The organism is Ferrimonas pelagia, assembly GCF_039543565.1.
Classification (GTDB): Bacteria; Pseudomonadota; Gammaproteobacteria; order Enterobacterales; family Shewanellaceae; genus Ferrimonas; species Ferrimonas pelagia.
Genome location: NZ_BAABJZ010000081.1, coordinates 1 through 42,310, shown reverse-complemented (window position 1 = coordinate 42,310; position 42,310 = coordinate 1). Strand labels below are relative to the sequence as shown.

The 42,310-nt window shown below is 56.6% G+C and carries 36 protein-coding genes and 1 pseudogene; 17 read left to right on the top strand and 20 right to left on the bottom strand.

Going from position 1 to position 42,310, the window contains the following annotated elements; translation table 11 throughout:
- Positions 1–277: 277 nt before the first annotated feature.
- The 9 genes from ABEA08_RS12520 to ABEA08_RS12480 form a co-directional block, all read right to left on the bottom strand.
- Positions 278–967, bottom strand: coding sequence for a TetR/AcrR family transcriptional regulator (locus ABEA08_RS12520; protein WP_345335663.1), 690 nt, complete (start codon positions 965–967; stop codon positions 278–280).
- 237 nt (positions 968–1,204) lie between these two features.
- Positions 1,205–1,972, bottom strand: coding sequence for a hypothetical protein (locus ABEA08_RS12515; RefSeq protein WP_345335662.1), 768 nt, complete (start codon positions 1,970–1,972; stop codon positions 1,205–1,207).
- Positions 1,973–2,471: 499 nt separating this feature from the next.
- The gene (locus ABEA08_RS12510; protein WP_345335661.1) at positions 2,472–4,214 is read right to left on the bottom strand and encodes an aryl-sulfate sulfotransferase; all 1,743 of its coding nucleotides are present in this window, start codon (positions 4,212–4,214) and stop codon (positions 2,472–2,474) included.
- A gap of 502 nt (positions 4,215–4,716) precedes the next feature.
- A complete protein-coding gene (locus ABEA08_RS12505; RefSeq protein WP_345335660.1) occupies positions 4,717–4,935 on the bottom strand; it encodes a hypothetical protein in 219 nt (72 codons plus the stop codon).
- Between the two features lie 48 nt (positions 4,936–4,983).
- The gene (locus ABEA08_RS12500; RefSeq protein WP_345335659.1) at positions 4,984–5,337 is read right to left on the bottom strand and encodes a YkgJ family cysteine cluster protein; all 354 of its coding nucleotides are present in this window, start codon (positions 5,335–5,337) and stop codon (positions 4,984–4,986) included.
- Between the two features lie 148 nt (positions 5,338–5,485).
- Positions 5,486–5,983 (bottom strand): DUF6691 family protein, encoded by a 498-nt coding sequence (locus ABEA08_RS12495; RefSeq protein WP_345335658.1) that lies wholly within the window; start codon positions 5,981–5,983, stop codon positions 5,486–5,488.
- A gap of 9 nt (positions 5,984–5,992) precedes the next feature.
- A complete protein-coding gene (locus ABEA08_RS12490) occupies positions 5,993–6,397 on the bottom strand; it encodes a YeeE/YedE family protein (RefSeq protein WP_345335657.1) in 405 nt (134 codons plus the stop codon).
- A 77-nt stretch (positions 6,398–6,474) separates the two neighbouring features.
- Entirely contained in the window at positions 6,475–8,127 is a 1,653-nt protein-coding gene (locus ABEA08_RS12485) for an FAD-dependent oxidoreductase (RefSeq protein ID WP_345335656.1), read from the bottom strand.
- A 462-nt stretch (positions 8,128–8,589) separates the two neighbouring features.
- Positions 8,590–12,030 (bottom strand): hypothetical protein, encoded by a 3,441-nt coding sequence (locus ABEA08_RS12480; RefSeq protein WP_345335655.1) that lies wholly within the window; start codon positions 12,028–12,030, stop codon positions 8,590–8,592.
- Positions 12,031–12,610: 580 nt separating this feature from the next.
- Here ABEA08_RS12480 and ABEA08_RS12475 point away from each other — a divergent pair.
- From ABEA08_RS12475 to ABEA08_RS12465, 3 genes are all read left to right on the top strand, one after another.
- Positions 12,611–13,741: a Ref family recombination enhancement nuclease gene (locus ABEA08_RS12475; protein WP_345335654.1), complete on the top strand. Its 1,131-nt coding sequence runs from the start codon at positions 12,611–12,613 to the stop codon at positions 13,739–13,741.
- Between the two features lie 140 nt (positions 13,742–13,881).
- The gene (locus tag ABEA08_RS12470) at positions 13,882–15,222 is read left to right on the top strand and encodes an FG-GAP-like repeat-containing protein (RefSeq protein WP_345335653.1); all 1,341 of its coding nucleotides are present in this window, start codon (positions 13,882–13,884) and stop codon (positions 15,220–15,222) included.
- Between the two features lie 248 nt (positions 15,223–15,470).
- Positions 15,471–15,680 (top strand): TOBE domain-containing protein, encoded by a 210-nt coding sequence (locus tag ABEA08_RS12465; protein WP_345335652.1) that lies wholly within the window; start codon positions 15,471–15,473, stop codon positions 15,678–15,680.
- A gap of 89 nt (positions 15,681–15,769) precedes the next feature.
- Here ABEA08_RS12465 and ABEA08_RS12460 read toward each other — a convergent pair whose 3' ends face one another.
- Complete coding sequence (locus tag ABEA08_RS12460; RefSeq protein ID WP_345335651.1) at positions 15,770–16,405, bottom strand: LysE family translocator; 636 nt, start codon at positions 16,403–16,405, stop codon at positions 15,770–15,772.
- Between the two features lie 104 nt (positions 16,406–16,509).
- On the opposite strand from ABEA08_RS12460, the gene ABEA08_RS12455 reads away from it, so the two are divergent.
- The gene (locus ABEA08_RS12455; protein ID WP_425557365.1) at positions 16,510–16,959 is read left to right on the top strand and encodes an Lrp/AsnC family transcriptional regulator; all 450 of its coding nucleotides are present in this window, start codon (positions 16,510–16,512) and stop codon (positions 16,957–16,959) included.
- A gap of 15 nt (positions 16,960–16,974) precedes the next feature.
- Positions 16,975–17,157 (top strand): annotated as a pseudogene (locus tag ABEA08_RS12450) (GNAT family N-acetyltransferase); the annotation flags it as partial.
- 305 nt (positions 17,158–17,462) lie between these two features.
- Here ABEA08_RS12450 and ABEA08_RS12445 read toward each other — a convergent pair.
- The 4 genes from ABEA08_RS12445 to ABEA08_RS12430 all read right to left on the bottom strand — a co-directional run bounded on the left by ABEA08_RS12445 (position 17,463) and on the right by ABEA08_RS12430 (position 23,590).
- Positions 17,463–18,602 carry a YibE/F family protein gene (locus ABEA08_RS12445; RefSeq protein ID WP_345335650.1) on the bottom strand — a complete coding sequence of 380 codons (1,140 nt, stop codon included), beginning with the start codon at positions 18,600–18,602 and terminating at the stop codon, positions 17,463–17,465.
- Positions 18,603–18,675: 73 nt separating this feature from the next.
- Positions 18,676–20,898: a bifunctional metallophosphatase/5'-nucleotidase gene (locus ABEA08_RS12440; protein ID WP_345335649.1), complete on the bottom strand. Its 2,223-nt coding sequence runs from the start codon at positions 20,896–20,898 to the stop codon at positions 18,676–18,678.
- A gap of 503 nt (positions 20,899–21,401) precedes the next feature.
- The gene (locus ABEA08_RS12435) at positions 21,402–22,250 is read right to left on the bottom strand and encodes a DUF6544 family protein (protein ID WP_345335648.1); all 849 of its coding nucleotides are present in this window, start codon (positions 22,248–22,250) and stop codon (positions 21,402–21,404) included.
- A gap of 110 nt (positions 22,251–22,360) precedes the next feature.
- Positions 22,361–23,590, bottom strand: coding sequence for an amidase family protein (locus tag ABEA08_RS12430; RefSeq protein WP_345335647.1), 1,230 nt, complete (start codon positions 23,588–23,590; stop codon positions 22,361–22,363).
- A 283-nt stretch (positions 23,591–23,873) separates the two neighbouring features.
- Between ABEA08_RS12430 and ABEA08_RS12425 the strand changes: the two genes are divergently transcribed.
- Entirely contained in the window at positions 23,874–24,305 is a 432-nt protein-coding gene (locus ABEA08_RS12425; RefSeq protein ID WP_345335646.1) for a GNAT family N-acetyltransferase, read from the top strand.
- 205 nt (positions 24,306–24,510) lie between these two features.
- On the opposite strand, the gene ABEA08_RS12420 is transcribed toward ABEA08_RS12425, so the two are convergent.
- From ABEA08_RS12420 to ABEA08_RS12410, 3 genes are all read right to left on the bottom strand, one after another.
- Entirely contained in the window at positions 24,511–25,233 is a 723-nt protein-coding gene (locus ABEA08_RS12420; RefSeq protein WP_345335644.1) for an aspartate/glutamate racemase family protein, read from the bottom strand.
- 111 nt (positions 25,234–25,344) lie between these two features.
- Positions 25,345–26,238 carry a DMT family transporter gene (locus tag ABEA08_RS12415; protein ID WP_345335643.1) on the bottom strand — a complete coding sequence of 298 codons (894 nt, stop codon included), beginning with the start codon at positions 26,236–26,238 and terminating at the stop codon, positions 25,345–25,347.
- A 117-nt stretch (positions 26,239–26,355) separates the two neighbouring features.
- A complete protein-coding gene (locus ABEA08_RS12410; RefSeq protein ID WP_345335640.1) occupies positions 26,356–27,360 on the bottom strand; it encodes a hypothetical protein in 1,005 nt (334 codons plus the stop codon).
- A 202-nt stretch (positions 27,361–27,562) separates the two neighbouring features.
- Between ABEA08_RS12410 and ABEA08_RS12405 the strand changes: the two genes are divergently transcribed.
- From ABEA08_RS12405 to ABEA08_RS12380, 6 genes are all read left to right on the top strand, one after another.
- Positions 27,563–28,036 (top strand): Lrp/AsnC family transcriptional regulator, encoded by a 474-nt coding sequence (locus ABEA08_RS12405; protein WP_345335639.1) that lies wholly within the window; start codon positions 27,563–27,565, stop codon positions 28,034–28,036.
- Positions 28,033–28,698, top strand: a complete 666-nt coding sequence (locus tag ABEA08_RS12400; protein ID WP_345335638.1) for an HAD family hydrolase — start codon at positions 28,033–28,035, stop codon at positions 28,696–28,698. The genes ABEA08_RS12405 and ABEA08_RS12400 overlap by 4 nt, the downstream gene beginning before the upstream one ends.
- A 291-nt stretch (positions 28,699–28,989) precedes the next feature.
- On the top strand, positions 28,990–29,484 hold the full coding sequence (locus ABEA08_RS12395; RefSeq protein ID WP_345335637.1) for a hypothetical protein: 495 nt from the start codon (positions 28,990–28,992) through the stop codon (positions 29,482–29,484).
- Positions 29,485–29,816: 332 nt separating this feature from the next.
- Entirely contained in the window at positions 29,817–30,887 is a 1,071-nt protein-coding gene (locus ABEA08_RS12390; protein ID WP_345335636.1) for an efflux RND transporter periplasmic adaptor subunit, read from the top strand.
- Positions 30,884–33,994: an efflux RND transporter permease subunit gene (locus tag ABEA08_RS12385; RefSeq protein WP_345335635.1), complete on the top strand. Its 3,111-nt coding sequence runs from the start codon at positions 30,884–30,886 to the stop codon at positions 33,992–33,994. Before ABEA08_RS12390 ends, ABEA08_RS12385 begins: the two co-directional genes overlap by 4 nt.
- Before the next feature lie 357 nt (positions 33,995–34,351).
- Positions 34,352–35,770, top strand: a complete 1,419-nt coding sequence (locus tag ABEA08_RS12380; protein ID WP_345335634.1) for a sulfatase-like hydrolase/transferase — start codon at positions 34,352–34,354, stop codon at positions 35,768–35,770.
- A 166-nt stretch (positions 35,771–35,936) separates the two neighbouring features.
- On the opposite strand, the gene ABEA08_RS12375 is transcribed toward ABEA08_RS12380, so the two are convergent.
- On the bottom strand, positions 35,937–37,145 hold the full coding sequence (locus ABEA08_RS12375; RefSeq protein WP_345335633.1) for a MalY/PatB family protein: 1,209 nt from the start codon (positions 37,143–37,145) through the stop codon (positions 35,937–35,939).
- Positions 37,146–37,436: 291 nt separating this feature from the next.
- On the opposite strand from ABEA08_RS12375, the gene ABEA08_RS12370 reads away from it, so the two are divergent.
- From ABEA08_RS12370 to ABEA08_RS12355, 4 genes are all read left to right on the top strand, one after another.
- The gene (locus tag ABEA08_RS12370; protein WP_345335631.1) at positions 37,437–37,826 is read left to right on the top strand and encodes a MerR family transcriptional regulator; all 390 of its coding nucleotides are present in this window, start codon (positions 37,437–37,439) and stop codon (positions 37,824–37,826) included.
- Positions 37,827–37,842: 16 nt separating this feature from the next.
- Positions 37,843–38,274 carry a GyrI-like domain-containing protein gene (locus tag ABEA08_RS12365; RefSeq protein ID WP_345335664.1) on the top strand — a complete coding sequence of 144 codons (432 nt, stop codon included), beginning with the start codon at positions 37,843–37,845 and terminating at the stop codon, positions 38,272–38,274.
- Positions 38,275–38,346: 72 nt separating this feature from the next.
- On the top strand, positions 38,347–38,742 hold the full coding sequence (locus tag ABEA08_RS12360; RefSeq protein ID WP_345335630.1) for a VOC family protein: 396 nt from the start codon (positions 38,347–38,349) through the stop codon (positions 38,740–38,742).
- A 129-nt stretch (positions 38,743–38,871) separates the two neighbouring features.
- The gene (locus ABEA08_RS12355) at positions 38,872–39,708 is read left to right on the top strand and encodes a helix-turn-helix domain-containing protein (protein WP_345335629.1); all 837 of its coding nucleotides are present in this window, start codon (positions 38,872–38,874) and stop codon (positions 39,706–39,708) included.
- A gap of 316 nt (positions 39,709–40,024) precedes the next feature.
- Here the strand turns inward: ABEA08_RS12355 and ABEA08_RS12350 are convergent, their stop codons facing one another.
- A complete protein-coding gene (locus ABEA08_RS12350; RefSeq protein WP_425557366.1) occupies positions 40,025–41,149 on the bottom strand; it encodes an acetyltransferase domain-containing protein in 1,125 nt (374 codons plus the stop codon).
- 183 nt (positions 41,150–41,332) lie between these two features.
- Positions 41,333–41,656, bottom strand: a complete 324-nt coding sequence (locus ABEA08_RS12345) for a hypothetical protein (protein ID WP_345335627.1) — start codon at positions 41,654–41,656, stop codon at positions 41,333–41,335.
- Positions 41,657–42,043: 387 nt separating this feature from the next.
- On the opposite strand from ABEA08_RS12345, the gene ABEA08_RS12340 reads away from it, so the two are divergent.
- Positions 42,044–42,208 (top strand): hypothetical protein, encoded by a 165-nt coding sequence (locus tag ABEA08_RS12340; RefSeq protein WP_345335626.1) that lies wholly within the window; start codon positions 42,044–42,046, stop codon positions 42,206–42,208.
- Positions 42,209–42,310: the final 102 nt, after the last annotated feature.

Sequence of the window (42,310 nt, the reverse complement as noted above, 5' to 3'; positions counted from 1 at the left end):
TCTTCAATAACGGTGAGGTGTTCAATCAGGGTCATTTGGGGGGGATCTATGATGACGGAGAGCCCGATTAGATCACAGCAGATCGCTGGTATCAACTTCCATTAACAAAGTACGATCCCGCCCTGCCCTACGTAGAAGGCTGGTGTCGCACCATTGCAGTTATTGATCAGCTTCCAACGACTCCGACTATACAGCCTCAATTGGAGTGATTTACCCACTCAATCGGCCCACATAATGAGGCGATTATGCTGCTATCAGGGCGTCCAAATGTAGCCATCTAAATTAAAGAGGTATTCGACTGATCAGAGGCACTTCGTACGATCATCTTAATTCTATTGAGATCGATCTGAACTGGGGTTCCCTGCCATGGCATCCGCTCTATCAACTGGCACAAATTGTTTTGTATGACAACTTGTGCCTGCTGTTTATCTTCCGCTAGATACAGAGGATTTTGAAGCTGCAAAGAGCTGCCCCGCGCATAAGAACTAAAGAGTTGGTGATGCTCCTTGGCTTTCCCGATCAGCAGTCCATTTTCAATAGCATTGTCTATTATACTTCTAACCCGCTTTGCTAGGCGGCCAAATGAGGACTTTAACTGCTCCTGTCTGAAGGGTGGGAGTGCTGTCCATATCGCCGGATTTGACAGAAGAAATTGGCTACCAGAGCGATCCTCTCTTAAGTAATCAGGGTATACCAAAGAAAAACCATGTGCCAACAACTGCTCTTTAGGGTGTTTAAGTTCATCGAGAATATAACCTAATCGTGCATATTGACCATCAAAGTGACCAATAAGGATCCGAGCTAGCAAATCCTCTTTCGTAAAAAAACAAAGACGCAGTGAACTGATGTTCACCTTGGCTTCTCTTGCTATTTCACTAAAGGTAAAGGATATCAGGCCTCGTTCTGAAATAACTTTATGACTTGCCTTTATTATTTCACCCTCAAGTTCATTCCTGCTGCGAGTCATAATCCATCACTACACTTATCAATCACATCGTCACAATAAGCTTTCTGTTGAAGAAAAACAAATCCGTGGTCACATCAATAAAGCCAGCAGTGCAATGACACTGCTGGCTCAAAGTAATAGCACTCACGACAGATCAATTCTATTAACCATTCAAGGTGTTTTCCTTTTCTTGTCGAGAGACCACTTTTGGCCATCAATCCGCTTTAGATTGAATTAGTAAACCATTGTCTGTCGGGCTCAAAGCTTGTATTCGAAGTTCAATTCCAACGGAGAGGTATCGCCGTTGCCACCCCAGTTACGAACCTTTCGCCACAGCAACTTACCAGTTAACTTAGGAGTGATCTTATAGCTGCCAGCAATAAAGGCATTAACAGCATCTTTACTATTCCATGCATAAGCTCTGAATTCGTCGTCATGGGCAAAACGGTACCCCACTCGGCTAATCAAATTTACGCGGTCATTCAGTCGATAGGTGGCCAACAGAGCACTAGATCCGCCGGAAATTCCTTCAAAGTCGAGATTTTTTCCTTTGTTATGCGCAATCGTGTACTCCACACCAACATTGGCACGAACAAACCAAGAGCCCATTCGCTTTCCATATGCCATACCCAGTGAATTAAACATCTCACCCACTGAGTCATTGAGACTGCTGAACTGCCCCCACCAGACTTGAACACCAGGAAGGCCTGTATTGTAGAACATATCGAAATTGGTTTTATAGGTGACAACTTGACCATTTGGATGGCCACTCTTGGCATCTTCATTTATACCGAAGGGATTTTCTACTCGTGCCCATCCCCCCCAAGTACCCCAGTCATAGCGAGAGTTATGGGTTAAACCAATGACAGGTGCATGTCCCAGACGTGGTATCTTTGCAATGTTACCGGATCCCGTTTGGTAAATGTATCCGGCCTGAATTGACGTTGAGCTGGCTTTCACTTCGGCGCATACATGCGCACTTGGCACAAGCAACAACGCCAGCGTAATAAGTAATTCTTTTTTCATCATTATCCCCTGAAAGTCATTGGTTAGGCTTATACCATTGGTGCGCGCCCAATTTTCATTGACGATGGCACGTCACCACAACAAATACCTAATTGAGTGAGCTTTATAAAAGAAAGTATTTAATCCTACAGAACTTTATGCGGCATCCTCACTGAAAATAGCTCGAAATAAATTTACATTAAGAAACCGCGAAACTGACCGTCGAAGCAAACAATAAATGGATACCCTCGAACAATCCAAACAAAAACATTTTACACACAGAAAACCAATATAAATCCCAAACGTTACCACCACCTCCCAACATTGCATCGAGAGATATTAATAAATGAAAAGGCTCATGACCTTATCAATTGCTTGAAGGTGAATTATTAATGCTGTTAACTAACAAGCTTAAATTTAGTATCCCAACCATGATCTGGCGATAAACTAGCATTAAAATAAATCAGTGGCTTCATAGATAGAGCCAGCAGCGAACCAACGCTGCTGGCTAACGGGATTATTAATCGTTAAATAGGTTCACTTGCTCAACAATGCTCGCACGATAGTGTGGAACGTGCGGTTTGGTGGTGAACACGTCGATCTCAACCTTTACATCCTTGGTTTTATAATCGATCTCGTTAATCTTCCCACGGGTACCTTGCCCTGGTTTAAAGATCTCAATTGAGCCATTAAAACCAAACATGGTGTCGGTTTCAGGGCGATACTCGGTCACAGAGGTGATCGGGCTGTACCATTCGTAGCCACGTTCCTTACCGTACTCCCAAACCTGCTCGACGGTACCCTTCTTCTCATTGACCTTGTACTCAACGAAACGGGTGTACTTCATGCTAGGCAGTGCGGGTTGCTCCATATGCCGTCCGTCGCCGTTATCCAGTACGGTAATGGTGCCTTTGGAGGAGAGGAAAGCGGTGTGCTGAGTCCAAGTGAAATCAAAGTCCCCTTCGCATTTACCATTGTCAGTACACTTGATCTTCTTGCCCTTGCTATCAACTGGCTGCAGAACTTTTTCTGCGAGTTGATCGTTCCAGCCGGCACGGGCGGCGATGATCCACGTCACCTCTTTATTACGGCCGATCTTAATAACAGCAGCCTGGTGGCGAGAGCTCAGAATGATGCTGTCATCGCTTGGGTCGTAGTCGATGGAATTAATGTGTGCCCAGTTTCGACCAGTACCGACACCCGGTAAATCCCCATAAGGCGCATCAGGCTCAATCTTAACGGTTTCACCTTCAAGCTCAGTGTCCACGTTCATACAAACCGCGCCCGCATCCAAGCTAACTAAGACATTATCGCGCATCGGATCGAGGATTTTATTAAGATCCCAGACATCAACCAGTTTGCCCTCTTGATCAACCTGAAGAATATGGTCACGAATGGTGTGGACCACGGTTCCATCAGGACGCAAATAGTTAGTCTTAGCGGCACGGACCAGCATATCTCCGTTAGGCATTTTAACCGCTTCGTGGCTGGCATCTTGGTAACCACGAGGCAAAATTTCATTACGAGAGAAATGGCCCATCATATCCATTTCAAAGAACTTTTGACCCTGAACGAAGGTAAAAGTACCTTTATCTGTGGCACGGAATCCCATTAACGACCCGCGCTTATCAATATCTCGACTGTTGGCGTCATAAATTGAATTCTGGTCTAGCCACCAACGAAACTCCCCTTCCGTATCAACAACGTAAACGTGCGGTGCCTGATCGAAACCGGCTGCCCCAGTGTTGCTTCTCCAAGCGATATCTGAGCCATTGGGGTTAAATGTGAAGGAGTTGACCAAATACAGTCGGTCTTCGAAACCTGGAGCGACCTTTTTAACATCAACCTTTTGTAGTCGACTTAAACTGCGATTATCCATCGCAAAATCGCTGATAGCCGGAGTTTGAATGGTGTAGGTTTCTTGGACGGGTTTACCATCAAGCTTATAGCTAACCTCTACGGTATTACGGAAGTCGGCATACATACCAAAAACAGGGATACCATCGTGAGTCAATAGAGACTGAGGACCGACATCATAACTGATATCAACGCCCTTTTTTCCTTTGCCTTTTACTATGACTTCAACGTCAGAAACGTTTTTATTATTCGTTTCAATAACGGCAGACAGTGGGGCTATTCCATACGGGTTTACGATAATCCGGCCTAAATCTCCTGCCGGCGGAGCCGGTGGGAAGACGGCAGCAGAAAGCGCTAATGGTGCTGAGACAGCCAAAGCAACAATGGAAATTTTAAACTTCTTCATAACTGTTCCTTAGTTATTGTTCGTGATGTGAAAGCATGCTCATCATTTCAGGTAGCCCCTCCGAAAGGCGTGAAGGCAATCACGCACCATCGTTTTACCTAGTACCAAGGGTAGAGATGTGCCCCACATCACTATTTAACCAAAAGCTTGCTGGCGCCTTTTATTCTTCCAACCTCAACCGGGCAACCTAGATCATGAACACAAATCTCCACCAGCAGCCAAATGAGGTACGTTTCCCACAAATATTAAACAGCATTCACCCCTAATCAGTTTGACTGGGGTTATAGCCTAAATCCCCTAAACCTAATGACCACGCATGGTTAGAGCTATTCAACATAGAACCGCTGGGCAAACGTTGACTTGGTTACCGACTGAGAAACCCCAGGCGCAAGCATGAGCAGCTTATGTTCACTTCCCAATTGGACGCATCGCTGACATAGCGATATATGAGGTCATTTTTAGAGAGCAAAAATCGACCAACAGAGTAAAAGCGACTAATCGTTCAGACTGGCTGGTCATTTTGAACCCGACCATAAACAAGCAACGGCGACATCAATTCCTGAGCAAAAAGGTGATTGGTGTCACCAACGACATCCATTGGCTTTACGCCAACCTCAGGAGGGATCACCATGTGGTTTTTCATCGCCGTCAGGAGGCAAAAGAGGGGAAGTTGACGTGCTGTTGTCTGTGCGGCTGTTCGGCTGTACAACTCAAGGCGCACAGGCTGGCTCCGATTGACGGGTTTCGCCTGTGAGTTCGAACGTCGGATTTACACCAGCACTTGTCGCGTGTTGCGGATGTAGTGGTGGATCTGCCCTTCGACTTTCACGTCAATCATCTGCTCCGGTCGGCAGCCGTTGGGACAGGGCATCTTCTCGGTGGTACCAAACAGTCGGCAGATCAAAGGCCGTTCATCGTAGACGGTGCACCCGTTTGGACCGAGATGGACGCAGTTCCACTCGTTCAGCGCCGCTTCATGCTCGGCGTCGGTTTTCACCGGCAGGCGAGACATCTCTTCTGACGAGGTGGTGACCGGCCCACAGCAATCGTGGCAACCCGGCTTGCATTCGAACGACGGGATCCGCTCACGCAGACGGTTCACTCTCTCTTGGTTATCGATCACTGACGCTTACCTATGATGCAGTTCAAGACCCATTATAACGCGTTCGCTGCGCCAGAAGCGGGCGCACCGCCCGCACTTTCAACCGAAAAAAAAGCCAGCCCGGTAACCGGACTGGCTTTGTGGTTCATTGCTAACGCAAAACCAACGCTTAGCTGGGCTCACTGACGGTTGGTGCGCCCTGCATTTTCGTGTTGCGGGCCTCGTTAAGCAGACGGGCGACTTGGGTGCCGGCCACCATACTCAGCACAAAACCCAGTACCGCTGGGCTGCCGCTGGCCAGACTGGCCAGTGCCGGGCCAGGGCAGATCCCCACCAATCCCCAGCCCAAGCCAAACAGCGCTGAGCCCAGCAACAGAGGGCGGTCCAGCGCTTTGGTCGCTGGCACATGGTAGCGAGCCTCACACAGCGGGGCCTGCTGCGCATCGATGCGCGGCTTGATCCCCAACATGTAGCCCGGCACCACGACGGAGAGGGCCCCCATCATTACCAACATCAGCGATGGGTCCCAGGTGCCCTGCGCCATGCGGCTGACGTCCAAGAAGCCCAGTACCTTGGCGGGATCCGCCATACCGGACACCACCAAACCGGCGCCAAACAGCGGCCCACAGATCATCGCAACCGCAAAGCGCGCCATTGAATGGTTCATCCTTCCCCCTTAATGAAACAGCACAGCGGCTAGGATCCCGAACGCCATAAAGACGCCGGTTGCCACTATGGAACGGACCGAGAGCCGTCCGTTGCCACAAATGCCATGACCACTGGTGCAGCCACCGCCGATCACGGTCCCCAAACCCACCAAAAAGCCCGCCAGCAGGATCACCGGCAGGCTCTGAGTCGCGTATTCAAACGTCAATGCCCCCATCGCCTTGGCGACCGCGCCGCTCAGCAACAGACCTGCGATGAACGCCCAGCGCCAGCGACGATCGCCTTTCGCCCCGAAGGCACCGGACAGGATCCCGCTGATCCCGGCCACGCGACCGTTCAACGCCAACAGCGCCAGCGAGGCCACGCCCAGCATCATGCCGCCCAGCAGCGGCATCCACACATTCGATATTTCCATTAAGACTCACACTCACAAAGAACCCGCAGAGCCAAGATCCGCGGGTTGGGGATAGGCAACAGAGTTCGGTGCCAGGCTTAAAACGCCGCCTTCACCGCTTGATAGGTTTTGAAACCGCCGGTCAGGTTCTTGGCGCGGAAGCCGTGGTTGGCCAGCATGCGATACGCTACGTTGCCGCGCAGGCCCACCTGACAGAAGATCAAAATTTCTTTGTCTTTGGGCAGTTCATCCAAACGGTCACGCAGTTGATCCACCGGGATGTTGATGGCCTCGCCAATGGTGCCCAGCTTGGCCAGCTCGCCGGGGTTGCGCACATCCAGCAGAACTTGGTCGGCGCTTGGCGCCTCCAGCTCGTCGCTGTGGCAGATCCGGATCTCGCCGTTGATCAGGTTACCGGCGACAAAACCCGCCTGGTTCAGTACGTCCTTGGCCGAGCCGAACGGCGGCGCGTAGGTCAGTTCCATCTGCTGCAGATCAAACACCGTCATGCCCGCACGAATGGCCACCGCCAGCACATCGATGCGCTTGTCGATGCCGTCACGGCCTACGGCTTGAGCACCGAGGATCTTGCCATCAACCGGGTTGAACAGCAGCTTGAGCGACACCGGGTGGGCGCCGGGGAAGTAGCTGGCGTGGCTGGCCGGATGCACGTAGATCTTCTCAAACGCCATGCCAGCGCGGCTCAGGCGCTTCTCGTTCATGCCGGTGCTGGCCACCGCCAGGGAGAACACACGGCAGATCGCCGTACCCTGAGTTTTGCTGTAGGCCTCGTCGGCGCCAAAGATGTTGTTGGCGGCAATGCGGCCCTGACGGTTGGCGGGACCGGCCAGTGGGATCAACGCCTTCTCGCCGGTGATCAGATCCACCTCTTCAATGGCATCGCCCACCGCATAGATGGCCGGATCGGACGTGCGCATGCGATCGTCCACCGCAATGCCGCCCAGCGCACCGATGGCCAAACCGGCGTCCACCGCCAGCTTAGTTTCCGGCTTCACCCCGATGGCGCTAATGAGCAGCTCGGTATTGAGGCTGTCGCCATTGTTGAGGCTCAGCTGCAGGCCAGCTTCGACCTGCTCGACCGCCGCCAGGCCGGTGTTTAAGCGCAAGTCGACACCATGATCGACGATCTCCTGATGCACCATGTTGGCCATCTCCAGATCCACCGGCGCCATCACCTGAGGCGACAGCTCCAGCAGGGTCACGGCGATGCCCAATTCGCGCAGCGCTTCGACCATCTCCAGGCCAATAAAGCCACCGCCGACGACCGTGGCGTGTTTCGGCTGGTTGTCCTTGATGGAGGCGATGATGCGATCCATGTCCGGCAGGTTACGCAGCGAGAAGGTGCGCGGGGTTTGCAGGCCCGGAATGGGCGGCGTCACGGGCGCAGCGCCCGGGCTGAGCACCAGCGCGTCGTAGGACTCGACATACTGCTCGCCGCTTTGCAGGTTCTTGACGGTCACCGTCTTGGCGTCTTTATCGATGGCCACCACTTCGTTAAACAGGCGCACATCCACATTGAAACGGGCCTTGAAGCTTTGTGGGGTTTGCAACACCAGCGCATCGCGGGAGGCGATATCGCCGCCGATGTGGTACGGCAGACCACAGTTGGCGAAGGAGATGTACTCCCCCCGCTCAAACATGATGATCTCCACCTCTTCGTTCAGTCGTCGTGCCCGCGCTGCCGCGGACGCACCACCGGCAACACCACCAATGATCAGCAATTTTTTCATCAAACGTCTCCGCCCTTACAACAATACTCTGCGCCCTGACGGGCCAAAGCCAAGCCAACGGCTCCGCTTTTGTGCATTCTGGATAAACTGGGAGTGTGAGAATACTGCAGAGCAATCTAATTTAGCAAGTGCTAATGCTTGTTTCGCGATCCAGGCCAAAGCGACCTCTATGCAACAAGGACTGGCTGCCCCTAACACGGGGACGCTCCGCTGCAGAGCCCTTCGAGCGTCGACGCGAACCGCTGCGATAGAGTGAATGTATGCGACACACAAGGAGAAAGGATTTGGGGATCTGAGCACCCAGCCCACATGCCGACGGCGCAGCCAACAATAGGGGATTGCTCAGTGACTGCGCCGGTTCGTATGCCTTGAACCCACCATAAAAAACGCCGCCACTGCAGGCAGTGACGGCGATATCTCGGAGGCTCTAAACCCGATAGAGCGGGCCCTAGAGAATGGAGCCTATCGAGCCGCGCTCATCTTCGCTTTATGAGCATGCAAGGATGGCAAACATTCGGTTGGGCTGTTTTCAACACACTCGGAGGCGTGGAACACCCGCTCCTTGTCCAACCGCACGTTATCGACAAACACGCTGGCGTCAGCCTGACTCTCGGCATCGGTGCGCTTCATCTGCAGGGTCAGCACCATCTTGTCGTAGCCCGGACGTTTGCGCAGGGTCGCCACCCGCTCGCCTTCATGGCCCGGCAGGATGTCACCGATATCCCGGCGCTCCACCATGCGATTGCCTTCGGCATCAAAGAACTCGGCCTTGACCTCGAACTTAAACGCCTCGCCCTGGGTGCTGGCATCGAACCGCACCAGGTAGCGGGTGCCCAGCGGATCCACCGAAACATCGATCTCCCGGCTGGCGCTCTGCCAGGCGGTGTCACCGGCGCCGCGGTTAAAGCGCAGTACCTTGTCGCCGGCGGTGGCACGTTGTGGCTTCGCCACCACTTGCGGCCCGTTCAACCGCCAGTGCTGTTCGCCCTGGGTAAAGTCGCCATTGGCCAGGCCGGAGTCGGCGCCACGACGCATCACGGCGATGTTCTCAAACGCAAACTCGCCCTGCTCGGAGACGTACTCCAGGTGCAGGTAGTTGGCGCCAGCCGGCTTGTGGCTCTTGAGCACCAACGCATCTTGCGCATTGTCCGTGGTCAGCGCCTGACTGTGGGTGGCCTCACCCAACAAGGTATCCAGCGTGCCATCCACCGACCAACGGGTGCGCAGCACGCCCTTGGCATCGCCCGCAGCGTTGAGCAAACGGCCCTGAGCGCGCACCACAAAGCGGGTGTCGTTCAAGTCCATCGGCAACGCCAGCGGTTGGCTGATCACACTGTCACCGGACAGTTCTACGGCTTTACCGCCAATGCCGTCAATGACCTTGGCATCGCCCTGCACCTGCCAACTGTCCAAGCCGCGCTCAAATTGCGGGTTGGTAAAGCGCATCGGCTTACCGTCCAGCTGCGCCACCAGATCTTCCAGCTCGATCCAATCCCCTTCCGGATCGATCACCTGATACTCAGCGTGGGACTTAGGCAGGGTAAAGGGCGCCATCTGGAAGCCATACTCGGTACGGCTGCCGTCAGCGTCGATGCCGATCACTCGACGCGGCGTCATGTTGGAGTAGAGCAGCTGACCGTTTTGCTCCTTCACGTAGGGACGGAAAAAGTCGCCGCGCAGCTTGGCGATGGTGCCCGGAGAGATGCTCTCCACCAAACCGATACCGCCGTACCAGAAGTCGGCAATGCCCACCCCGTCCATCACGAAGTCCGGCAGATCCATCGACCAACGGGTCAGCATCGGGAAGTCTTCGCCCCCGGACGCGTTGTTCATCTGCTGATGCCGACCATCACGGTAGGCCATGTAGCCGCCGACCATTGGCGCCGTATGACCGTGTTGGCCCAGGCCCAGCACGGCAGGGAAGTGGATGATGTTGTGGGGGTGATCCGACGGGCCTTCGTTATAGTAACCGCACGGACGCTCGCGGGTCGGACGCTCGCCCGGGCAAGAGGGGTGGTTGCCGGCGGAGAAAGCGGCAAAGTAGGGGAAGCCATCGTCATCGGTGGTGGCCATGGTGGCCCCGTAGTAGTTGGTGTTTTGATCGATCCAACCGGCACCGTCGAAGTGGTGGTTGAGGATCAAGGTGGCGCCATTGATGATAAAGGCTGCCTGAGAGGCCAAAATGACCGGCTCGCCCACCACCCAGTTGTCCACCTTAAAGCTGTCGCGATCGTAGCTGTAGGTGCGGTAGTCGGTGCTGACGGTGGGATCCTGCGCAGCGCCGATGTCACCGAAGATCCAAGTTTCATTGGCCATCAGGTTGTTCACATCCACCGGGCCATGATCGTCCAGGGTCCAGGTGATGCGCTGCTCGGCGCGAATGGTGTCGCCGGAGCGCTTCACCAGTTGACGCAGATACTCTTTGTAGACTTGTAGATTTTCATTGTCCGGATACATCTCGGCCGCTTTATACGCCGCTGGCAGGTACTTCATGCTGACGTACACCTGCGGCTGGGAGCCGATGTAACCCCGACTGTGCAGGCCCTCTGCGGGATCGCCATCGCGATTGTAGACCCGGACAAAGTGACCATCGACGGTACGCTCGCCGCCATGGCCATCCGGGCTGAGACCGGCGTGGGTCTGAATGAGCAGCTCGACTAGCTTCTCGATGTCCGGATCCGGGGCGACCTGATCGATCGCCATCAGCAGATACAAAGCCCAACCGACATTATCGGCGATGGGCCACTGGATCGGTCCCGCCTCACTGGCACCTATGCCACGATTGAGCATGCCGGTTTTGCCGGTCAGGGTGCTGGTGCCGTCGATCCCGCCGTGTACCACCAGGCTCTTGATCGCGGTCAGGTAGCTGTCCAGCTCACTGCGCATCCAGTCCTCATAGCTCAGGCGCTTGTCACTGGCGTCATACAGCAAACGGGTCTGTTCGCCCGCCAGCATCATGCGGCCATCGGCGGTGGCAGCGATGCTCTTCGCTCCCTCAAGCTGTGCAACCGGCTTGAGTTCAATGGCATCGCCACTGCGCAGGGACGAAAGCTCGGTCCGCAACAACTGCTCACCTTTGAGGGCAAATAAGCCACCCTGCCCTTCGCCGCCAAACACCCGGCCCATGCTCAGGCCGGTCAGCCCTTGCTGCGCCGACACCTGTGTCAGTGCCCTGCCTTGCACTCGATACAGTCCCTGCTCGGTACTGGCATACACACTACGCGCCACCATATCGACTGCGACGCCGTTGACCGGCTCGCTTTCAATCAGCTGGCGATTGCCCAGGGTCTTGCCCAGTGCCACGGCATTGCGACCGGCGGGGTAGCGGTAGAGCCCGGCGTCGCTCCCAACGAACAACTCGCCTTTGAAAAAGGCCATGCCATAGCGGCCGCCATCCTGACTGGAGAGCGTCACGCGATCCATCAGATCCAGACTTTGCGTGTTGGTGTTAAACGCCAGGATGGCGTCCTTGTCCTGTCCTTCACCGGCCCCACACAGCGCCAGATAGAGGAAACGGCCGGAGGAGGAGAAGGCCATGCCACACAGCGCGTTCTCTTCGGCCAGGCTGAGGTCGGGTACCACGGCTTTGATGGCATCCCGATCCAGGCTGTACTTCAGCTGCTGCTGGATGGTGCGGATCTCGATGCGCTCGCCCTTGGCATCGGCCACCGCGTACTTACCGGCAACCTGCGCCGCCGCGACCCAAGCGGCCTGCTCACCCGTATACGCCCAGTCCGCTAGGTGCAGCGCGTCCTGAATCGGCTCAATGTTGTTCAACGCCGTGCTGCTGGGTGCCTCGGATTGGCTGGAGCAGCCCGCCAACAGAGATGCGGAGCCGACCGCCAGTGCCAGTGTGACCGCCTGACTCAGACGGTGGGAAGGGAAACGAACATGCTTTGTCATAGATGCTTTTTCTAATTGAGTGATCAACCACTGAGCCGGTACCACCCGCAGCATCCCCATACCACAGGAATGCCATAAACTCAGAAAAGTGGATGAGTCTGATGTGGCTATAAACTGCCACTTTTCGCTCATCATCAATCACTTATAACATGCACTCCGAGTCCTCAATCTTTGCTTACGCAAGGCAGTGTAAAGAACTGCGATGACGTGGCCGGTTCACGCCACAGCTTAACAACACCGCGCAACATCCCGGCGCAACACCCCATCCATTTCAGCGCCTCATCGCCACCATCGCTCAACCCCGTGCTTCCTCCCCTCGACTCGGCGCAGCGTCAGGACGCGAGATCTCATGCAGCTCCCGTTAGAACCAGACCCAGCAAACCGAATGGAATTCAGTTGTAATCCTGGCTTAAAACGCAGTATTAGTTCAAAAACCAACCACCTATTTGGTTTTTTGGTCTCCCCGGCCCACTCCAGATTTACCTGTATATATATACATGATAGCTTGCCCCACTCGCATCGCCTGATGCCCGCTCAACCCGCTCTCTGTTGTCGTCTTAGGAGTTCCCACCGCTGCTTTATGGCCAAACTCACCCTCGAACAAAAACGCGCCCGCGCCTTGCAAAAGGCTCAGGAAGCCAAAGAGCGCGCCATCGCCCGCCAACGAGCCAAAATGACTGATCCGGACCACTTGGCCAAGCTCAAAGAGAAGCAGGAACAAGCGCGAGAGCGGGCGCAACAAAAAGCCCGTGAACGTCAGGCAGCCCCGAAGCAGCGCAATCCTCTGCTCAGCCAGCCGCCTTTGGACGGCCGCAGCACACTGGATAACAGCGCGCCAAAACCCGGCACCTTAAAGCAAAGCACACCGCTGCAGCGCAGCGCCGAACCGGTACGCCAACGCAAACCGCTCAGCAATAAGACAGCGCTGAGCACCAAGACACCGCTAAACAGCCGCAGTACACTCAGCCGCAGTGCACCGACGCCAAGCTCACCGACACCCGGCGCATTTACGCAGCATACGCCGCTGCAGCGCAGTGCCGAGCCAGTGCGCCAGCGCAAACCGCTCACGAATAAGAAACCTCTGACCAATAAGAAGCCGCTGGACAGTCGCAGCAGCTTGAGCAGCAGCGCGCCCAAGCCAAGCACCTTAAAACAAAGCACCTTAAAACAAAGCTCGCCGCTACAGCGCAACGGCAGCGGGTTGAGCAACGCCAAGCCGCTGCAAAGCAAAGGGGCGATCAAACCCAAAGCGAACCGAGGACCGGGCATGACCGGTCGCAGCGCCACTGCGGCTGAGCGCCACGCCATGGACGCCATCGGCACACTGCCCTGCTTGTGCTGCGCCATTCATGGCCGTTACAGCCCGGTGATCTCACTCCACCACATGGATGGCCGCACCAAGCCGAATGCCCACTTCAAAGTCTTGCCGCTGTGCGCGTACCACCATGATCTCCCCGTGGACGCCGAGACTCTGGCACAATACCCGGATCTGGTGCCCTATCACGCCAAGGGCAGCCTGGGCGGCGCCCGCAGTTGGAAAAAGCATAATGCCGATCCCGAGCAATTGTTGAGCCTGGCCTATCACCTGGCCCAGCTCGACGCCCCCTTTGCCATGCCTGCGCTAGAGCCGGCATTGCTCGATCGCTTCAACGACATGCGCATTCCGCCAGAGCAACTCCACCACGCAAGCTTTGTCAGCGCGACGACTTAGCCACTAGCGCAAGTCGTCACCTGCCCCGCCATATCACATACAAACAACAATGAACTCAATTAAAATCAACAGGTTCATGTTAAGCTTTCAGCACTATGGAGGCGGTGCGGATAGTCACCTATTAACCAAGGAAGACGGATATGAACAGGAAGTTACTCGCGCTTTTGATGGCAGCTTCGCTTGCGGCCTGTGGTGGCTCATCAGATGACTCATCCGGCGATGGGGATAGCACTGACACCGGCGGCGATGGCGGCAACACCCAAGTTGGCTTTACAACGCTCCCCAGCGTTGAAGGCTATCCCGTCGTTTGGGCCATCGAAAGCGCCGATCTTAACGGCGACGATTGGAATGACCTCATTCTATTACGCGTCGCCGATGAAAATGGCCGTGATGCTTACTTTCAGGTGCTCATCAACGATAAAGAGCAAGGCTTCACCGACAACACCAGCGATTATTTCGATGACGCGACGCTCCCCTTTGCACCGCAGACGTTTCACTTGGTTGATCTCACCGGCAACGACAAGGTGGACATCGTCCCCGTAAACTCCACGCATAAGGACAGTCCGCTATTCATCCAAAGCGAGACAAACCGCTTTATCAAATCCAATAATTTCGATTTCGCCCCCCTCTATCAGCACGATATCAGTACGGTAAATGCGTGGCGCATCTTACCTGGTAACGTCAATAGTGATGGACAGCTAGATCTCATCATGTCCATCGAGACCTGGGACCCCGTTGCCGAGATCATGAACCCCTATTGGGTGGCAATGATCAATCAAGGCAATATTGACGGCATGCCACACTTTGTCGCTGAACACTGGCCGGTCATCTTTGAAGACGACACCACCATGCCGTACTTCTTTTCCGGGACCAGCGTCGATATCACCGGTAATGGCCTCAGTGACATCGTCTATGGCGGCCCCGCATGGCAAGATGGCTGGGTCGATCAAACAGTCCCACTACGCATTCTCGAAAACCAATCTGGAGCCTGGCTCGACCGTCCACTCACCCAAGGTTACGGCTTGGTTCATATGCGCGATATCGTCACAGCGGATTTTAATGGCAATGACTGGGCTGACATTGCTGCCATCTCTCATGGATACGATCAGCAGCCTTTCCCACTTGATCGCAACTGGATACTGACCAATCAAACCGGCACCTTAATGGCCGAACAAACCAATGAAGCCGTTGCCAGCCAAACAGGCTTTACCCACTCCTTGGCCACCGGCGATCACAGCGGCAATGGCGCACCGGATCTGCTGTTGGTGGATCCCATCGCCAACAAGCCACTGCGGCTGTTGGAAAACAATGGCCAGGGACAATTTAGCGCCAGCAACCTCGATAAACCCAGTGATTACAAGGGTGGACATTTCTGGCTTGCCAGCCAGATTGTTGATCTCGATAACAATGGATACGGCGACATCGTCCTGGGTGGGGTTCAAACTGAAAATACCGACAGCATCGTGATCTGGGCCCGCTGATCCGAATGCCCCAACGGCGGCGAAGCCAACCGGCTTCGTCGCTAATCGAACAACAGCGACTGACGCGCTGCAAGCTGGCGCAGACAAAATACAGTCACGAACACCCCTCGAACAACTTTCACTGCACACCCCTCAAAGCTTTCTTTTTTCGAACTCGCCAAACAGTTTCCATTCACACAATTTCAATTTTAATTCAAAGCTTTATCATCCCTTGTCGACAATTTTGAGTAAGTGATTGGGAATACACAATGAAGATCAGCGCACGTAATGTTTTGAAAGGGAAAGTGGTTGCCGTAGAGATGGGCGCCGTGAATGCGGAAGTGCTGATCGAAGTGGCTCCAGGCATCGAAGTGGCCTCCATCATCACCAAGGCCGCGTTTGAAAAGCTGGAGCTGGCCGTCGGCAAAGAAGCCTACGCGGTTCTGAAAGCCTCCAACGTGATGGTTGCGGTTGACTAAACCCAACAAAACGAAAAAGCCGGCATCGCGATGCCGGCTTTTTTTGTCTATCCCGTGGCAAAGCAGGGGCTACGTGCTTTCGCGCAGGCTTACCAAGCTAAGGTTGTTCCTTCCCATACTGGCGCCAGCATCAGCACTAACATCGGCAGCATGGACGCCACCAGCAGCACCGCCATCGACACATTAAAGGTACGCAGACGCTTCTCGGTACTCAGCAACCTCTGCATCTGCTGGCCCAACACTGTCCATAGGCTGACCGACGGCAGATTCGCCAGGGCAAACACCAAGGCCACCCAGAGGATAGCGCCGAGCTCTCGTCCTGGCGCGTACAAGCTAATGCTGGTCAGCGCCATGGTCCAACCCTTGGGATTGACCCATTGAAACATCGCCGCCTGCAGAAAACTCATGGGTTGTGACCGACCACCACCATCGCTGTTGGGGGCAGATGAGGTAGCAATTTTATAGGCCAGGTACAGCAGATAGAGCACACTGGCAGTGCTGAGCAGCACATAGGTGATCGGGAAGCGCTCAAACAGCTGCATCACGCCGATCCCCACCAAAATCACCATCAGCGAAAAACCACAGGTTATGCCCAGCATATGGGGCACCGTTCGGACCACGCCCCAGTTGGCCCCGGACGCCAGCAACAGCATGTTGTTGAGCCCTGGCGTGATGGTGGACACCACGGCAAACAGCGCCAGGGCGAAGAGGATCTCGAGCGGCATAACGTCTCCGGTATTAAGCAAAGTGAATCTGCATAGCTTACGCCGCTTCCCAAGATGGATGGTTGCCTTTATTGTTGAGAAAACCGACCCTAGCGCAACGAATCATGAAAAAAGACAACTATAACGACAGAATATTGCAGGCGCTCAAAGCCGACGGCAGGATCAGCAACACCGAGTTGGCCGACCGGGTTGGACTTTCCCCCTCAGCCTGCCTGCGCCGAGTTCAGGAGTTGGAGCGCCTAGGGGTGATCAAAGGCTATCGTGCGATATTGGACAACCAGCAACTGGATGTGGGGTTTATCGCCTATGTCGCCGTCTCACTGTCCAAGCACACTCGAGATGCACAGAAAGGCTTTGAGCAAGCCATTATTCAGTCTAAGGAAGTACTGGAGTGTCACAACGTCACCGGCGCTTACGAGTATTTGTTGCGGGTCGAAACCCGGGATCTGAAAAGCTATAAGCGCTTTCACGGTGAAGTGCTCGGGATCCTACCGCAAGTATCCACCATAAGTACCCATGTAGTGATGGAATCGCCTAAGGATCAACGAGCGTAAGCCCAGGCACGCGGCCAAGGCGTTGGCAAAGCCCTGCTGCAGTATGCGATTGAAACGTGGAACGTCAACAAGGTGGATGTGAACGAGCAAAACCCTCAGGCGGTTGGTTTTTACCAGCACATGGGCTTTAAAGTGACGTCACGCTCACCACTGGATGGCATGGGGAAACCCTTTCCTATCCTGCATATGAGCCTGTAACCGGGCTTAATTCGGACAGGCTAACGCCGCCGACTTTGCCTGTGAGCTTCGCCGCAGTGCACCGCTCCTAAAGAGCACATTCATAAGTAAGATCCGGGATTGGCACGACGCCACCCGCTTGGTAGAAGTTGCGCCGCAGACTAATAACCTGCGGCGCTTCCGTATCTGGTGTTTGCAGCGCCGAAGCGACTCACTTACCGCCTCAGCAACTCATCCCCTTCATACCTGCCGGCGGGAAGGGATGAACAACAAAATCAAGCTGATGAAACGCATGGCTTAGGCTACCGCAATACCGAGTACCTGTCTTACCCGTTCCGGCGCTGGAATCTCGGATGGTTATAAAGCACGCTGGCGCAGATCACCGTGAAGGGGATCGTCAGAATGAGGCCAATGCTACCCGCCAGAGCGTGGATCATCGCCAAAGAGATAGCCGGGATGTTCATAAACTGCATCAACGGCATCTGAAAGCCCCACACCATCATAATGGTGGTCAGTGAGCTACCAGCAAACGCCAAAATCAATGTATTGGTCATGGTGCCCATAATATCGCGACCAATGTTGATGGTAGCCAGCAGGCGCTCTGATTCCGGCTGTTGTGGATTGGCTTCGCGCAGTTCATGGTAAGAGGAGGCCATCGAAATGGCGACGTCCATCACTGCACCCAGCGCGGAGATCATAATGGCGACAAACAGCAGCCAGCGGATCTGCAGGGCGTTGTCGGGTGACAGGTGGATTAAATCCTCGCCCTTATCCAGATACAGGCCGTTCAGTTGGGCCATCTCGCCAAAATACTGCGCCATAACACCAGCGACAATCACGCCGCCTAAGGTACCAAGCATCGCCACCAGCGATTTGCGGTTATAGCCCGCCACCAGCAAGAAATTGACAACGATCTTCAGTGCCATCAGCGCCACGGTCAACAGCACCGGGTGCCAGCCTGCGAACAACCCTGGAATCAAAACACCAATCACCAGCGCGCCAGTGAAGTACAGGGAGATTAATGAGTTCAGTCCCTGCATCTTGCCCAATAGCAGGATCAGAACAACCATCAAACCCAACATCCAGTACACCGCTCCGGCGCGGTCATGATTGTAGGCCCAATGCACATCTCGCACTGCCCCTTCACGCACCATCAGAATAAAGCGATCGCCCGCTGCCACATGCACGTTATGCAATCGATTAAGGCTGTTGTGTACCTCGACCTCCGCCCCCTGCTGTGAGCCTTCCAATATCCTCACGTTAAGGCGCTGATCACCCGTGACGACCGACGGTACCCGATAGTCGCGCAACAGGTTTTGTTCTAGCACTTCTATCACTTGGGCTCTGGCAAATTCCTGCTGACCCAGCGCCGCGGGACGAAACGACTCGCTCAGACTGGGCGAGAAGACAAGGATCACCGTCGCCAAGACAAAGATGACTACGGGGAGTAAATACCGTTTCAGCACGGTGGTTACCTCATAAAAAAGCAAGGTGCCGAAGCACCTTGCGATTGTTTAGAACAGGCTGGCCGTGTGCGACTTATTGCGCGGCGCGGCAGAAGTCGAACAACTCGGCGAAGTACGCTGGGTCCTGTTGCATGTCACGCTTGAGATCAAACGCATCATTGGCAAAGAAGGTGTCCGCGTCGGCCGGGTTGAGCGGTCGAGTGATGGAAGCTGGACGCTCGCCGCTGATGGCCACACACACCTGACCGGTACGCAGCTGCTGCCACAGTGCTTCACCGGCGCCACCATCCTGACGAGCCAGCAAGATGGCACCCGGCTCAGCAATGTGGCCCTGTGCATCCGGCTTACCATATTGGGTCAGGTACCAGTTCTGATTGATGAATTTCTCCATCTTCAGCGCGCCGTATTGCTCGTACTCGCTGGCAACAAATTCCGTCAGCATATCGCGGATCGCATAAACCGAATCGTTACCCGAGTCGTACAACACATGGTCGGTTTGCGGGTCGAGCCACTGCTCAGCCAACAAAATTCCGTAGCGGTAGTTGTTCAGAGCCAACACGTACGTGGCGCTGGGCTCAAAGGCAACCTTATCCTGACCGATAGCGGTAATGGTCACCCGTTGACCTACCGGCTGGGACAGATCGACATGGTATTCGATGGTGGCATCGAACAGGTCGTAGTTATAGGAGCGCACGTTGTGATCAAAAGCGACAGTCAGATCCCCTTCACTCCAGCCCTGCAAGTAGCGGTAAGACCACTCCATGTAGTCCTTGAGCTTATCGCCGCGGATCTGCACGGCCATCAGGTTGTTGTCGTAACGGTACAGATCGGCACTATGGCGCTTCATATAAGCTTGCTGATCCAACAGGTTGCTGCTGTCGCCAAACAGTGAGGCCGCTGAAACATCGACCTTCACCCCTTGCTCCGCCAAAGCCTGCTCAACCTTGCTGATCTGCACATGGTGGATCAGATCCACCAGCGGCATATCCGCAACCTTGGCATGGTGGATGGTGGTGTACAGTTGCCCGTTATGCACGTCCGTGTTGGTCGCCTCATCGGCCAAACCATTGGCAGAGAAGGTAAAGTTGCCCTCAATGGTGCCAATCGCCGTGGTCGCATCATCAATTGACTCGCTGTGCACCGCATCAAACATCTCCACCATCTGCGCGTCTTCTTCGATCTCCGCCATGGTGATGTTGGACAAGGTGGTGTCCGCCAGTTGCCAATCGCCCGCCGCGTTGCGCTCCAGCTCGATCTCGGCTTTAGCCAGCGCCCAGCCCCAGTTGCCCGGCTCAATCACCTTTACTCGGGTTGCGCGTGCGGCTTCGTTGTAAACCCCGGCCAAACGCTTATCCTCAGCAAGGTTGTCGCCATTCGCGGAGATATCGACGCCGACTTCACCGCCAACGGTGGTCTGCTCAATAAATCGGGCGTGCTCGTGCCCCATAAAGATCACATCAAACTTATCACCCAGCTCATGGGCAATGCAGTTCACGCCGCAGCCGACGCCAGACTCCTGACGGCCCAAGTGGAATGCCCCGATCACCACATCTGGGTTATAGGTTGCCAACACATGGTCCACGGTCGCACTGACCGACGCCAGTTCGTCGTCGAACCGCAAGTTGCGGAAGTTTTGCGGCAAGGATGCCTGCCATTGAGGCACCAGCGATGGAGTCACCCCGATCACCGCAACCGTCGCCCCATGCACATCAAAGATCTGATGACCACGCAGATATGGAATATCCTCCTGCGCTTCATCGCCTAAATCCCAGAAGATGTTAGAGGAGATGATGGCACCGTTGAAACTGGCGAGGTTGCGATCAATAAAGCTGCGCTCAAAATCGAACTCATGGTTGCCCGGCACCCACACGTCATACTGCATGTAGTTCATCGCGTCGACCACCGGGTGAGTCGGATAGTGGTTAAACAGCTCGGCAGAGTTGCCCTGCACCGTATCACCCAGATCAATCAGGATCAGGTTTGGATCCTCTGCACGCAAATCGTGCAGCGCAGTTTGGATCTTGGCAAAGCCGGTGGACGCAGAGGCATCGTGCTGGGCGTAATCCCAAGCTCGAATATAGCCATGCATATCGCCGGTGGCGCCGATGGTGATGGTCTGGCGATCGCCGCTAAGCTCGCCTCGGGACTTGATCATCACATCCGGTGTCGTCGTCAGGGTTTGCCCCTCAATCACAGCGGAAGTAGCAACTGGAATGGTATCGATGTCGTCGCCAGAGCAACCGGTCAAAGCAAGGGCAACGGCAGAAAGCCATGCGCAGGATGTCAGGTGTTTCAACTACAGCTCCTGGGGAGAGAAATACAGTGTTGTTAGATTGGTTGTTTGGCACAGCAACGCCCTGTCACTGGCGGGGCGAGTTTACACAAACGGCCCCAAATGGCGAAGTGAAATTAAAAAGTCAAACCTCTGTCTCCGCCGATACGTTTAACCAGCGAACATCGGCCAGCGATTCTCAACGTCAGCTCACGCTAACGTGCCAGCTTGAGGTGAGCCCTAATGAAGCAATTATTCCATTTCAGCGAACTTGAGCATCCCGCCGCTCCCTTTGCCTACTGGCGGCCTGCACACCTCCTTATTCTCTTCTAGGTGACGCAATCCAGAGCGCTCGAAACCCGGTGGCAGCAACGTACCCAAAACATCGAGGCGGCACGAAAGGCCGGCCGTCCCAATAGCCGATCCGTCTGTCCCGGCATGATAAATCGTATCTCTTCCAGGTGATCCGCCACCAGGGCGTCGAACTCTCTGGCCCCGGCCGCTTCCCAGCACGGCTGGACTTACCATCACGTTTTATCGTCGAACCCAGGAAAGCGGATCTCACTCACTTCGGCTTTAAAGAAGGCGAAATAATCCTTGGTGCCAAACAGGTTGCCGGCGTCGATCCGAAACGGCAGGTGGTAGCCCTGTACCTCACGAAAGTCGGACAGGGTGCCGCCAAAGGGTTGCAGCCGGTAGGTCTTCTCCGGGTTTGCATCACTCCAGCGCATCAAAGAGACTTCGACGGGCCGGCCATCGAGATCCACCTTGATGTCGACAGCCTGCGACAAATGACCACGGCTGATCGTGATCCGGGCCGTGTCGGCGTCCACAGCTTTCCAATGAACGCCGGGGGCCGGAAGCAAGGCGGCGGGCGCCCAAAACACCGACTCGGCGACATACCGGCCAAAGGCAGAACGTTCGTGATCCGGATTGCCGCCCATGCGTGCTACGGGGAGCAAGCCCAAAATACGAAATCGGGTCCAGGTTCCTGAGTCAGAGCCCGATACCGGGATCCTGCCCGGCAGCGTCATACGCCAGATAAAGCCATGGGGGCAGGCCAGCAGCTGGCTTGCCTTCATCGCCTGATAGTTGGGGGCGTCCTGAGTCCCGAGGCTGAATTGGCCCTCCATGTGGATCTCAACCACCGGCGCCAAAGGGGTACCTGGCGTGATGGCAAAGTTGAACAGCCGTTGCGCAGGCTCCGGCAAGCCGCTCACCATTTGAGGATCAAACAAGGGTAAGGGGTGTGGCTGAAGCCGCAACAAGCGTGCCCATTCGGCGTGCTCGGCCCGCCCGTCAAACCATCTCAGGCACAGCAATAGGGCGACGGCCAGGCCGAGCAGCGAAAGACAGATCGCGAGGACAGTCATCATCTTGTTTCCATGTTCCTTGAGACGTCTGCCAAACCGGCGGTTTGCTCTAATGCCACTGGATCACCCCATAGCGCCGTGTTTCGCGGAATATTGTCCCTGATCGAGTGCAATCATTGGATGGGCCCGGGAGATGGAAACAGCCGCGCGACGGCACTGAGCAGAAATTCATCCTGATAATGGCCCGCCGCCACCGACATGCCCACCGGCGCGCCGTCGACACAGGCGATGGGCACGGTGATCTCAGGTAAGCGGCCAACCCCGGCAAAGGCGGTGATCGCCATGGTGCGATCGTAAAAGTCCATCGCCGTTGCCATCTCATTCAGCGAGCCTTTCATGGGTGCGATGGTGGCCAAAGTCGGGTAGAGAAACAGATCACCGGGCTGAGTGAATGCGCAGATCCGCCCAAACAGCAACTCGCACTGCGCCAGGACCGGATTGACATCACTGCGCTCAAAATGGCGCACCGTATCGTATTTCATCACAAACATCGGGCCGGTTTGCGGGGCGTTTTGCGCCACCCAGCCGCACACCGTATTCATAAACTCCCACGTCTGCAATGGACGCAGCGCCTCGGTATTGACGGCACTCAGCGTCATCGGCTCACCGACGATGTCACTGAGCGAAATAGGGATCATCGTCAACCCGCTGCGTGCGCTGATGGCCTCAAGCTTATGCTTGATCGCCTCTGACACCGCCTCATCCGCCAGTGCAAAGGCGTCCTCTAATAGGTAGATAGTACGGATAGGTGCTGCCGTGGATGGCCCACTGCGCAACAAAGTCCGCATCACTTTATCCAGTACTGGCAGCGTCGCGGCAAACGCGCCGACCGTGCTGCTGCTGGGCACGAATGGCAACACCCCCGCCTCGGAGATCCGGTGCATACTCGGCCGCATGCCATAGACGCCACACAGGCTGGCGGGGACCCGGATGGAGCCCGCACAATCCGTGCCCAAAGCAAAGTCGACCAAACCACAAGCGACCGCCGACGCCGAACCACTGGAGGAGCCCCCGGGGATCCGCGCCGGGGCTTTCGGGTTTACCGGTGTGCCATAAAACGCACCCTCGCCATCGAGGCTGTAGGTGTACTCATCGGAGACGGTTTTGCCCAGGCAGGTGGCACCTGCGCCCAGCACCTGCTCAACACACAGTGCATGGTAAGTCGCCGCCGGGTGCTTAGCCTTCCAGGCCGGACTGCCGTAAGTGGTGTGATACCCGGCGACATCGATGTTGTCTTTCACCGCAAAACTGAGCCCCTCCAAGGGGCCCGACTGATACGGTTCAAGCGTGAAGAGATCGACAAAGGCGCCGGAGGAGGAAAAGGTGTGGGTCGTTTGGATCATGATTGTCTAAATCGAAAAGCCGTTGCTTCCTAGCCTAACGAAAATTCGTAGCGTTGTTGCACTGTTTGCGCGGCGCACATCACAGGCCAAAGAAAACGGCATCGAGTCACGATCCCCCTCCGTCATCATTGCAACCGCGTTGCTGAGCCACTACTATGCCGCCGCGACGAAGTGCTTGTGATGATTTGATTGTCCAACGCTTATCGAGCGCACTTGGGCAATACTTTTCAGAAGTCACTTCCGATCGCTTCTACCAAGCAATCAACTTACGAAGAGACACCTTATGAAGATTGAACAAGCGCTTCCACAGCACTACAGCGAAATGCTGGCGGTATGGGAAGACTCCGTCCGGGCGACCCACGACTTCATCAGTGAAGCAGACATCGCCTTTTTTAAGCCCATCATCATCGAGCAGGCTTTTCCTGCCGTGACGCTGCGCATCGCCAAAAACGACACCGGTGCGATTGTGGGCTTTATCGGTGTCGCAGAGCAAAGCATCGAGATGCTGTTCCTGCGAGGCAGCGCACGCGGCCAAGGCGTTGGTAAACGCTTGCTGCAGTATGCGATTGAAAAGTGGAACGTCAACAAGGTGGATGTGAACGAGCAAAACCCTCAGGCGGTTGGTTTTTACCAGCACATGGGCTTTAAAGTGACGTCACGCTCACCGCTAGATGGCATGGGGAAACCCTTTCCTATCCTGCACATGAGCCTATAAAAGGGCTTAATTCGGACAGGCTAACGCCGCCATTGTCTGTGAGTCGTGCCTGTGAGCATCGCCACAGTGCACCGCTCCTAAAGAGCACATTCATAAGTAAGATCCGGGATTGGTACGACGCCACCCGCTTGGTAGAAGTTGCGCCGCAGGCTAATAACCTGCGGCGCTTCCGTATCTGGTGTTTGCGGGTCGCAGTCAGAGTGGCTCAATCACCGCTGGGCTTTGACGCGTCCTCTTGCTGCGTCGCCCAGCGAACCGCCTCGGCCGCGTGGATCGCCGTCGTGTCGTACAGCGGCACTCGGGTGTGTTGCTGCTCGATCAACAAGGCAATTTCGGTACAGCCTAAGATCACCGCTTCGGCGCCCTGCTCGAACAGTTGATTGACGATCGCCAGGTAGCGCTCGCGGGAGTCGTCTCGCACCTGCCCCTGGCACAGCTCGTCATAGATGATGCGATGCACGGTTTCCCTTTGCGCCGCGTCCGGCACCACCACCTCGATGCCAAACTTATCGGCCAGCCGACCTTTGTAGAAATCCTGCTCCATGGTGAAGCGGGTGCCAAGCAGCCCCACTTTGCTTACGTCATCGGCTTTGAGCACAGCGGCGGTGGCATCGGCAATGTGCAGCAACGGGATGGACAGCGCCCGCTCGATCTGCGGCGCCACCTTGTGCATGGTGTTGGTGCAAATAAGCAGAAGATCGGCGCCACCGGCCTGCACCGACAGGGCCGCTTGGGCGAGGATCTCGGCGGCTTGCTCCCACTGTCCCAGATCTTGCAGCCGTTCAATCTCATGAAAATCGACGCTGTAGAGGCACACTTTGGCCGAGTGCAATCCCCCCAGCTTGGCCTTGACGCCCTGGTTGAGGGCCCGGTAGTAACTGGCGGTCGACTCCCAACTCATGCCACCGAGCAAACCTACGGTTTTCATCCAAATTCCCTTCTGATCAAGCGTTCTGGCAACAGGATATCAGTTCGCGTCCACAAAGGATCTGCACAAAAGCGCGGCGCCACTGCCGTGTCCCCGCTGCGATAAGACCCGCTAGTCGCGCTGACGTTGCAACAATATCGTCGCCACCGCCGACAGGGCGATCCCCGGCAGCACGGCCAGGGGGATACGGGTTCCCAAAAACAGCCACACCATGGCCGCCACCAACGCCGGGTTGAGATAGATGTACGCCATCACTCGCTTGGGGCCCAGCACCAGGGTGTTTTTCTGAAACAGGTAGGCGGTCACCAGGGTCGCCGGCACGGCGAGGTAGCCCATATTGAGCCAGTCGCCGGCGGTCAACTGCGCCCATTGCAACGGCTGGCCGGACAGCAGCAACGCCAATGCCATCCACAGCGCGCCGCTGAGCAGGGTGCAGAAGCTCAACACCAGCACAGCGTCATTGCGATACAACTTCTTCATCGAGATGGAGTAGCAGCACATCGACAGCGCAGCCAACATAAACAGGCGGTCACCGGGGTTAAGCTCGAACGCCAGCAAGGCATTGAGATCGCCGCCAAACACCACCCAAACCGTGCCTAATGCACCCAGCAGATAGATCAGCCACTGCCGCTTGGGCATCGCCTGACCAAACGCCACCCACGCCAGCAGTCCGGTAACAAAGGGGACCAGGGTATACAGGGTGCCGGTATTGAGCGTGGTGGTGGATTTGAGCGCTTCGAAGAAGCCGATAAAATACAGCGCGTAGAACAGGCTGATCAGCGCCGCCCGTGGCAGCGTCGGGAGGATGGCACTGCGATAGACGCGCCGGCTCAGCACCCAGGGCGCCAGGCACAAGGCCGCCAGGACGAAGCGCAGCAGAGTGAGCGACACCGGGTTGATGGTCTCAGCCAGACGGGCGGACACCAAAAAGGAGCCCGCCACCAGCAAGGTGGCAATAAAGACCCCCAGGTGCGCCTTCAATGTTTCACCCTGTTCCACTGCCATTGCGGCCTGTTGCTCGCCCAACTGACTTACCTCTCACCCAAAAAACAGATCCAAGCCAACGTTGCCGGATCGCCGGGCGGCACTATACAAGTTAAAGTGCGGTTTAACTCAAGTATTTCATGCCACTGAAAGCTCACCGCGGTTCGATTCGGCCCCCACCGGCTGATAGAGGAAACGCTGGCGGGTTGGCTCTTTCATTGCCCGCACCACCAGAGACACCAGGAACACCAAGCTGATGGAAAACGCCAGACGTCCCCAGAACACCATATTGAAATCGGCGCCAATGAGCAGCAGCAACAGGGTGTCCTCAATCATGCTATGCACCAAGTTAAGCAGCATGACGGTAATGAACAGATCATAGCCGGACACCTCGCCTTTTCTGGCTTCGTTGATCAACAAGCCGCCGCCGATGGAGACCCCCAGGGTAATGCCGATGATGGCCAGGTTGGCCGCCGCCTGACCGACGCCCAGCAGCTTAAACACCGGACGCAGCATAAAGGACATCAGCCGCTCGATCCCCAGCGCTTTGAGCAGCTTGAGTGTCGCCATCAGCACGGTGATCAACACGACGATCATTGCCAAGTTCTGCAGTTGGGTCATGGCCCAGTACAACAAGCTGGCGTCGCCGGTCGGCTCCGGCTGCCACGCCATCTGCACCAGCTCCTGATGGGTTCCACTCTGGCTGTAGTACTGAAACTGCAGCCAGGCAAACAGCAAGCCGCCACCAATGCGCACCAACAAGGTCACCCACAGCGGACTGCCCGCCTTGCGGGCGATGGCTCCCTCCACCGGCAGACCATGGGCCAGCAACATCAGGCTGGCCAGCACGGTGATCTGCGCCACCGACAGCGCCACGTCCTGATCCATCAACACCAACAAACCGCCGTAGATGTTGGTCAGCAGCGTGGTGGCCCAGACAATGCCCATCTCTTTGGGCAAGCCGATCCCGTTCATCAAGGGCTCAAGCCACAGCCCCAGCAGCTCGATGCCGCCCAGCTCCTCGATGAACTTGACCAAAATGAGCATCGGGATCATCACCTTAAACAGGGTCCAAGCCACAGAGGTGACCTCACCGAAGAACTGCTTTAACGAGTATCCGAACTGCCGTGCTGCGCTTGCCATTGCTACCTACTTGAATAAAAAAGCCCGGCAACGCCACTCAGCGGGGCGCTGCCAGACAAAAAACCTTGCTCGTATTGAGGTCGCATAGGATACGGCCAGTCCGGTTAATGTAATTTCTCATTCAAGCCACAGACTGACTAAAAATTTCCTATTTGATAAACTTTAAGAAATTAGAGTGGCCATTTTACTGCCGGAGAGAAATGTGGAATTAGACCGTCTGGATCGGCGTATTTTAGTGCAGCTGCAGCGTAACAATAAGATCGCCAATATCGAGCTGGCCGCCGAAGTGGGTCTGTCGCCACCGGCCTGCCTCAAACGGGTCAAACGGCTGCGCGAAGGCGGGGTGATCAAAGCGGACGTCTCGCTGGTGGATCCCGAGTTGGCCGGCAACAGCATGACGCTGATCGTCTCCATCGAGATGGAGCGGGACAGGGCCGACATCTACCGCCTGTTCAGTCAGACCATCCTCAAAGCCCCGGAAGTCACCCAGTGCTACCAAATATCCGGCAGCTACGACTTTATGCTTATTGTCTGCGTCAAAGACATTCAGACCTACGAAGATTTTGTCGAAAACACCCTGCGCACCGACTTTAACATCCGCAAGTTCCACACCTCGGTGTCGCTGCGCACGGTCAAATTTGAAACCGCCATCGATCTGAGCCGGGGCGAGTCATGAGCCTTCACGCCGTACTGTTTGATATGGACGGGCTGATCTTCAATACCGAAGCTCACTTTGAACAGGCCTGGCAGCACGCGGCAACACTGCAGGGGCGCAGCCTGGATCTGGCTTTGTACCGCTCCACCATCGGCATGAAGCGGGCCCATTTCGAGCCGCGTATCATCGAGCAACTGGGCCCCGGACTGGATATCGAGCGCTACCGCTGGGATCGCGACGCGCATTTTCACCGGCTGCGTCAGCAAGGGCTGCAATACCAGCCCGGATTCGAAGCCCTGTTCGAGGCGCTAGGCCAACGGGGGATCAAGCGAGCTCTTGTTACCTCCTCCCACTGGCCGGATGTGGAGCACAACTTTGCCGGCAGTGACTACCTGCACCGATTCGATACCCACGTCTGCGGCGACTCGGTGCAAAACGGCAAACCGGCACCGGATTGCTACCTGCTCGGCTGTGAGCAACTGGCCGTCGCCCCCGGCCAGACACTGGCGCTGGAGGACTCCAACAACGGCATGCGCGCCGCCATTGCCGCAGGCTGTCGGGCGGTGATGGTGCCGGACAGGCAGACGCCCGCCGACGACGTGCGCCGCCACGCCCATGCCCTGCTGCCATCACTGGCCGACGTTTTAGCGCAAGATCTGCTTGAGAGCGGCTCGCGCGAATAAGCGCCCTTGACGACGCGCCTCCGTTCAAGCGAGATCACCACCTCACTGGAACGGAAAAACGGCAACGCTCGATGAGGATCATCAGGGTTATTCGACAGCCCGTGTTCGCGGGCGCCCCACCCGCCCGCAAGCCCCTCCACCGGATCCGCACCGGTAGCTGATGACGGACAACGCCACGATGCCGCCGCGCCCAATTGAAATTTGCGCCGACATCGTCTGTTCGAATGATGAAGCCGGATCCGGGGTTTGCCAGTCTACAGGCATAAACCTAAGGGAGAGCACACCATGTGCATGAGCAAGCAGACCAAAACCCACATTAAAAAAGACGTCGCACTCAATGTCTTCCTCAATGTGGTCCTCAATGCCGGGATCAGCTGGATGCTGCTCAAAGGCGGTGAAACCTTGATCTGGGGCGGCGACAAAGGCTTCGTCGGCGATCTGCTCGCCACCGCCTTTCTGATGCCCTTCATCGTCACCCTGATCATGATCGCTGTGCAGCGCAAAAAGGTCCGCGCAGGCAAGCGCGATGCGGTCGCGCTCAACACCGGCGCCCCCTTAATGTCATTGCTGGCACGTTTCCCCCGCTCCCTATTCAAAAACGGTTTACTGTTTGGCGGCGCGGGTATGTTGATCCTCGCACCGATCACCCTGCTCGGATTATGGATAGTCGGCGTTGAAACCTTCAGTCCCGGCACCTACTCCGTGTTTAAGGGTCTGTGGGCGGGCGTCATTGCCGGCATATTGGTGCCCATGATGATCCTGGTCGGGCTCAGACAGGGCAAATAAACACCCTCAATGCCGGCATGACATCCAATCGAACAGAGCAGCCAGGCCTGACGAAGTGAGGCTCAAGAAGCCGCTTCCCCGAACTTTGGCGCTGGCCAACCGCCGGCCCATCGCTCGCAGCTGGGTCCTAATGTGGGCTTAGGCTATGGCTGTGGCTAACGCCTCGCTCCCAGAGCCCACCATCGGCAGCCGAAACCGGCCGCTCACGCTTGTCTTTCATACCTTGATGAACACGCTGTACGGCTTGCGACAGCTTGTTACATATAAATTTATATCCTTGTTATATCATACGCTTAATACTTGTCCTGGCCACAGCTGATCCGGCAACCGATATGATGACACTACGTTCGCTCCACCATTTACTGCTACTGCCCGTGTTATTGAGTCTCGCGCTGGCACTGCCGACGCAGGCCCGCGGTCCGGGCCCTGACTCTGCGATCGGCGTGGAGCTGCACACCGTGACCGAGCAGCCATGGGGCAATCGCCTGCAGGCACTGGGAACGGTCCATGCCCGCAATCAGATAGATTTGATCAGCCAGACCGAAGGGGTGATCAGCCAATTACAGATCCGCGATGGCATGCGTGTCGAACAACAACAGCTGTTGATACAGATCGACGATCGTTTGCCGCAAACCCAACTGGCTGAGGCCAAAGCGGCCCTGCAGGATGACCAGCGTCAATTGGCGGAACTCAGCCAATTGCGAGCCAGTAATTCGGTGTCCGCGTCCAGCCTACGCGCCCAACAAGCGCAGGTGGTGATCGCACAGGCCCGGGTGGATGCGGCCAATGTGACCCTGTCGCACTACCGCCTGGAAGCGCCGTTTGCCGGTGTGCTGGGACTGAGCCAACTGAGCGTCGGCCAATACATCCAACGGGGCGAAGCGTTACTGAGCCTGACCGATCTCGACAGCCTCTACCTGGATTTCAGCCTGCCCAGCCAGTACCTGTCCCAGCTCAGGCTGAAGCAACCGCTTCAGCTTCATTTTGCCGCTTGGCCAGAGAGTCACTTTGCGGCCGAGATCAGCAGCATCGATCCCACCGTCGATCCCCAAAGCCGTAACGTACTGATCCGCGCTGAGTTGAACAACAAGACCCAGGAGTTGCGGCCCGGCTTGCTGGCCCAAATTGATCTGATGCTCGGCGGCGAGTCCACCCTGGTGCTGCCCACCAGTGCCATCTTCTACCGAGGCAGCCAGGCCTATGTCTATGTGGTGGACGACACCGACACCGCCCGTCAGATCGCCGTCGAAGTGGGCACCAGCCAGGGCAGTCAAACCCAGGTGCTGAGCGGCCTGCAGCCGGGCCAGCAGGTGGTCAGTGCCGGAGTCGGCAAACTCAGCGATGGCAACAAGGTGAAGGATCTGCGCAGTGAAGCGGCGAACGTACCGGGAGCGCCGTCATGATCCTGTCCGATCTGGCCATTAAGCGCCCCGTCGTTGCCTGCGTCATCAACCTGCTGCTGATCGTCTTTGGGGTGTTGGCCTTCAGCCAGATGTCACTGCGGGAATACCCGGACGTCGCCTCGCCGATTGTCTCCATCCGCGCCAACTACGCCGGGGCCTCCGCCGACATCATGGAATCCCGGGTCATGAAGGTCATTGAAGATCAGCTTTCCGGCATCGATGGCCTGCGCAGCATTGACGCGTCCGCGTCCGAGGGACGTGCCCGCATTAAAGTGGAGTTTGAGGCCAGTCGCGATCTGGAAGCGGCCGCCAACGACGTTCGCGATGCCGTCGCCAAAGCCCAGCGTCAGTTGCCCAGCAACATGGATGCGCCCACCGTAGAGAAAAGCGACGCCGATGGCGACGGGGTGATCAGCTACGCCGTGTCCTCCGACAACCTCAGCGCCGTAGAGCTGAGCGACTACATCGAACGTCAATTTGTCCAACCGCTGAGCTTGCTCGATGGCGTCAGCTCCATTGAGTTGCGCGGTGAGCAACCCTACGCCCTGTTGGTGCAGCTCGATCCGGTCGCCATGGCCAGCCGCAATGTGACGGTCAGTGACATCGAATCGGCGCTGCGCAGCGAAAACCTGGAAGCGCCAGCGGGCAGCCTGTCCGACGATGCCCGCAGCTATACACTGCGCCTTGAGCGCAGTTACCTGACGGTGGAGGATTACCATCGCCTGATTGTCCGCCGCAACGACGACGGCTCCAATCTGTACCTGTCTGACATCGCGACGGTCGCCACCGGCGCCAAAGACGACCAGCGTATTTTGCGGGTCGATGGCCGCGCCATGGTAATGATGGAGTTTCTCAAACAGTCTCAGGCCAACACGCTGGACGTGGTGCATGGCATCAAAGCTGAGGTGGAGCGGCTGACGCCGTTTCTGCCCGAAGGCATGGCCATCGTGCCACTGTCGGACAGCTCCATCTTCATCGAAAGCGCCATCGGCGAGGTGTACACCACACTGGCCATCACCTCGATTTTGGTGATCCTTGTGATCTACACCTTCCTAGGCAGCGCCCGCGCCACCTTGATCCCCGCGGTCAGCGTCCCGGTCTCGTTGATCGCCACCTTCGCCGTCCTAGCGCTGTTTGGCTACTCAATTAACCTCATCACCCTGCTGGCCCTGGTCTTGGCGGTGGGCCTGTTGGTGGATGATGCCATCGTGGTGCTGGAGAATATCGTCCGCCGCATCGATCAAGGCGAGCCGCCGATGCTGGCCGCCTATCGCGGCACCCGCGAAGTCGGTATGGCGGTGATCGCCACCACCACTGTGCTGGTGGCGGTGTTTGTGCCCATTACCCTACTCAGCGGCACCATCGGCTTGCTGTTTCGAGAGTACGCGGTAACCCTGGCCGCAGCGGTGATCATCTCCAGCATCGTCGCCCTGACCATGGGGCCGGTACTGGGCAGTCGATTGCTCTCGCTGAACGTCAAACCCGGCCTGTTTCACCGATTGATCGAGCGCGCCTTTGCGGCAATGGAGCACGGTTACCGCCGCCTGGTCAACGGCGTTATCCGTCACCGCTGGGTCGCAGTGGTGCTGGTGCTGCTCAGCCTCAGCTTTATCGGCCAAAGCTACCAATGGCTGCCGCAGTCGTTTGTGGCCAGGGAGGATCAGGGTCGTCTGTTTGTGATGGTGCGCGGCACCGAGGGCACCGGCTTTGCCGCCATGCAACCCCACCTGGATGAAGTCGAGCAACGCATGCAACCTTTGCTGGCGCCGCACGGTCCGATCGCCAATATGGCGGTGCGTAACCCCGGCCGCAGTGGCGAACATGAGATCATCCTGATCATCGATTTGGTGCACTGGGATGAGCGCGATAAAACCGTGTTTGAGGTCGGCAATGACATCCGCCGTCAGTTGGCGCCGATGGCCGACTTTCGGATCTTGCCGATGGTGCCGACCAGCTTCGGCAGCCGGGCCCGATCGCCAGTGGAACTGGTGATCGGCGGCGGCGACTATGAGCAAGTCAAAGAGTGGACCGACCGAGTCATCACCCTCGCTGCGGACAACACGGGTCTGCTCGATCTCGACAGCGATTACGATGAAACCACGCCACGACTGCGCACCACCATCAACCAGGCTTACGCCCATGAGCTTGGGATCCCGGTGTCGGAGATCGCCACCACGCTGGAAACCGTACTGGCCGGGCGGGATATCACCAACTACATCGAAAATGGCGAGGAGTATGATGTCCACGTGCGTGCCCCGCGCAGCGCCTTTAACAGCATCACCGAACTGGCCAACATCCATCTGCGCTCCCAGTACAGCGGCGAGTTGGTCCGGCTCGATACCCTGGTCTCCATCGTCGTGGAGGGCCAGCCCAGCGCGCTGAAGCATTACAACCGGCGCAAAGCCATCACCATCTCGGCCGATCTCGCCGACGGTTACTCATTGGGCCAGGCGCTGGATTATCTGGAGCAGATCGTCCAGACCGAACTGCCCAACCAAGCCACCGTTGACTACAAGGGCGAGTCGCTGGAATACAAACGCTCCTCCAGCTCGATGGCGCTGATCTTCGCTTTGGCCATTGGCGTGGTGTATCTGGTGTTGGCGGCACAGTTTGAAAGCTTTGTGCATCCTCTGGTGATCATCCTCACCGTGCCACTGGCGCTCACCGGCGCCTTTGGTGGCTTGTTGCTGATGGGATTGCAGCTGGATGTGTACACCCAGATCGCGCTGATCATGCTGATCGGCCTGGCCACCAAAAACGGCATTCTGATCGTTGAATTCATCAATCAGCTGCGCGACCGCGGGATCGCCTTTGAGCAAGCCATTATCGACGGGTCCACCCAACGACTGCGCCCCATCCTGATGACCGCCATCACCACCCTGGCCGGCTCCATTCCGCTGATATTGGCCAGTGGCGCGGGTTACGAGTCACGTTCGGCGATCGGTATTGTGATCTTCTCCGGTGTGCTCATCGCCACCCTGATGACGCTGGTGGTGATCCCCGGCCTGTACGCCTTGCTGGCCGGTCGTACCGGTTCTCCCGGCGATGAAGCGGCGAAGCTGGCCAAGCTGGAACACGCCCACCCGCTCGGACGCAGCCAGCACTGAGTGTCACGCAATTGAACCGTCCCAGAGAGTCCTGGCTCAGTGCCGCAGCGCACCGAGTCAGGCTCTCCGTGTAACAATGGCGACATGGCGCGCCACTTGCCTTCATCCCCCTTTTGCGGCACGCAACCAGGACTAAAGGGAGATCCACTCCCCTGCCAATCAGGATCGTTTTGCACTCAATATCAGCGGACTGAGCCTTGCGCTGTCACCAGGTGTGTCACAAAACACAGTTCACACTCTGACAAACGCTTAGCGCCAGGCATTGACGAACCGGATCCGGCGACACAACATGCTGCCTAGGTTTCTTTTGGGGCTATGCCCGGCCCGCCTGACAATAACAATAAGGCACAGACCAAGATGCAGTTTCCCTCCCTTATCACCACCGGACTCACCCTGCTCAGCCTGAGTGTTGGCTCAGCCTTGGCAACCGAACGGCCCAATATCATCGTCATCAAGGCCGACGATCTCGGTTATGGCGACGTCAGCTACAACCCCGACGGCGAGGGGGACTTTGAAACCCCCAATATCGACCGGATCGCCGCCCTGGGTGTCTCCTTCACTCAGGGCTATGCACAGCACGCCGTCTGTGGCCCCTCCCGTGCCGGTTTTGTCACCGGACGCTATCAACATCGCTTTGGTTACTTCGACAACATCGGTCCCATCGCCCGTGATCCTGAAGAGGGCATGGGGATCCCGCTCAATCAACAAACCATAGGTAACTACCTTAGCGAAGCCGGCTACGTCACCGGCCATATCGGCAAGTGGCACGACGGCGATGAGCAGGAATACTGGCCTTATAACCGCGGATTCCAAGAGTTCTTTGGCTTTAACAACGGCGCCGCCAGCTACTTCGTTGGCCCGGTAAACCAAACCTGGGACGCCCCCTGGTCGGCGATCTACCGCGAAGACGGTGAACGGGTCGCCAACTTCCCCGAGTACCTGACCCAAGCCTTTGGCAACGAAGCCGTCGACTTTATCGATCGCCATAAAGACAGCGACCAGCCGCTCTTCCTCTATCTGGCGCACCTCGCGCCGCACGGACCGATGGAAGCCACCGAAGCGGATCTGGCCAAGTTTGAGCACATCGAAGATGAAGCCCGCCGTACCAGCGTGGCCATGGTGCACAGCATGGACAACACCATCGGCGATCTGCTCGACAAACTGGAGGAGGAGGAGATGCTGGAAAACACCCTCATCTTCTTCACCAGTGATAACGGCGGCGAAGGCTACCCGCACTCCAGCAATAAGCCCCACAAGGGGATCAAAGGCACCACCTATGAAGGGGGGCTCCGAGTCCCGTACCTGATGATGTGGAAAGGAGTCGTGATGGAAGGGGTGACGCTGGATTCGCCCGCGACTGGCATCGATATCAGCGCGACACTGCTCAATGCCGCCATCGGCGAGCCGGATCCCAAGTGGCAACTGGATGGGGTCAACCTGCTGCCCTACGCCAGCGGTCAGACTGAGCAGTTAGAGGAACGCTTTCTCTATTGGCAAACCGCGGCCAACAGCGCCATTCGCAACGGCGAATGGAAATGGGTCGACACCCGCAACACCCTATATCGGGGCCACCAGAAAGGCGGTCGAGTTCAAGCCCTGTATCGCATCTCAGAGGATCCGGCTGAGACCACGGATCTCAGCCGCCAGTATCCGGAAGTTGCTGAAAACATGCGAAAAGAGTTTGAGCGCTGGCAAAGCCTGAATGAACCGGCCCGCTTCGGCTGGAACCCGGCGTTCGGCACCCGGGTCGGCTACCGCGGCAAACACAAAGACTGATCGAGCCGACGCAGCGCGGCATGGCCGCTAAGTCTATCGCCGCGCATCAAAGGCGGAACGAACAGCCGAAGTCGTTACGTTAATAACGGCTCACCGGCGACCCGTTAACGGCAACACAGACGAAAAAGCCCCACACTGTGGGGCTTTTTGCATTCCAGGCCCGTCACTAGCCGATCCGACGCGCTTCCACCGCCGCGGCCAGGCGTTCAAACGCCGCAACGATGTTGGCCCTTGGCGTGGCGATGTTCATCCGCTGGTACTGATTGGGGCTCTTGCCCGGCTCGGCAAAATCCTGACCAAACCAGCCGCCCGGCGTCAGTCCCACGCCTGCGTCGATCAGCAGCGCTTTGAGCGCGTCATCGCTCAGATCCAAGCCGGAGAGATCAAACCAGATCTGATAGGTGCCCTCGGGCTTAAACATCCGAACGCCGGGTAACTGCTTGGCCACGAAGTCCGCTATCCAGCTGACCGTACTGTCTAGGTAGGCCAGCAGATCCTCCAACCACTCCTCACCTTTCTCATATGCCGCGATGGTGGCAAAGGTGGTAAAGGCATTGCCGTGGCCCAGATATTGACCATCCACCACGGATTTAAACCGCGCCAGCATGGCTTCATGGCCAGTATAGATATAGCCGTTTGAGATGCTGTGCATGCCGAAGGTTTTGGCCGGCGAGCCCAGCAGGGCGATGCTCTTCTCATACCCCAGCGCCATCACGCTGGTGAAACGGTGGTCACCATAAATGATGTCGCTGTGCACCTCGTCGCTCACCAGCCAGACATCGTGCTTCTGCGCCAATGCCACCACGGCCTCTAGCTCATCACGACGCCAGACCCGGCCGGTAGGATTGTGCGGGTTACACAGCAGCAGCGCCTTAACGTTTTGCTCGATGATTTTGCGCTCCATATCGGCCAGATCCAGCTGATATTCGGCATCGACCCGGCTCAACGGATTGGTCACCACGGTGCGGCCCGCAGCACGGATCAGCTTGTCGAACTGGTGGTAGGCCGGAGTTTGGATCAGCACGCCATCGCCCGTTTCGGTCAGTTCACGCAGCACCAAGGACAGGCCGGACAACACACCGGGCACCATCACAAAATTATCGGCCTGCAGCGTCAACTGATGGCGATGTTGATACCAGTGACTCAACGCTCGATAGACGCCCTGACTGTTAAATTCATAGGCATACACGCCCCGCTCCACCAGCCGATGCAGTTCATCGGTGATGGGCTGGGCCACGGCAAAATCCATGTCCGCCACCCAGAAAGGCTGCACCTTTTCAGTGCCATAGATAAAGTCGAGCATCTTGGTGTCGTGCTTAATAAACCGGTTGTTCTGAGCGGGTTTCACTTGGGTTTCGCGATCAAAAACGGACATAAAAAGACTCCTGCGCCTTGGCCGAACCGGCAGGCCGCCATGGGCGATTTCGGCTCGTTCTCATGATTTGATGACTGTTAAGACGCAGAGACGTGGGATTGGACGCAATTAATTGACGCCTTTGGCTCACACCGCTTCATGCCCAGACGCGAAGCGGCGCCTTGTCGAGGTATGATCGCCCCATCATTCAGCGCCGCCGCTTGACCCTCCCCTTGGGGCAGCCCTTAGTCTGGATAGCGTCGCCCAACCAAACCGGGCACAAATGCGATCCAAGCCATAAGAGATCAGAGCATGTACAGCATTGGTGAATTTTCCCGGCTCTCGCAACTGACTGTGAAAGCCCTGCGCCTCTACCACGACAAAGGCCTGTTGGTGCCCAATCAAGTCGACGCCGAGACCGGTTATCGCTATTACAGCGAGTCAGATCGGGAGCGGGCTGCGCTTATAACGACGCTCAGAACCATGCGCTGCTCGTTGGCGGAGATCCAACAACTGCTGGCCGAATGTGAGCACGACAGCGAGTTACTGCCCTTTATGCGGGAGAAACAACGCCGTCTGCAGAGCGAGATCCGTCAGCTCACTGCGGTGTCTAAGGCCATCGACACGCTTATCCAGATCGAAACCAGAGAGAGACCCATGATCCGAAACCAAGAGATCGAGCTCAAAACCCTGCCCCCCTAGACGTCATAAGCCTGCGCTGGCAAGGCCGCTATCAGGACACGGGGAAGGCCGCTATCAGGACACGGGGAAGGCCATCGGCAAACTCTACCGCGCAGCCGGGCGTCATGCGCAAGGCAGCGCCATGAACTGCTATTACGACGGCGAATACAAAGAGCAGGACGCGCAGATCGGCACCTGCCTGCCGGTGAAAAAGCCTCTGAGCCCCAAGGTGCCCCTGCAATACCAAACCCTGCAAGGCGGCGAGTTTGCTTGCCTGATCCACAAAGGCAGCTACGACAGCATCAGCGACAGTTACGCCGCGCTGTTTCGCTATCTGCACCAGCATAATCGCACCTTGGCCGGTCCCAGCCGCGAGATCTACCTCAAGGGCTCAGGCATGCTGTTCAAGGGCAATCCGGACAACTACCTGACCGAGCTGCAGTTCCCACTCAAGCCCGCACAAAACTGAGCGATCTGAACCGGTTTTTTGAGCCACACTGAGTCCACAGAGCAAGCTTTGTTAGCAACAGGAGAGCCACGCATGAGCCAGCAGCGCATCAACACCATCGCCTTGGTGGTCGCCGACTACGACGATGCCATCGAGTTCTATACCCAGTATCTAGGCTTCAAGCTGGTGGAAGATACGCCGCAGGGGCACAAACGTTGGGTCGTGGTGGCGCCCCCCGGTGGCGGCGCCCAACTGCTGTTGGCTCAGGCCAGTAACGACATCCAGCGCCAGTTTGTCGGCGATCAAACCGGGGGCCGAGTGTTCCTGTTTCTCGAAACCGACGACTTCTGGGCCGATTATGAGCGGATGAAAGCCAAGGGCGTCGCCTTTAGTGAAACCCCAAGAGAGGAGCCCTACGGTACGGTTGCGGTGTTTGAGGACTTATACGGCAACCGCTGGGATCTACTGCAACCGACCCAGGCGGATTGAGTGCATTCAGCTGTTCCCCTCAGGCGTTCAGACCTATGATCCCCGAGATCTGCTAAAGTCGGGGATCACCAGCGCGCCCAATGCTCCTGAACCTAACTTGCCACCATCCGCAGCCACAAGCGACCCGAAATGAAAAACTGGATCCATACCCCTTCCCACCCCGACATCGCCCGATACGTCGAATGCTACTGGTTTATCGACCGCGATCGCGCCGGCCAAAACGCCGACTTCCCCAAGCTAAATCCGGATCCCAGCGCCCACCTGATCTTCGCCCCGGCGGCTCAGCGCTACTACTATCATGCCGGTTCGAAGGAGATGCAGGGCCAGGGCAGCCACTGGCTCTACCCCCATGTCCGCACCCTGATCATGGATCACTCCCGCGACTTTCAGATCGCCGCGGTCAAGTTCCACCCCGGTGCGCTCTATGCCCTGGGGCTGGACGTCGACGCGCCGCGGTTGGATGACACACAGGTCGTCACCAGCGACACCCTGCCCCTGCACCAGCCCATCGAGGCCGACGCCCTGGTGGCACGCGCCGCTGCCGAGCCCGACGCATTCTTCGCCCAAATGGAGCACCTACTGCTGCCTTGGTTTGCCCGTGCCCAGGCCGACAAGCACAGCAAGCTAACCAGCGCCGCCCTGCCGCTGCTGCTGGACACCCCCGTCGGAGAGCTGGGCGACAAGCTCTATTGCTCCCAGCGCACACTGGAGCGCAGCTTTGCTCGCGTCACCGGCCTCACCTTAAAGCAGTATCAGTCAATGGTCCGCCTCGATACCTTGCTCGAAGCGCTTTATCAGCAGGCCGAAGCCGACATCGACTGGGCCGCCATCGCCGTGCAGTTTGGCTTTAGCGATCAACCTCACCTGATCCGTTATCTAAAGCGCACGCTGGGCACGACGCCGGGGAAATACGCCAAACAAAGGGATTTCACCATTGATATCTATGGGGATTTTGAAAGGAGCTGATGCGATACCGCAGGGCAGTCAAGCGTAGGGCGGCATTAGCCGCGCAGCGAGCATGATCCGCCATGAGGTGGGGCATTGAAATGCGGCCCGTCTTTTCCTTGAGATCGCATGGCAGATTACGCGCAAAGAGCCGCGCTAATACTGCCCTACGCCAGACAATGATGCCCATCAACGGGCGGCAGCGGACGCCCCGATCGGGCCATGGGGAGTTTCAATAAACCTTACCCCTTGAGCTTAAGCACATCACCTCACTGCCGCCCCTTAACAGCAAAAAGCCCCCGTAGAGCGTCTCTGCAGGGGCTTTAACAACGGGCCGTTAGAAGTACTTGGTCCATGCCAACTGGCTACTGTGCTTAAAGCGAGCAAACGCCGCTGTTGGCCAATACAGGACCAGTGCGAGCAGCAGGGTCAGCGCCCAGATCTGCCATAGCGAGTCAAAAGCGAACAGATCGCCATAGTTGGCACCAAACAGCGCCAGCGCAGCGCGATAGCCGATCAACAGCACATACAGATGCAGGATGTAGAAGAACATCGGGGCCGAGCCGACCACCTTCAGTGCACGGCTGAATCGGGTATCCAGTCGCTCAAACACCGCCAGACAAAGCAGGCCAAAGCCTACCGTCAGCAACACAAAGTTCAGTGACGGCGGATACTTGGTGAAGTTCAAAAACGACATCAAGCTATCGATGAAACTCTCACCCGCCAGCCAAGGCAGGGTTTCGCCATACAGGTTGAAGCCACGCAGCACCAGCAGCAGCGCCAAAGCGCCCAGACCCAGTTTGACCAAAGTCGCCTGGCGTGTCGCTGCATCCACATTTCGACTGAACAGCGGGCCTAAGGCATAGCCCAGCAGGATCACGCCGATCCAAGGCAGCACCGGATAGGACACCTTGATGGCCAGTGGCTCACCACGCCAGAGGAAGTCAGCGTCGTGCAGCATGGTCCAAGGCACAAAGCCCCACTCGCCGGGAGCAAAGCTGATCGGCGTCAGCAGGTTGTGGCCGAAGACAATGGCAAAACCCAACAGGGCAACCGCAATTCGAGGCAGACGACACAGCGCCGCCAAGGCAATCATGCTCATGCCGATCGCCCAGATCACCTGCAGGTACAAGGTTTCGTAGTAGCCGAACCAAGAGAAGTTGACCAGCGTGGCTTCGATCAGCAGCAGAAACAGACCGCGCTTGAGTAAGAAGCTGCTGGCGTTACGCTGGCCACCGTTGGCCGGGTTGGCGTACAGCCAAGCCGACAAGCCGGTCAGGAAGACAAAGATAGGCGCGCACAAGTGGGCCAGGATCCGAGTAAAAAACAGACCCGGCTCAGTGACGTCCAGATCCACCGGATCCGACACCTGATACTGGTAGAAGAAGCGCTCACGTACGTGATCAAGCAACATGATGAGCATCACCATGCCACGCAATACATCAATCGACGCTAAGCGCATTTTGGGCTGAGCCAGCGAGGCTCCCGGTGCATGCGCAGCACCGGCATTGATATTGGAAACAGTCAAAACATTACCCTTTGCGGCCCCTTAGAGCCGAGTGCGGATCCAGCCATTGCACACCACTGCGAGACGCAGGTGCACAAGCGATACAGCTTAAATCTTGCGATCTAAACCCTAGGCAATTCACACAACAAAGGGAGGGCCACGACTGGCTGGCTGGGGACGCTCACTGGCCAACGCAGAGACATTCGGACGCTCTACTACAGAGACAGGAACAGGCACACTGGCAGCCAACAGACAATCCGGCACCAGCGTTGACCCGCATTGGCCGACCAAGCGCTCACTCAGACAGCCATTGTGCTGGTGCTGCTCTAACGAACCCGAGGCGAAGTGCGCCTCATGCCCGCTCTGATGCCCCACTTCCGCCAACTGCAAGATCGCCAAACTCTGGCCCAGCAAAGCGGTCCAGCAGATCAACAAGAGGGCGATCAGGCGATAGGGTTTCATGGGATCAGAACAGAGAATTTCGGCCGCGCAGTATAAACAAGCCGGTGATTATTCGCACTCACTTTCACCGGTATGATCTTGGGTGTCTTTCTAAGTTTGTAGGGTTGGTTAGCCGCGCAGCGACGTAACCTACCGGCTTTCAAGTGTTGGCAGATCACGACTCCGAGAGAGGGAAGGCGGTGGCTTACGCTTCGCTAAGCCCCCCTACATAAGAACAATCCGCCCCTCGCAGCAGCCATTGATGATTCAAATTTCAAAGCTGTATTGAACAGTCATGATCTTGGGTGTCTTTCGAAGTTAAAATCAACTTTACATGATTTTAATTCACTTTTAGCCTATTCCCAATCAACACCGGATGTTCAACATGTGCAGACAAAGGAAGTAACCATGTATCAAGCATATGAAATTGCGATAAAAGAGCACATGCTGCACGTTAAAAAAGATCATTACCCACTCAGCAAAGTCAGCCAGGTTGAGGTCAAAACCATGACCTGGAAAAACCACTTGGTGCGGATGTTGACCTTAGGCCTAAATAACTGTTCCGAAATGTAGATCACTGAGTTCTCAGATTTGGAGGGAACTCGGCTTCCATTGTGCGATCTGATCAATCGCCAAAAAGAAAAGTTCGACAAGGAAGCCGAGCCCCATGATGCT

What these genes read in the sequence shown, in the direction of transcription:
- ABEA08_RS12520 (WP_345335663.1), bottom strand. Translation starts at nt 967, where the DNA reads ATGACTCGCAGCAGGAATGAACTTGAGGGTGAAATAATAAAGGCAAGT.
- ABEA08_RS12515 (WP_345335662.1), bottom strand. Translation starts at nt 1,972, where the DNA reads ATGAAAAAAGAATTACTTATTACGCTGGCGTTGTTGCTTGTGCCAAGT.
- ABEA08_RS12510 (WP_345335661.1), bottom strand. Translation starts at nt 4,214, where the DNA reads ATGAAGAAGTTTAAAATTTCCATTGTTGCTTTGGCTGTCTCAGCACCA.
- ABEA08_RS12495 (WP_345335658.1), bottom strand. Translation starts at nt 5,983, where the DNA reads ATGAACCATTCAATGGCGCGCTTTGCGGTTGCGATGATCTGTGGGCCG.
- ABEA08_RS12490 (WP_345335657.1), bottom strand. Translation starts at nt 6,397, where the DNA reads ATGGAAATATCGAATGTGTGGATGCCGCTGCTGGGCGGCATGATGCTG.
- ABEA08_RS12485 (WP_345335656.1), bottom strand. Translation starts at nt 8,127, where the DNA reads ATGAAAAAATTGCTGATCATTGGTGGTGTTGCCGGTGGTGCGTCCGCG.
- ABEA08_RS12480 (WP_345335655.1), bottom strand. Translation starts at nt 12,030, where the DNA reads ATGACAAAGCATGTTCGTTTCCCTTCCCACCGTCTGAGTCAGGCGGTC.
- ABEA08_RS12475 (WP_345335654.1), top strand. Translation starts at nt 12,611, where the DNA reads ATGGCCAAACTCACCCTCGAACAAAAACGCGCCCGCGCCTTGCAAAAG.
- ABEA08_RS12470 (WP_345335653.1), top strand. Translation starts at nt 13,882, where the DNA reads ATGAACAGGAAGTTACTCGCGCTTTTGATGGCAGCTTCGCTTGCGGCC.
- ABEA08_RS12465 (WP_345335652.1), top strand. Translation starts at nt 15,471, where the DNA reads ATGAAGATCAGCGCACGTAATGTTTTGAAAGGGAAAGTGGTTGCCGTA.
- ABEA08_RS12460 (WP_345335651.1), bottom strand. Translation starts at nt 16,405, where the DNA reads ATGCCGCTCGAGATCCTCTTCGCCCTGGCGCTGTTTGCCGTGGTGTCC.
- ABEA08_RS12455 (WP_425557365.1), top strand. Translation starts at nt 16,510, where the DNA reads ATGAAAAAAGACAACTATAACGACAGAATATTGCAGGCGCTCAAAGCC.
- ABEA08_RS12435 (WP_345335648.1), bottom strand. Translation starts at nt 22,250, where the DNA reads ATGATGACTGTCCTCGCGATCTGTCTTTCGCTGCTCGGCCTGGCCGTC.
- ABEA08_RS12430 (WP_345335647.1), bottom strand. Translation starts at nt 23,590, where the DNA reads ATGATCCAAACGACCCACACCTTTTCCTCCTCCGGCGCCTTTGTCGAT.
- ABEA08_RS12425 (WP_345335646.1), top strand. Translation starts at nt 23,874, where the DNA reads ATGAAGATTGAACAAGCGCTTCCACAGCACTACAGCGAAATGCTGGCG.
- ABEA08_RS12420 (WP_345335644.1), bottom strand. Translation starts at nt 25,233, where the DNA reads ATGAAAACCGTAGGTTTGCTCGGTGGCATGAGTTGGGAGTCGACCGCC.
- ABEA08_RS12415 (WP_345335643.1), bottom strand. Translation starts at nt 26,238, where the DNA reads ATGGCAGTGGAACAGGGTGAAACATTGAAGGCGCACCTGGGGGTCTTT.
- ABEA08_RS12410 (WP_345335640.1), bottom strand. Translation starts at nt 27,360, where the DNA reads ATGGCAAGCGCAGCACGGCAGTTCGGATACTCGTTAAAGCAGTTCTTC.
- ABEA08_RS12400 (WP_345335638.1), top strand. Translation starts at nt 28,033, where the DNA reads ATGAGCCTTCACGCCGTACTGTTTGATATGGACGGGCTGATCTTCAAT.
- ABEA08_RS12395 (WP_345335637.1), top strand. Translation starts at nt 28,990, where the DNA reads ATGAGCAAGCAGACCAAAACCCACATTAAAAAAGACGTCGCACTCAAT.
- ABEA08_RS12390 (WP_345335636.1), top strand. Translation starts at nt 29,817, where the DNA reads ATGATGACACTACGTTCGCTCCACCATTTACTGCTACTGCCCGTGTTA.
- ABEA08_RS12385 (WP_345335635.1), top strand. Translation starts at nt 30,884, where the DNA reads ATGATCCTGTCCGATCTGGCCATTAAGCGCCCCGTCGTTGCCTGCGTC.
- ABEA08_RS12380 (WP_345335634.1), top strand. Translation starts at nt 34,352, where the DNA reads ATGCAGTTTCCCTCCCTTATCACCACCGGACTCACCCTGCTCAGCCTG.
- ABEA08_RS12375 (WP_345335633.1), bottom strand. Translation starts at nt 37,145, where the DNA reads ATGTCCGTTTTTGATCGCGAAACCCAAGTGAAACCCGCTCAGAACAAC.
- ABEA08_RS12370 (WP_345335631.1), top strand. Translation starts at nt 37,437, where the DNA reads ATGTACAGCATTGGTGAATTTTCCCGGCTCTCGCAACTGACTGTGAAA.
- ABEA08_RS12360 (WP_345335630.1), top strand. Translation starts at nt 38,347, where the DNA reads ATGAGCCAGCAGCGCATCAACACCATCGCCTTGGTGGTCGCCGACTAC.
- ABEA08_RS12355 (WP_345335629.1), top strand. Translation starts at nt 38,872, where the DNA reads ATGAAAAACTGGATCCATACCCCTTCCCACCCCGACATCGCCCGATAC.
- ABEA08_RS12350 (WP_425557366.1), bottom strand. Translation starts at nt 41,149, where the DNA reads ATGCGCTTAGCGTCGATTGATGTATTGCGTGGCATGGTGATGCTCATC.
- ABEA08_RS12345 (WP_345335627.1), bottom strand. Translation starts at nt 41,656, where the DNA reads ATGAAACCCTATCGCCTGATCGCCCTCTTGTTGATCTGCTGGACCGCT.
- ABEA08_RS12340 (WP_345335626.1), top strand. Translation starts at nt 42,044, where the DNA reads ATGTATCAAGCATATGAAATTGCGATAAAAGAGCACATGCTGCACGTT.